General features: G+C 64.3%; 48 protein-coding genes and 2 pseudogenes (1 of these 50 running past the window's edge). 16 read left to right on the top strand and 34 right to left on the bottom strand.

The window, feature by feature from the left end:
• The 3 genes from rimM to ffh all read right to left on the bottom strand — a co-directional run.
• Positions 1 to 506, bottom strand: the 5' portion of a protein-coding gene (gene rimM, locus IAE40_RS10975; protein WP_063543304.1) for a ribosome maturation factor RimM. Its footprint begins 31 nt before the window's first position; the window shows 506 of its 537 coding nt (coding positions 1-506); it begins with the start codon at positions 504 to 506; the stop codon falls past the left edge of the window.
• Between the two features lie 5 nt (positions 507 to 511).
• Positions 512 to 763, bottom strand: coding sequence for a 30S ribosomal protein S16 (gene rpsP / locus IAE40_RS10970; protein ID WP_008094480.1), 252 nt, complete (start codon positions 761 to 763; stop codon positions 512 to 514).
• A gap of 239 nt (positions 764 to 1,002) precedes the next feature.
• Positions 1,003 to 2,379, bottom strand: a complete 1,377-nt coding sequence (gene ffh, locus IAE40_RS10965; protein ID WP_063543302.1) for a signal recognition particle protein — start codon at positions 2,377 to 2,379, stop codon at positions 1,003 to 1,005.
• 286 nt (positions 2,380 to 2,665) lie between these two features.
• Here ffh and IAE40_RS10960 point away from each other — a divergent pair, with 286 nt between their 5' ends.
• From IAE40_RS10960 to IAE40_RS10950, 3 genes are all read left to right on the top strand, one after another.
• A complete protein-coding gene (locus tag IAE40_RS10960; RefSeq protein ID WP_054895622.1) occupies positions 2,666 to 3,475 on the top strand; it encodes a cytochrome C assembly family protein in 810 nt (269 codons plus the stop codon).
• 9 nt (positions 3,476 to 3,484) lie between these two features.
• Entirely contained in the window at positions 3,485 to 4,690 is a 1,206-nt protein-coding gene (locus IAE40_RS10955) for a transporter associated domain-containing protein (RefSeq protein WP_054895621.1), read from the top strand.
• A 222-nt stretch (positions 4,691 to 4,912) separates the two neighbouring features.
• On the top strand, positions 4,913 to 6,217 hold the full coding sequence (locus tag IAE40_RS10950) for an MFS transporter (protein ID WP_197893150.1): 1,305 nt from the start codon (positions 4,913 to 4,915) through the stop codon (positions 6,215 to 6,217).
• Between the two features lie 88 nt (positions 6,218 to 6,305).
• Here IAE40_RS10950 and purT read toward each other — a convergent pair whose 3' ends face one another.
• The 5 genes from purT to IAE40_RS10925 form a co-directional block, all read right to left on the bottom strand.
• Entirely contained in the window at positions 6,306 to 7,487 is a 1,182-nt protein-coding gene (gene purT / locus IAE40_RS10945) for a formate-dependent phosphoribosylglycinamide formyltransferase (RefSeq protein ID WP_054895619.1), read from the bottom strand.
• 85 nt (positions 7,488 to 7,572) lie between these two features.
• On the bottom strand, positions 7,573 to 8,040 hold the full coding sequence (locus IAE40_RS10940) for a VUT family protein (RefSeq protein ID WP_065863171.1): 468 nt from the start codon (positions 8,038 to 8,040) through the stop codon (positions 7,573 to 7,575).
• Positions 8,041 to 8,242: 202 nt separating this feature from the next.
• Positions 8,243 to 8,434, bottom strand: a complete 192-nt coding sequence (locus IAE40_RS10935; protein ID WP_063543296.1) for a DUF1289 domain-containing protein — start codon at positions 8,432 to 8,434, stop codon at positions 8,243 to 8,245.
• Positions 8,424 to 8,948 (bottom strand): gamma carbonic anhydrase family protein, encoded by a 525-nt coding sequence (locus IAE40_RS10930; RefSeq protein ID WP_153773959.1) that lies wholly within the window; start codon positions 8,946 to 8,948, stop codon positions 8,424 to 8,426. Before IAE40_RS10930 ends, IAE40_RS10935 begins: the two co-directional genes overlap by 11 nt.
• Before the next feature lie 44 nt (positions 8,949 to 8,992).
• Positions 8,993 to 9,592: a CoA pyrophosphatase gene (locus IAE40_RS10925; RefSeq protein WP_054894676.1), complete on the bottom strand. Its 600-nt coding sequence runs from the start codon at positions 9,590 to 9,592 to the stop codon at positions 8,993 to 8,995.
• A 125-nt stretch (positions 9,593 to 9,717) separates the two neighbouring features.
• On the opposite strand from IAE40_RS10925, the gene IAE40_RS10920 reads away from it, so the two are divergent.
• From IAE40_RS10920 to IAE40_RS10905, 4 genes and pseudogenes are all read left to right on the top strand, one after another.
• Complete coding sequence (locus IAE40_RS10920; RefSeq protein ID WP_063543294.1) at positions 9,718 to 10,269, top strand: NUDIX hydrolase; 552 nt, start codon at positions 9,718 to 9,720, stop codon at positions 10,267 to 10,269.
• A 172-nt stretch (positions 10,270 to 10,441) separates the two neighbouring features.
• Positions 10,442 to 10,861: pseudogene (locus IAE40_RS10915) on the top strand (L,D-transpeptidase family protein); the annotation flags it as partial.
• Positions 10,862 to 11,098: 237 nt separating this feature from the next.
• Positions 11,099 to 12,760, top strand: coding sequence for a ShlB/FhaC/HecB family hemolysin secretion/activation protein (locus IAE40_RS10910; protein ID WP_197892264.1), 1,662 nt, complete (start codon positions 11,099 to 11,101; stop codon positions 12,758 to 12,760).
• Positions 12,761 to 12,787: 27 nt separating this feature from the next.
• Positions 12,788 to 17,332: a hemagglutinin repeat-containing protein gene (locus tag IAE40_RS10905; RefSeq protein WP_325167274.1), complete on the top strand. Its 4,545-nt coding sequence runs from the start codon at positions 12,788 to 12,790 to the stop codon at positions 17,330 to 17,332.
• A 136-nt stretch (positions 17,333 to 17,468) separates the two neighbouring features.
• On the opposite strand, the gene IAE40_RS10900 is transcribed toward IAE40_RS10905, so the two are convergent.
• Positions 17,469 to 19,049 carry a hypothetical protein gene (locus IAE40_RS10900; RefSeq protein ID WP_200603168.1) on the bottom strand — a complete coding sequence of 527 codons (1,581 nt, stop codon included), beginning with the start codon at positions 19,047 to 19,049 and terminating at the stop codon, positions 17,469 to 17,471.
• A 451-nt stretch (positions 19,050 to 19,500) separates the two neighbouring features.
• Between IAE40_RS10900 and IAE40_RS10895 the strand changes: the two genes are divergently transcribed.
• Together IAE40_RS10895 and IAE40_RS10890 are read left to right on the top strand one after the other, a co-directional pair.
• A complete protein-coding gene (locus IAE40_RS10895; protein ID WP_054894680.1) occupies positions 19,501 to 19,743 on the top strand; it encodes a hypothetical protein in 243 nt (80 codons plus the stop codon).
• 23 nt (positions 19,744 to 19,766) lie between these two features.
• On the top strand, positions 19,767 to 20,036 hold the full coding sequence (locus tag IAE40_RS10890) for a DUF3077 domain-containing protein (protein WP_200603167.1): 270 nt from the start codon (positions 19,767 to 19,769) through the stop codon (positions 20,034 to 20,036).
• A gap of 357 nt (positions 20,037 to 20,393) precedes the next feature.
• On the opposite strand, the gene IAE40_RS10885 is transcribed toward IAE40_RS10890, so the two are convergent.
• The 12 genes from IAE40_RS10885 to IAE40_RS10830 are packed head-to-tail and all read right to left on the bottom strand — an operon-like array spanning position 20,394 to position 31,002.
• The gene (locus IAE40_RS10885) at positions 20,394 to 21,038 is read right to left on the bottom strand and encodes a general secretion pathway protein GspN (protein ID WP_200603166.1); all 645 of its coding nucleotides are present in this window, start codon (positions 21,036 to 21,038) and stop codon (positions 20,394 to 20,396) included.
• Positions 21,035 to 21,421 carry a type II secretion system protein GspM gene (gene gspM / locus IAE40_RS10880; protein ID WP_153772621.1) on the bottom strand — a complete coding sequence of 129 codons (387 nt, stop codon included), beginning with the start codon at positions 21,419 to 21,421 and terminating at the stop codon, positions 21,035 to 21,037. Before gspM ends, IAE40_RS10885 begins: the two co-directional genes overlap by 4 nt.
• Positions 21,418 to 22,491, bottom strand: coding sequence for a type II secretion system protein GspL (locus tag IAE40_RS10875; RefSeq protein ID WP_200603165.1), 1,074 nt, complete (start codon positions 22,489 to 22,491; stop codon positions 21,418 to 21,420). The genes gspM and IAE40_RS10875 overlap by 4 nt, the downstream gene beginning before the upstream one ends.
• Positions 22,488 to 23,078 (bottom strand): type II secretion system protein, encoded by a 591-nt coding sequence (locus IAE40_RS10870; RefSeq protein ID WP_125930625.1) that lies wholly within the window; start codon positions 23,076 to 23,078, stop codon positions 22,488 to 22,490. Before IAE40_RS10870 ends, IAE40_RS10875 begins: the two co-directional genes overlap by 4 nt.
• On the bottom strand, positions 23,075 to 23,443 hold the full coding sequence (locus tag IAE40_RS10865; RefSeq protein WP_054894686.1) for a type II secretion system protein: 369 nt from the start codon (positions 23,441 to 23,443) through the stop codon (positions 23,075 to 23,077). The genes IAE40_RS10870 and IAE40_RS10865 overlap by 4 nt, the downstream gene beginning before the upstream one ends.
• Positions 23,440 to 23,877 (bottom strand): type II secretion system minor pseudopilin GspH, encoded by a 438-nt coding sequence (gspH, locus tag IAE40_RS10860; RefSeq protein WP_200603164.1) that lies wholly within the window; start codon positions 23,875 to 23,877, stop codon positions 23,440 to 23,442. Before gspH ends, IAE40_RS10865 begins: the two co-directional genes overlap by 4 nt.
• 1 nt (position 23,878) lies before the next feature.
• Entirely contained in the window at positions 23,879 to 24,313 is a 435-nt protein-coding gene (gene gspG, locus IAE40_RS10855; RefSeq protein WP_125930627.1) for a type II secretion system major pseudopilin GspG, read from the bottom strand.
• 14 nt (positions 24,314 to 24,327) lie between these two features.
• Complete coding sequence (gene gspF / locus IAE40_RS10850) at positions 24,328 to 25,530, bottom strand: type II secretion system inner membrane protein GspF (protein ID WP_200603163.1); 1,203 nt, start codon at positions 25,528 to 25,530, stop codon at positions 24,328 to 24,330.
• Positions 25,531 to 25,532: 2 nt separating this feature from the next.
• A complete protein-coding gene (locus IAE40_RS10845; protein ID WP_200603162.1) occupies positions 25,533 to 26,981 on the bottom strand; it encodes a GspE/PulE family protein in 1,449 nt (482 codons plus the stop codon).
• Positions 26,981 to 28,936: a type II secretion system secretin GspD gene (gene gspD / locus IAE40_RS10840; protein ID WP_200603161.1), complete on the bottom strand. Its 1,956-nt coding sequence runs from the start codon at positions 28,934 to 28,936 to the stop codon at positions 26,981 to 26,983. Before gspD ends, IAE40_RS10845 begins: the two co-directional genes overlap by 1 nt.
• Before the next feature lie 3 nt (positions 28,937 to 28,939).
• Positions 28,940 to 29,365, bottom strand: coding sequence for a pilus assembly protein PilZ (locus tag IAE40_RS10835; RefSeq protein WP_197892234.1), 426 nt, complete (start codon positions 29,363 to 29,365; stop codon positions 28,940 to 28,942).
• Positions 29,362 to 31,002, bottom strand: a complete 1,641-nt coding sequence (locus tag IAE40_RS10830) for a lipoprotein UxpA (RefSeq protein WP_197892232.1) — start codon at positions 31,000 to 31,002, stop codon at positions 29,362 to 29,364. The genes IAE40_RS10835 and IAE40_RS10830 overlap by 4 nt, the downstream gene beginning before the upstream one ends.
• A gap of 226 nt (positions 31,003 to 31,228) precedes the next feature.
• On the opposite strand from IAE40_RS10830, the gene IAE40_RS10825 reads away from it, so the two are divergent.
• Entirely contained in the window at positions 31,229 to 33,292 is a 2,064-nt protein-coding gene (locus IAE40_RS10825; RefSeq protein ID WP_153772630.1) for a PhoX family protein, read from the top strand.
• A gap of 103 nt (positions 33,293 to 33,395) precedes the next feature.
• Here IAE40_RS10825 and gspK read toward each other — a convergent pair whose 3' ends face one another.
• A complete protein-coding gene (gene gspK / locus IAE40_RS10820) occupies positions 33,396 to 34,358 on the bottom strand; it encodes a type II secretion system minor pseudopilin GspK (RefSeq protein ID WP_063543266.1) in 963 nt (320 codons plus the stop codon).
• A gap of 147 nt (positions 34,359 to 34,505) precedes the next feature.
• Between gspK and tatA the strand changes: the two genes are divergently transcribed.
• The 4 genes from tatA (at position 34,506) to IAE40_RS10800 (ending at position 37,819) form a co-directional block, all read left to right on the top strand.
• Positions 34,506 to 34,709 carry a twin-arginine translocase TatA/TatE family subunit gene (tatA, locus tag IAE40_RS10815; RefSeq protein WP_054894695.1) on the top strand — a complete coding sequence of 68 codons (204 nt, stop codon included), beginning with the start codon at positions 34,506 to 34,508 and terminating at the stop codon, positions 34,707 to 34,709.
• Positions 34,709 to 34,972, top strand: a complete 264-nt coding sequence (gene tatB / locus IAE40_RS10810) for a Sec-independent protein translocase protein TatB (RefSeq protein WP_054894696.1) — start codon at positions 34,709 to 34,711, stop codon at positions 34,970 to 34,972. The genes tatA and tatB overlap by 1 nt, the downstream gene beginning before the upstream one ends.
• A complete protein-coding gene (gene tatC, locus IAE40_RS10805) occupies positions 34,969 to 35,712 on the top strand; it encodes a twin-arginine translocase subunit TatC (RefSeq protein WP_200603160.1) in 744 nt (247 codons plus the stop codon). The genes tatB and tatC overlap by 4 nt, the downstream gene beginning before the upstream one ends.
• 85 nt (positions 35,713 to 35,797) lie before the next feature.
• Positions 35,798 to 37,819, top strand: a complete 2,022-nt coding sequence (locus IAE40_RS10800; RefSeq protein ID WP_200603159.1) for an HET-C-related protein — start codon at positions 35,798 to 35,800, stop codon at positions 37,817 to 37,819.
• 75 nt (positions 37,820 to 37,894) lie between these two features.
• Here the strand turns inward: IAE40_RS10800 and IAE40_RS10795 are convergent, their stop codons facing one another.
• On the bottom strand, positions 37,895 to 38,206 hold the full coding sequence (locus IAE40_RS10795; protein ID WP_151925310.1) for an NGG1p interacting factor NIF3: 312 nt from the start codon (positions 38,204 to 38,206) through the stop codon (positions 37,895 to 37,897).
• Between the two features lie 3 nt (positions 38,207 to 38,209).
• Positions 38,210 to 42,109, bottom strand: coding sequence for a phosphoribosylformylglycinamidine synthase (gene purL / locus IAE40_RS10790; RefSeq protein ID WP_200603158.1), 3,900 nt, complete (start codon positions 42,107 to 42,109; stop codon positions 38,210 to 38,212).
• 259 nt (positions 42,110 to 42,368) lie between these two features.
• On the opposite strand from purL, the gene mltF reads away from it, so the two are divergent.
• Complete coding sequence (mltF, locus tag IAE40_RS10785; RefSeq protein ID WP_065863195.1) at positions 42,369 to 43,826, top strand: membrane-bound lytic murein transglycosylase MltF; 1,458 nt, start codon at positions 42,369 to 42,371, stop codon at positions 43,824 to 43,826.
• A gap of 27 nt (positions 43,827 to 43,853) precedes the next feature.
• Here mltF and tadA read toward each other — a convergent pair whose 3' ends face one another.
• The 6 genes and pseudogenes from tadA to IAE40_RS10755 all read right to left on the bottom strand — a co-directional run.
• Positions 43,854 to 44,333 carry a tRNA adenosine(34) deaminase TadA gene (gene tadA, locus IAE40_RS10780; protein WP_054894702.1) on the bottom strand — a complete coding sequence of 160 codons (480 nt, stop codon included), beginning with the start codon at positions 44,331 to 44,333 and terminating at the stop codon, positions 43,854 to 43,856.
• Positions 44,333 to 45,715, bottom strand: a complete 1,383-nt coding sequence (locus IAE40_RS10775) for a multicopper oxidase family protein (RefSeq protein ID WP_200603157.1) — start codon at positions 45,713 to 45,715, stop codon at positions 44,333 to 44,335. Before IAE40_RS10775 ends, tadA begins: the two co-directional genes overlap by 1 nt.
• A gap of 138 nt (positions 45,716 to 45,853) precedes the next feature.
• A complete protein-coding gene (locus IAE40_RS10770) occupies positions 45,854 to 47,266 on the bottom strand; it encodes a heavy metal sensor histidine kinase (RefSeq protein ID WP_200603156.1) in 1,413 nt (470 codons plus the stop codon).
• The gene (locus IAE40_RS10765; protein WP_054894706.1) at positions 47,263 to 47,937 is read right to left on the bottom strand and encodes a heavy metal response regulator transcription factor; all 675 of its coding nucleotides are present in this window, start codon (positions 47,935 to 47,937) and stop codon (positions 47,263 to 47,265) included. The genes IAE40_RS10770 and IAE40_RS10765 overlap by 4 nt, the downstream gene beginning before the upstream one ends.
• 66 nt (positions 47,938 to 48,003) lie before the next feature.
• On the bottom strand, positions 48,004 to 48,687 hold the full coding sequence (locus IAE40_RS10760; RefSeq protein WP_253781984.1) for an alpha/beta fold hydrolase: 684 nt from the start codon (positions 48,685 to 48,687) through the stop codon (positions 48,004 to 48,006).
• Between the two features lie 364 nt (positions 48,688 to 49,051).
• Positions 49,052 to 49,237, bottom strand: a pseudogene (locus tag IAE40_RS10755) (PTS transporter subunit EIIB); the annotation flags it as partial.
• Positions 49,238 to 49,380: 143 nt separating this feature from the next.
• Here IAE40_RS10755 and IAE40_RS10750 point away from each other — a divergent pair.
• Positions 49,381 to 52,344: a membrane-targeted effector domain-containing toxin gene (locus IAE40_RS10750; protein WP_200603155.1), complete on the top strand. Its 2,964-nt coding sequence runs from the start codon at positions 49,381 to 49,383 to the stop codon at positions 52,342 to 52,344.
• 91 nt (positions 52,345 to 52,435) lie between these two features.
• Here the strand turns inward: IAE40_RS10750 and guaA are convergent, their stop codons facing one another.
• The 4 genes from guaA to IAE40_RS10730 all read right to left on the bottom strand — a co-directional run bounded on the left by guaA (position 52,436) and on the right by IAE40_RS10730 (position 57,020).
• Complete coding sequence (gene guaA, locus IAE40_RS10745; protein ID WP_063543246.1) at positions 52,436 to 54,013, bottom strand: glutamine-hydrolyzing GMP synthase; 1,578 nt, start codon at positions 54,011 to 54,013, stop codon at positions 52,436 to 52,438.
• 78 nt (positions 54,014 to 54,091) lie between these two features.
• Positions 54,092 to 55,561 (bottom strand): IMP dehydrogenase, encoded by a 1,470-nt coding sequence (gene guaB / locus IAE40_RS10740; RefSeq protein WP_054895167.1) that lies wholly within the window; start codon positions 55,559 to 55,561, stop codon positions 54,092 to 54,094.
• 101 nt (positions 55,562 to 55,662) lie between these two features.
• Positions 55,663 to 56,214, bottom strand: a complete 552-nt coding sequence (locus tag IAE40_RS10735; RefSeq protein WP_054895166.1) for a hypothetical protein — start codon at positions 56,212 to 56,214, stop codon at positions 55,663 to 55,665.
• A 50-nt stretch (positions 56,215 to 56,264) separates the two neighbouring features.
• Positions 56,265 to 57,020, bottom strand: coding sequence for a sulfite exporter TauE/SafE family protein (locus IAE40_RS10730; protein ID WP_054895165.1), 756 nt, complete (start codon positions 57,018 to 57,020; stop codon positions 56,265 to 56,267).
• Positions 57,021 to 57,104 lie beyond the last annotated feature (84 nt).

Genomic DNA, 57,104 nt, shown 5'->3' with positions numbered 1-57,104 from the left:
ACACCTGCTTCCAGGTCGATTGCCAGCACGCATTGCTCCGTATAGGGCAATAGACGCTCGCGATCATCCAGGCTGCCTGCGCAAGGCTTGACCACCATTACATCGTTCGCACCGGTCTCCAACAGGTGATCGACCTTGCCGAACAGTTGTTCGTCCTGGTTGATGACCTTCAGGCCCTGCAACTGGTACCAGTAGTACTCGTCGGCGGCCAGGTTGGGCAAAAGGCTCCGCGCAATGCAGATTTCGTAACCGCTCAGAAGACGGGCTTCATCGCGATCGTCGAGGCCTTTCAGTTTCACGACCAGGCCCTTCTGGGAGCCACGACCGTTGACCAGCTCGACCTGCTTTACCTTGCCTTCGTGCCGAAGCGTCCAGCGCGGATAATCCAACAGGTTTTCAATCGGATCGGTAAAGGAATACACCTTCACCTCGCCGCGAACGCCGTGAACCGAAAAAATCTTGCCAACGACGATGAGGTCGTCAGCCTTTTCTGGCGTCGCGTTCATACTGCTCAGGCAGCAGCCTTGGCAGCGTCCTTCAGCAGCTGAGCAACACGCTCAGACGGCTGCGCGCCCTGGCTCAGCCAGTAGGTGACGCGTTCCTGGTTGACCGACAGCTTGACTTCGGCGCCCGAGGCGATCGGGTTGAAGAAGCCAACGCGCTCAACGAAACGGCCGTCACGGGCGTTACGCGAGTTGGTCACGGTCAGGTGGTAGAAAGGGCGCTTTTTCGAGCCGCCACGGGCCAGACGAATGGTTACCATGTGAACATCGTTCCTATAGTCGGTACTGCAGTCAGTGCTGCAAATCTGAATGCCAAATAGGCACACGGGTGCCCAAAAGGCCGCATATTCTCAGGGAATACACGGACATTTGCAAATGGCTTTTTCGCAAGAGCCATGCAAAGCAATCCAGACCTGCCGCTTAAGCCGCTGTTTTGCGGCGCTTTCCCGCCAAGGCGGGGTCTGCCTGGCCGCCTATCAAGGCGACCAAGCGGATTCGGTTACAGCTTCGGCATGCCGCCGCCCGGCAGCATCCCGCCCAGGCCACGCATCATCTTGGCCATGCCGCCCTTGGCGGAGAATTTCTTCATCATCTTCTGCATCTGCTTGTGCTGCTTGATCAGCCGGCCGATATCCTGCACCTGCGTGCCGGAACCCAGGGCGATACGGCGCTTGCGCGAACCGCTGATCAGGTCGGGGTCACGGCGCTCGGCAGGGGTCATGGAGTTGATGATCGCTTCCATCTGCTTGAATTGCTTCTCGGCCGCACCCTGCGCGTTGCCCATCTGCGACAGGTTGACGCCACCGATGCTGGGCAGCTTGTCCATCAGGCCACCCAGGCCGCCCATGTTCTTCATCTGCTGCAGTTGGTCGCGGAAGTCTTCGAGGTCGAAGCCCTTGCCCTTCTTCAGCTTCTTGGCCAGCTTGTCGGCCTTGGCCTTGTCGATGTTCTGCTCGGCCTGCTCGATCAGGCTGAGCACGTCGCCCATGCCGAGGATGCGCGAGGCGATGCGGTCGGGGTGGAAAGGCTCGAGGGCTTCGGTCTTCTCGCCCATACCGATGAACTTGATCGGCTTGCCAGTAATGGCGCGCACCGACAGCGCGGCACCGCCACGGGCATCGCCATCGACCTTGGTCAGCACCACGCCGGTCAGCGGCAGCGCCTCACCGAAGGCCTTGGCGGTGTTGGCGGCGTCCTGGCCGGTCATGGCATCGACCACGAACAGCGTCTCGACCGGCTTGACCGCTGCGTGCAGGGCCTTGATCTCGTCCATCATGTCGGCGTCGATGTGCAGACGGCCGGCGGTATCGAGGATGACCACGTCGATGAACTTGATCTTGGCTTCGCGAATCGCCGCCTCGGCGATATCGACCGGCTTCTGGCTGATGTCGGACGGGAAGAAGGTCACGCCGATGTCGTTGGCCAGGGTTTCGAGCTGCTTGATCGCCGCCGGGCGGTAGACGTCGGCGGACACCACCATGACGGTCTTTTTCTTGCGCTCCTTCAGGAAGCGCGCCAGCTTGCCGGCAGTGGTGGTCTTGCCCGCGCCCTGCAGGCCTGCCATCAGTACCACGGCTGGCGGAGCGGCATTGAGTGCGAGGTCTTCGTTGGCCGCGCCCATCAGGCTTTCCAGCTCGGCCTGGACGATCTTCACGAACGCCTGGCCCGGCGTCAGGCTGCGCGACACCTCGGTGCCGACCGCACGCTCCTTGATGCTGTTGACGAAGTCCTTGACCACCGGCAGGGCGACGTCGGCCTCGAGCAGGGCCATGCGCACTTCACGCAACGTGTCCTTGATGTTCTCTTCGGTCAGCTTGGCCTTGCCGGTGACATGGCGCAGCGTCTGTGACAGGCGGTCGGTCAGGTTTTCGAACATGGTGATCCTTTCAGGCCCAATAAAGCCGAGGTTGTTCAGGTGCCCTGGCGGATATCCACACGCGAAGGGCACAGCAAGCCGCGCATTATAACGGAGAGCGGCGGTGGCGCACACCTTGGTGCCGAGCGGTGATCGGGGGGCCGCTCGCGGGCAGCCCGCGCCCAAGAAACTCAGGGGCTGCAGGAGCAGGCTTGGCCGCGAAAAGGACGACGCGGTCTGCAGTCTTCCTAGGCAACCGCGTTCTATGCCAAACTCCCCTCCTTTAAGGGCTCGCCTACCAGGACCTATGCTCTCCTCACCCAGCCTCATCCCCAACCTGATCGCAGCCATCCTTTATATTGCCGCGACGGCCTATCAAGGTTCGCGCCTGGCACAGGGTGCCAAGGTCGACAAACGCCTGCTCGGCCTGCTGGGCGTGATTGCCGTTGTCGCACAGACCTGCGCCCTGTTCTTCCAGTTGCTCACCCCGCTGGGCCTGAGCCTCGACTTCTTCAGCGCCGCCAGCCTGATCGCCACCGCGGTGATCGCCCTGACGTTGCTCGCCTGCCTGAGCATTCCGGTGGAGAACCTGCTGGTGCTGCTGTTCCCGCTGGGTGCAGTGACGGCGCTGCTGGCACAGTTCGCACCGGCGGGCACCGTGCCGCTGGTCAATGAAGAACCCGGCATCCTGGCGCACATCCTGCTGTCGATCCTCGCCTATGGCCTGTTCACCATCGCCGTGGTCCAGGCCTTGCTCCTGTTGCTCCAGGACCACCAGCTCAAGCACAAGCACCCCTCGGGGCTGATCCGCAACTTCCCTCCACTGCAAACAATGGAAAGCCTGCTGTTCGGCTTTCTCTGGGCGGGCTGGATCTTCCTGTCGCTTTCGCTGATCTCCGGCTGGCTGTTCTTCGAGAACCTGTTCGCCCAGCACCTGGTACACAAGACCTCGCTGTCGTGCCTGGCCTGGATCGTGTTCAGCGTCCTGTTGTGGGGGCGCAATCGCCTCGGATGGCGCGGGCACAAGGCGATCCGCTGGACCCTGGCGGGCTTCTGCCTGCTGATGCTGGCCTATTTTGGCAGCAAGCTGGTTCGCGAATTCATCCTGCACATCTGACGGGCAATCATGGACACTTTGCCGTACGCCCCGCTGCTCGGCACCCTGATACTGGCGCTGCTGTGGTCGGCGCTGTTCAGCGCGGTCGAGGCCGCCCGCCAGCAGCTCAACGGCCACGCCCGCGCCGGTGAAGCCGAACAGCCCACCCTGCCCGCCCAGGCCTTGGTGCTCTGTGCCAGCCTGGGCAGATTGCTGGTGCTGGGCCTGGCCTGCCTGATCGGCCAGCGCTACAGCGGCGAGCATGGTTTCTGGCTGGCCGGGCTGTGCGCCACGCTGGCACTGCTGGTGCTGACCGAATACCTGCCAAGGCGCCTGGCCCGGCGCAACCCACAGGCCTATGTCAGCCTTGGCGCCAGCCTGCTCAAGCTGCCACTGGCGGCGCTGCAGCCTGTGGCCTGCCTGCTCGACGGCACGGCCAAGCTGATCCTGCGCCCATTGCGCGTACAACCCAACGCCGTCGCCCTGCACCCACAGGATGAAGACGCCCAGGATGACGACGAGCCCCATGAACCACCACGCCAGGGCCTGCTCGAGGGCCTGCAAGCGCTGGACAAGATTACCGTCAACGACATTCTGGTCCCGCGCAACGAAGTCGACGGCATCAACCTCGACGACCCGATCGAACAAGTCATCGAACAGTTGATCCTCAGCCGCCACACCCGCCTGCCCGTCTATCACAACGACATCAACCAGGTCGAAGCGATCCTTAACACCAAGCTCATCAGCCACCTGCTGCCACGCGCCGAACTGACCCTGGAGAAGCTGCAGGCCGCCTGCTACGAGCCCTACTTCGTCCCGGAAAGCACCCCACTGCAAATGCAACTGCTGAACTTCCACAAGCAGCAGCGGCGAATGGGCGTGGTCGTGGACGAGTACGGCGAAGTGCTGGGGATCGTGACGCTCGAAGACATCCTTGAAGAGATCGTCGGCGAGTTCGAGGACGAACAGAGCCTGGACAACCCCCATATCCATCCCCAGCCCGATGGCCGCTTCATCATCGAAGGCACCGCCTCGCTGCGCGAGCTCAACCGCAGCCTGGGATGGCACCTGCCCTGCGACGGCGGCCCGAAAACCCTCAATGGCCTGGTCACCGAAGCACTGGAAAGCATCCCGGCAAGCGCGGTATGCCTGAAAGTCGGACGCTACCGCCTGGAAATCCTCGAAACCGAGGACAATTGCGCCAGTAAGGTACTGGTCTGGACCGTAACCCGATAGCTATACTCGGGCCACGCTTACCCAGCCCTGCCGTCCCGCCTGCTACCCGCACCCGGCGCCCCACGGCCAGTCCGCCTCACTGACGTGCCAGCAGCCCTGCGTCCTACCCCGAGCAGCGCCCGCTCCCTGCCACCCCTTGGGCCCTCGTCAGCCTGGCGAACCACAACAATACGCTGCGGCCCGCCTGCTCGGCCGCGCGAACGACTGTTCAGGGACCTACGCATGACAACCAGCAGCACCTACGCCGAGCCTGACTCGGCGACCCCGGTCAATTCGCCCGCCCGGGTCGCCACCGCCAGCTTCATCGGCACCGCCATCGAGTTCTACGATTTCTACGTGTACGCCACGGCCGCTGCGCTGGTGATCGGGCCGGTATTCTTCCCGTCCGGCTCAGGCACCGCGCAGATGCTGGCAGCCTTTCTCACCTTCGGTATCGCCTTCCTTGCCCGACCGCTGGGCTCGGCCTTGTTCGGCCACTTCGGTGATCGCATCGGGCGCAAGTCGACCCTGGTCGCTTCATTGCTGCTGATGGGCGTATCCACCACGCTGATCGGTGTACTGCCAGGCTATGACAGCATCGGCGTGTGGGCACCAATCATCCTTTGCGTGCTGCGCTTCGGCCAGGGGCTGGGGTTGGGCGGCGAATGGGGCGGCGCGGCCCTGCTCGCCACCGAGAACGCACCACCCGGCAAGCGCGCCTGGTTCGGCATGTTCCCGCAGTTGGGCCCATCGATTGGTTTTCTCGCCGCCAACGGTCTTTTCCTGACCCTGGCACTGGTGCTCAGCGACGAGCAGTTCCGTGAGTGGGGCTGGCGCATTCCGTTCCTGCTCAGCGCTGCCCTGGTGCTGGTGGGGCTGTACGTACGCCTGAAGCTCGAGGAAAGCCCGGTGTTCGCCAAGGCCGTAGCCCGTCAAGAGCGGGTGAAAATGCCGGTTGTCGACCTGTTCGCCAAATACTGGATGCCCACCTTGCTGGGCGCTGCGGCGATGGTGGTGTGCTACGCACTGTTCTACATCTCCACGGTATTCTCGCTGAGCTACGGCGTGTCGACGCTGGGCTACAGCCGCGAAACCTTCCTCGGCCTGCTGTGCTTCGCCGTGGTGTTCATGGCCCTGGCTACGCCGCTGTCGGCCTGGCTGAGCGACCGCTATGGGCGCAAGCCGGTGCTGATCGTCGGCGGCCTGCTGGCCATTGCCTCAGGCTTCACCATGGAACCCCTGCTGACCTCGGGCTCCACTGCCGGCGTGGCGCTGTTCCTGGCGATCGAACTGTTCCTGATGGGCGTGACCTTCGCACCGATGGGCGCGCTGCTGCCTGAGCTGTTTCCGACCCACGTGCGTTACACCGGGGCCTCGGCGGCCTACAACCTGGGCGGCATCGTCGGCGCCTCGGCGGCACCGTTCTTCGCCCAGCAACTGGTGAACATGGGCGGTTTGAGCTGGGTGGGGGGATATGTGTCGGTGGCGGCGGTGATCAGCCTGATTGCCGTGCTGTGCCTGAAGGAAACCCGCCATACCGAGCTTTGAGCAGTTGAAGCAAGCCCGCTCCTGCAGGAGTCTGCAGGAGCGGGCTTGCCCGCGAATGGGCTGCTCGGCAGCCCCGTGCGATCTCAGATCAGAACTCGACCTTGACCGCCTGCGAAGCACGGGTCGCCTTGGCCCGTGCCGCTTCGACCGACTCGTCGCGGGCCAGGCACACGCCCATGCGGCGGGTGCCATTGATTTCCGGCTTGCCGAACAGGCGAATGGCGGTGTCTGGCTCGCTCAGCGCTGCGCCCAGGTTGGCGAAACTGGTCTGCTGCGACTGACCCTCGGGCAGGATCACCGCCGAGGCCGACGGGCCGAACTGACGCACCACCGGGATCGGCAGGCCGAGAATCGCACGGGCATGCAGGGCGAACTGCGACAGGTCCTGGGAAATCAAGGTGACCAGACCAGTGTCATGTGGACGTGGCGACACTTCGCTGAACCACACCTGGTCGCCCTTGACGAACAGCTCGACGCCGAACAGGCCACGGCCGCCCAGCGCATCGGTGACGGCCTGGGCCACACGCTGCGACTCGGCCAGCGCCTTCGGACTCATCGCCTGAGGCTGCCAGGACTCCTGATAGTCGCCCTTCTCCTGACGGTGGCCGACCGGCGCGAGGAAGGTGGTGCCGCCCACATGACGCACGGTCAGCAGGGTGATTTCGTACTCGAAATCGATGAAACCCTCGACGATCACCCGGCCCTTGCCGGCACGCCCGCCTTCCTGGGCGTAGTCCCAGGCTTTCTGCAGGTCGGCATCGCTGCGCAGCAGGCTCTGGCCCTTGCCCGACGAGCTCATTACCGGCTTGACCACGCACGGGTAGCCAACATCGGCCACGCCCTTGGCAAAGTCTTCATAGGTGTCGGCGAAGTGATAGGGCGAGGTCGGCAGCTGCAGCTCTTCAGCCGCCAGGCGACGGATGCCTTCACGGTTCATGGTCAGCTGGGTGGCGCGGGCGGTCGGCACCACGTTGAAACCTTCGTTTTCCAGCTCGACCAGCGTAGCGGTGGCGATGGCCTCGATTTCCGGCACGATGTAGTGCGGTTTTTCGGCTTCGATCACCGCACGCAGGGCGACGCCGTCGAGCATGTTGATCACATGGCTGCGGTGCGCGACCTGCATGGCAGGCGCGTTGGCGTAACGGTCAACGGCGATCACCTCGACACCCAGGCGCTGCAGCTCGATCACCACTTCCTTGCCCAGTTCGCCGCAGCCACACAGCAGTACGCGGGTCGCAGTCGGCGACAATGGGGTTCCGATACGGGTCATTTCAGGTCCTCGAAGGCGTCCGGGGCGCGCCGGCTGGTGCTGCCCGCTGAAAAAGGACCGGTATTCTACATCAATCGGGCGCGGATCAACCCACCGCCAGCGCGCGTCGCGCCCGCCATGCCATGATCAGCCAGACCGCCGTTACACCGGCGAACTTCGAGGCCATCGCCGTGCCGATCACGGCAGGCGTCAGCGCACCGATCATGCCGAAGAAGATGAAGGTGTCCACCGGAATACTCAGCGCCGAGCTCAGCCACAAACGGTCACGCAGGGGCCTGCGGGTGACGCTGAACACCAGCCAGTCGATCAGTTCGGACACGAAGAAGGCCGTAGCACTGGCCAGGGCGATGGCCGGCTCCGAAGTCGCGTAGGACAGCACCAGCGCCGCCAGCATCGCAATCAGCGCGCCATGCCCGTAACGGGTCTGCACCATGTCGCGCAGGATGAACACCAGACCGCCCCAGGCGGACCAGATCACGTCCAGGTGCGGGGCACTGGAGAAGGCGTAGTTGATCAGCACTACGCTGCTTATGTAGGCAATGAGATAGAACATGGCGGGTAGTCTGTGGGCAAGCCGCACAGATTACCTTTGGGCAGTTCGCGGGTAAACCCGCTCCCACAGGTACAACATCAGCTTCAAGGGCGGCGTGATCCCTGTGGGAGCGGGTTCACCCGCGAAGAATCCAACGCGGTGGATGGCACCGGCTGTGCCGGTGTTCGCGGGCATGCCCGCTACCACAGGGTTCTGCATCAGACTAGAGGATGAGGCCAGCCTCTAGTGCCCTTTCGTGGCAAAGCTTGATCACCGCCCGGCGCTCGTCATTGTCCATCCGCGCCCATCGGGTGATCTCCTGCACCGTACGCTGGCAACCGATGCAGATGTCCTGCTCATCCAGCGCACAGACGTTAACGCACGGCGAAGCGACCGGCCGCTCGTCAGTCTTCATCGACCACCAGCTCCCGCGCATAGCGCTCGGCGTTGTGCACATAGTGCGCGGCGCTGGCTTCGAGCATGCGCATCTGCTGCTCGGTCAGCTCGCGCACCACCTTGCCTGGCGAGCCCATCACCAGCGAACCGTCGGGAATCTCCTTGCCCTCGGGGATCAGCGCATTGGCGCCGATGATGCAGTGCTTGCCGATCCGCGCGCCGTTGAGGATGACCGCATTGATGCCGACCAGGCTGTAGTCGCCGACGCTGCAGCCATGCAGCATGGCATTGTGACCGATGGTCACGCCCTTGCCCAAGGTCAGCGGCGAACCCATGTCGGTGTGCATCACCGTACCGTCCTGGACATTGCTGTCCTCGCCGATGTCGATCAGCTCGTTGTCGCCGCGCAGCACGGCGCCGAACCACACACTGGCCCGGGCCTGCAGGCGCACCTTGCCGATCAAGGTGGCAGTGGGCGCGGCCCAACTGCTGGGATGGGCTTCGACCCGCAGGTCGCCCAGGCGGTATTTCATGTCATGTTCCTCACGGTTGGACGCGGTCGGCGGGTGAGCCCCGCTCAGTTCTGGATAAAGCGCTCTGGCGGCTGGTGCAGGCTGATACCGGCATCGAACAGCACGTTGACCAACTCGACGATCATGATCGCCGACAGCCCCCAGATCTTGTAGTCGCCATAACGGTAGCTGGGCACGTACCAGCTGCGCCCCTGGTAGTCGATGCGATGGGTGTGGTCGCGTGGGTCCTGGCGAAAGAACGACAGCGGGACGTTGAACACCGCTGCGATTTCGGCATCGTTGGGCTGGTACTCGACGTAATCCGGAATCAACCCGACGAACGGCGTAACCTTCAGTCCGTGCAACGAAATCAGCGGGCTCAGCGGGCCGATCACCTCGACCAACCCCGGCGGCAGGCCGATTTCCTCCTCGGCTTCGCGCAGGGCGGTGAACACCAGGTCCGGGTCTTCCGGATCGCGGCGCCCTCCCGGAAAGGCCACCTCGCCACCATGGGTGGAAAGCCCCTTGGCACGCAAGGTGAGCACCAGCTCGGGCTCTTCGCTACGGGTAATGGGCAGCAGCACCGCCGCCTCGGGAAAACGGCGATCCGCCTCCAGTGACGCGGGGGTATGGTTGCTCATTCGGCGAAGAAGCTCGTCCAGCATTACGCACTCTCGATTCCAAGGCCTGCCTTGCATGATGCACCAAAGCCGCGAGGCACCCAAGCCCCGACGGCTTGCGGCAACCCCGCCGGCCGCGCCAAGATAGCGGCTCACACAGGAATAAAAGCATGAAATTCTGCAGCGCGTGCGGCCAACCGGTCATTCAGCAGATTCCCGAGGGCGACAGCCGCCTGCGGTACGTCTGCCCCTCCTGCCAGACCATCCACTACCAGAACCCCAACATCGTCGCAGGCGTCTTGCCCGTCTGGGGCAGCCAGGTGTTGCTGTGCCGCCGCGCCATCGAGCCGCGCCGCGGCTTCTGGACGCTGCCGGCTGGTTTCATGGAGAACGGCGAAACCCTCGACCAGGCCGCGCGCCGCGAGACCGTCGAGGAAGCCTGCGCACGCGTCGGCCCGACCACCCTCTACCAGTTGTTCGACCTGCCGCACATCAACCAGGTGCATGTGTTCTTCCGCGCAGAACTGGCTGACCTGGACTTCGACGTGGGCGTCGAGAGCCTGGAGGTGCGCTTGTTCGAGGAGCATGAAATACCCTGGAACGAACTGGCTTTCCGCACCGTCACGCGGACACTAGAATGCTATTATCGCGACCGCATCGGGCAGCAGTACCCCATAGGCCATGAATACCTGCCGCCGATGAACGTTTCATCGTCCACCTAGCTACTTCAGGATACGTTTCATGCGCTGGTTGCTTGCCCTCTTCTGCTTGTGCGTTGCATCGGTGTCCCAGGCGGCGTTCACCGAGACCATCATTCGCAAGCCCCTGCCCGCGACCACGTCGCAGGGCACGCAGCCCCAGGCCAGGCCTGCGCAAAGCAGCAGCCAGCCGCAGATCGACAAGGTGCTGGTGCTCAAGTCAGAGCGGCGCCTGCAACTGATCAGCCGCGGCGAGCCATTCAAGACCTACCGCATCTCCCTGGGCAAGCAACCCAAGGGCGCCAAGGAGCGCGAAGGCGACAAGCGCACCCCTGAAGGCTTTTACTGGCTCGACTGGCGCAAGGTCAGCGACCGCTACAACCTGGCCATGCACATCTCCTACCCGAACATCAGCGACGCCGCCAAGGCGCGCCGCGAAGGGGTCAATGCCGGCAGCATGATCATGATCCACGGCACACCGATCAACGAAGAATACCCGGAGTGGTATTTCCACACCCTCGACTGGACCGAAGGCTGCATCGCCATGCGCAACGACGACATGCGTGAAGTGTGGAGCATGGTCAAGGACGGCACCATGATCGAGATTCGCCCCTGAGCCTGCGGGCTCCCTGCACCTTCCACTGCTGCGCTGCAGGGCGCCCACCTGAGGAAGGCGGCGTAGCCTGACGGGGCGGCGTCCTACATCTACAGCAAATCCTCAGAATATCCCGACTCAAAAACGTTATTTGCCTGATACCCAAGCAGGCAACGTACCGCATCCAAACGACTGTTCGAATTTTTAGAATCCACGCAAACGAGTACGCGAACCGTACGACCTCTGCGGAATTCTTCCATGGCGAACACCCCGTTTCCGGCTATTTGTCGCTCTATCACCCATGCATTGCTCGCGCTGCTGACCAGCTCGGTTGCCCTTGCAGCCGATCCCGCCAGCGAGCAACTGCGCGACCAGCAACGCGAGCTTCAGCACCTGCAGCAACAGCAGCGACTGGAGCAATGGCAGCGCCGCTCTGCCCCGCAAACACTGGAGCGCCAGGCGCCATCGGCAGCGCCTGCAGAGCAATGTTGGCCGGTCAGCGGCCTGCGCCTGAGCGGTAACAGGCGCGTCACCAACACCGCCCTCGAACAGAGCCTGCGGCCCCTGCTGCACGGTTGCATGGGGCCGGCGGACATCAACCGCCTGCTGCTGGCCATCACTGAACGCTACGTCCAAGCCGGATATCCCGCAAGCCGCCCTTACCTGGCGCGCCAACCAGGTGCTGGCATGCCCCTCGATATCGTGATTATCGAAGGATTCGTCGAAAGCATCGCACTCGACAACGCGCTGCCGCTGTCACTGGCCAGCGCCTTCCCCGGCATGCTCGGCCAGCCCTTGCACCTGCCTGACCTGGAACAAGGGCTGGACCAGTTGAATCGCCTCAGAGCCTATGATCTTGGCGCCAACGTGCGACCCGGCGACCTGCCTGGCGGCACCCACATCCAGATCGAACCACGCCACGTCAGCTCGCGCTGGCACCTGGACAGCCGTCTGGACAATCGCGGCAGTGCACTCACCGGCCGCCACCGGCTGAGCCTCACGCTGGGCCTGGACAGCCCCTTGAGCCTGAACGACGACCTGCGCATTTCGCTGCTGTCGACGGTATTCGACGCGCCAGGTCGCAGCCAGGGCGCCAGCCTCTACTACAGCCTCCCCTATGGTCCCTGGACCTTCGCCCTCAACGCCAGCCAACTGCAATACCGCGCGCCGCTGCCCGGCAGCCAGATCGGCAGCCACGGCAACAGCAGCCTGCAAGGCCTGAGCGTCGAGCGCATGCTCTGGCGCAATCAACAAGGCATGCTCAACGCCAGCCTGCGTCTGGATCACAAGCGCGTGGCCACCTGGTTCGGCCCGCTCAAGGTCGCCCAGCAAAGCCCGGTGCTGACCACCCTGGAAGCCGGCATCAACCTGTTCTGGCTCGAAGCCGGCCTGTGGAACGCGTATATCGGCATCGCCCAGGGCGTCGACTGGTTGGGTGCCGACCGCGAGCCGCTTGGACGCAAGAGCGCCGAGCCCGGGTTTCGCAAGTACCGCGCCACGCTTCTGTACCTGAACCAGGGCAAGTGGCGCTGGCAGAGCGAGCTGAACTTGCAGTACAGCCCCGACCGCCTGCCCGCCATCGAACAGCTTGCCCTCTCCGACGACCTGGCCGTGCGCGGTTTTCGCCAGCACAGCGTCTCCGGCGCGAGCGGCGCCGTGTGGCGCAACACGCTGAGCCGCCCCCTGTCCGTCGCCCTGCCCCTGGAAATCCGCCCGCACCTCGGCCTGGACCTGGGCTGGACCCGTTTCGACCACGGCAGCAGCCCGCAGCGGATGGTAGGCGCCACCCTGGGCGTGATGCTGAGCACCCCGAGCCAGCGCCTGCGCCTGGACTACCAGCGCGCGCTGAGCTCCAGCGACCTGCCGCGCGGCAGCCTGGAGCCCGGTGTCTGGGTGCTCGAATGGAACCTGAGTATCTGATTCACCCACAACAAGAGAGACAAGCCCGTGAACGACACCAAAAAACTGCATGTCCCGACGTCGCCCAATGCCTTGCGCTGGAGCATCTTCCTGACGCTGATGGCCACCTCCCCGACCCTGCTCGCCCAAGGCGGGCTGCAACCGACTCCCGGCCCGGCGGGAACACCACTGATCAACAACGCCCATGGCGTACCGGTAATCGACATCGTCGCCCCCAACGCCAGCGGCCTGTCGCACAACCAGTTTCTCGACTACAACGTCGGCCAGGCGGGTGCGGTGCTCAACAACGCCCTGCAATCGGGCCAGTCGCAACTGGCTGGCGCCCTGGCCGCCAACCCCCAGTTCCAGGGCCAGGCCGCCTCGACCATCCTCAACGAAGTGGTCAGCCGCAACGCCTCGCTGATCGAAGGCCCCCAGGAAATCTTCGGCCGCCCCGCCGACTACATCCTCGCCAACAGCAACGGCATCACCCTCAATGGCGGCAGCTTCATCAACACCACCCGCGCAGGTTTTCTGGTCGGTGATGTCCAGCTCGAGGACGGTCGCGTGCGCCTGCTTGACTCGATGAGCGCCAGCGCCGCGCTGACTGTGCTCGGCGGAGGCCAGAGCAACGACGGCGGCGCACTCGAACTGATTGCCCCGCGCATCGACAGCAAAGGTACGCTCAACGCCCGCGACGACCTGCAATTGACTGCCGGGCGCAACCGCATCGACGCCACCAATGGCCAGGTCGTCGAGCACCTGCCAGGCACCCCGGCAAGCATCGACGCCAGCCTGTTCGGCGCCATGCACGCCGGCCGCATCCGCGTGGTCAGCACTGCCGAGGGCGCTGGCGTGCGGGTCGGGGCGATTGCCATGCACGGTCGCGACGGCATCGACATCCAGTCCGCCGGCAGCCTGCATATCGGTGACAACGGCCCGCATGGCGCCGTACTGCGCAGCAGCCAAAGTGACCTCAACCTCAATGCCAGCGGCGACCTGAGGCTGCAGGGCGTCACGGGCCAGGGCAAATCGATCGACGTCAATGCAGGGCAGAAACTCACGCTGGACACCGCAGCCCAGGAGAACATCGAGCGTGAGCGCAAGGCCTGGGACAAAAAATGGTTGTTCGTCACCACCGAAACCTATGAAAGCAACACCACCACAACCCAGCACGCACTGCAGGGCACGCAACTGAAAGCCGATGACCGCCTGGCGCTCAAGTCCGGCGGCGACATGCAACTGCAAGCGGCCAGCCTGCAAGCCGGTGGCGCACTCGCCCTCGACAGCGCGGCCAACCTGAACATCGAAGCAGGCAAGGAGAGCGGGCGTGTCGAGGAGCAGGTTCGCCATCGCAAGCATCTGTGGCGGGGTGACAGCGACAGTGACCACTATCAGGAAACCGCCAAAGCCAGCGATCTGCGAGGCGCCGAGCTGACCGCCAAGGCCGGTGGCACGCTCAAGGTGCAAGGCAGCCACCTGCACAGCGAGGGCGATATGACCCTGGCCGCTCAGCAGGTCGAGATCACCACCACGGCCCTGGACAAGCGCGGCACGCAACGCGACTACCGCGGCGACCTGGTGTCCGGCAGCTTCTTCGGCGACCGCCAGGGCAAGGACGACACCGCGCGGCAGGTCGCCGGCAGCACCATCACCTCGGGCGCCAACCTGAACGTCACCGCCGGGCAGGTCAGGGTCAAGGGCAGCACCATCGCCAGCGAAGGTGAATCGGTGCTCTACAGCAACAACGGCAACCTGGCGATCGAAGCCGACCACAACCGCTCCAGCACCACCGAAAAACAGAGCGACAGCAAGCTGTTCGGCCTGATCGGCCACGACCGCAGCCACAGCAGCCAGCAGGAAAAAGTGCTGGCAAGCGACGTCAGCTCGAAAAGCGACCTGCGCCTGGCCAGTGCCGAGGAACTGCGCATTGAAGGTGCCAAAGTCGAGGCTGGCAAGCAGCTCAAGATCGAGGCCAAGGGCGATCTGATCGTCGAAAGCGCTCAAGCGCGCAGCGACAGCAAGACCGACGAACAGCAGCGCACCCTCACCGCCCACGCCCGCCAGACCACCGAGGCCAACGGCGACAAGCCCGGTTCACGCCAGTATGAAGCCGGGGTCGGCTACGCAGTGGTCAACCGGCACAGCGAGCAACGCGCCACCGAGCAGGTCGCCAGCGAACTCAAGGGCGCGACGGTCGAGCTGCACAGTGACGCGCACTTGCAGGTCAACGGCTCGAAGGTCAAGGCCGATACCGGCGACCTCAACCTGCAAGGGCAACAGATAACGCTTGGCGCCACCCGCAACGACCAGCAGACAGACACCCAGACCACCCACAGCGGCGGCAGCCTGGCCGTGACCGGCGGCATCGACCGGATCGGCAGCCACTTCGAAGGGCATCATCGGAAGGAGAACGTGCGTGAGCGCGACAGCAAGATACAACGCAGCGAATTGCAGGCAGGAGGCGATGTGAAGATCGGCACAGCAAAGCTGGTTACCGAGGCCGCCCGCGTCGAAGCCGGCAAGGCCCTGGTGGTCGAGGCCAACGAGATCGAAAATCGTGCCGTACAGGATGTGCACGAACGCACTCAGCGCAACGACAACTGGCGCGGCACCCTCGGTGCCAGCCTCGAGTACCGCGACCTGACCCGACCGATCGAGCGCCTGGTACTTGGCGAGGAAGCTGCGCGCTTCCAGCAGGCATCGCCCGAGGACGCGATGGTCGCGCCCAGCGTCGGCGGTGACATGACCGTGGAGCATCTCAAACGCCTGGAGAACCAGCGCCGCGGAATCGCCCAGGTCAGCGAGTTGTCGGGTGCCAGTGTCAAGGTCCAGGCCGAGCGTATCGAAGATCAGGGCACCGCCTGGCGTGCCAATCAAGGGCTGCTGGCGATCAGCGCTAACCAGCATCACCAGCGCGCGGCAGTCGACGAGCAATCCCATGGCGTCGAGCAACTGGCCTTTGGTGGCGATGCCAGGGTCGACACCAGTACCGGCCAGGACCTCAATGTACGGGCCAGCGGCAAGGGCGGCTCGTCGAGCAGCGTGCAAGACGTACGCACTGCGCGCGTCGGCAGCCTTTATGGGCAAACGGGCATCCAGGTCCAGTTGGGCGCCGACGGCCTGTACCAAGGCAGCCACTTCAACGTCGGCAACGGCGACCTCAGCATCACCAGCAACGGCAAGCTGCTGATGACTCAGGCCAACGACCAACACAACGAGCACACACGCCAGACCGACGGCAACGCCTGGGCCAGGGTCGGCAACCGCCCCGGCAGCACCGGCATCGAAACCCGCGGCTATCTCGACCAAGCCGAGCGCCAGAAACAGCAAAGCAAGGCTCAAGTGGCGCAGATCGACGCCAAGGGCAAGGTCGTGCTCGCCAGCGGCGGCGACCTCATCCTCGAAGGCACCCGCATCGGCAGCCGTGAAGCGCCTGTAGCCAGTATCGAACTGGACAGCGCCGGCCTGCTGCAGGTCAAGGCGGGCCACGACAGCCAACAGGCCACGGGGCGCAACCTGGGTGGCGGTCTGGAAATCGCTGCCAAGCTCGGGACCGGCAAAGGCGGCGCTCTCGGCGGCCACTTCGCCAACGGCAAGCTCGACGAGCAGGCAAGCCAGGCCGTCGATGCCCACTTCAACACTCAAGGCAAACTGCTGATCAGCAGCCGCGCCCGTGAAGATATCGCCCTGCACGTGCAGGGTCTGCACGCCTCGGCCAGCGAAATCAAGCTGCACGCCGGCAACGGCGGCATGCTGGTCGAAGCTTCTGGCAACACTGAAAAACGCGACAATCTCGACATCACCGCCGGTGCCGGCTTCAGGCTCAATGGCGGCGAGACGCCGGACAAGGATATCCGTGGTCTGCACGGCCGGGTGCAGGTCAACCTCGACAAGCGCGACAACCAGACCTGGAATGCCAGCACCCTGCGCGCCGAGCGCATCGAGCTGGCGAGCCAGGGCGACACCCGGATCGAGGGTGCAAGCCTGGATGCACAGAAGGTTCGCGGCGACATCGGTGGCGACCTGTTGCTGGCCAGCCGCAAGGACAGCGTCGACACCCTCACCGTCAAGGCCGATGGCCGCCTGAGCCACGAGAAGAATCCCCAGGGTTATCTCGATGCTGCCGGCGCCCTCTCCGGCCCTGCGGCGGGCAAGGTCACCGAGAAGGTTGGCCCAACGCTGAGCAAGGTGGACCCTAAGCTGTCGCCGACCGTAAAAGTGGAGGTGTCCCACACCCAGCGCGACACCGTCGCCCACCAGGCCAGGATCAAGGGCAGTGAAGGCGTCGAGTTGAACGTTGGCGGCCAGGCACGCCTGGTCGGGGCACGGATACAGTCCGGCGCTGGAGATGTCGATCTGCAAGCCCAATCGGTCAGCCGCGAAACCCTCACGGGCCGCGACTATCAACGCAATGTGTCGGTGGACTTTTCCAACTCACCGGTCGACATAGGGACGGCCATTGCCGAACTGTCCAAGAGCAAAGGCGCGGCGGACGGCGAAAATGCGCTGGACCTGGGGCTGCTGCGCACCAGTGGGCATAGCCGCAGTGAAGAGTGGGTATCGAGTGTCGGGAGCAAGGGCGGGCGCTGATACCTGGAAGATAAGCGCTGGACCAGCCCGCGTTGACCGCTGATAAAAACGCGGAACAATGCTCTGTGGGAGCGGACCCAACCGTACAGGTGCATAGTCGGGCGCCCCACAGAGCGTTCTGTAAAATTCAAAAAAGCTATTGCGAAATACACACTGACTTGACGTGAATGATCGCAGAGCTACTCACTAGATAATTCACCCCCAGGTAGAAACCTATGCAACCAGCCAGTCCCTGAAATGAGACATGCATTGCACCCGCGGGAATAGTAATTGCAATTGTCCCAGCCTCCGATGATGCCTCGACCTTCGGATATTGCCCCACCCCTCCAATTGCATAGCCAGCGACCAAATATACACGGGTAGCATTCGTCTGAGTGAGGTAAAACTCAAGCGTTATTGTCAGTGGGCGTTCAAGTGGATAGTTCAAACTGTTGAGACCTAGGGATAAATCAGACTCGGTATAGTTACTAATATATTGATATTTCCACTGAAGTTCACGATTATTGCCCACTTGGACAATTTGAGCCTGGGGATTACTTCCTCCTCTGCCCATCCGAGGATAACAGTCCAACATAGAAGTCATGCGGCTCTGCCGAGTTACAGGGTACACCCCCAGTTGTGCCTGGGAGAAATCGTCACAGACACCATTCTGTACCGTCAGCCCCCAAACCTCAGATTCCGGATTAGCGCCATACAGCCCTCTGGCCTTGAGGGCATAAGCCTTCACAGCCAGCCCAGTGAGCGTACTCGTCCATTCCCCAGTGGCCCCTACAGTTTCAGTTTTCAATACTGTATCGCCATCAAGAATCTCCACCCTCTGCCCCGCTGACGCCTGCCCGCGCAACGTCAGCGTCGTCGATACAGTCGAGCCGCCTCGCGGCACAGCTTTTCCTTTATCGTCCATCACCGAATCAATGGTCGGTGTCACCGCAATCAGCTTCTCGAGCGTGTAAGCCGCAACCGGGAACGCCTTTGCCGAGGCCTCGTTACTCGCCCCGTCGAACGCCACCGATACCGTGACTGAAACCTCCGACTCGTGCTTGAGCTTCTCCAGCTCCGTACGCAGCAACGCAACATCCAGCCCTTGCCCCGCCTGGGCCTCGGTTACCGCCTGAGCCGAGGCCGCATAGAACCGATGCGTCGAACCATTCTCCAACGTACCGTCGATCCGAACCCAGAACCGCTGCCCCGTCGCAATCAACGGCCATGCCGCAACTGTGGCCGAGGCGTTGCCGACGAAGCTGTTCAGGTCCAGCCTGCGGGTGCTCGGGTTGGCCTGGGTAATGGCCGGCGTGGGCAGATCTGCCTGCGCCAATTCACCCACGGTCAGAGCAAGAGGTAACGACGGCACAGCCGCCTTGCCGGCCTGTAATACGGCATAGAGCACCTCGACGACCGTGCCTTGGCTCGCGGCGACTACGCTCGCAGGTACGCTGAAGTCGACACTACCAAAGACGCTGCCAGGCTTCTGCGCGCTCTCCCAACGTCCTGCTTGATTGCTCCCAATCCAAGCCACCGCCAGGGTATCGCTGGCAGCCATTCCTGAGTATGCAACCCGCACCGTAGCGCCGTTGCGGGCATTGATGGGTTCGAGGGTGTTGTTCACAGCCTCGAGTACCGAGGGCGCGGGGTACTCGGTTTGTGCAGATCGCACTACCTTGAAAGTGAGGGGCGCAGAGGTGGACAACAGAGTGGGCACATCAAGAGGGGTAGACATCGTTGGCTCCTGGGGCATGCCAAGGGGATGCCTGGAGTGTGAACCCACGGATACGCTGGCGAAACTGACAAAAATGATAGGGGCCGCGAGGTTGGTCTCTAAGCGTGACAATGCCGGGTATCTCTGGCGTGTCCTATGCGCGCCGCATTGGTCGAAAAATCAGAAAAGATGCCTTTCCTGTAGTCCATTTCCCAAAGATACTCCTACCGCCTTTTTTCCGTTGCGGCCCCTGGGGCAGCGCTCTAGTCTCGGCGCGTCGTTGCACATCAACGACACAGCTTTGACAGGCTGTGACGGTATTAAGCATATGGCTGCTTTCCATGGCAGCTGTACGTGCGGGCACGCTTGCGTGCGCCGGAACTTTGCTTATTCCGCCGGTCTGTCAACCCACGTACAGCTGCCACCCTCTGTTTGACAGCAGTTGGGAGGTAGCCCCGCAAGGAATAACGCGATGTTAAAGATCGTTCCCGACCCACCCCACAACAACCACTCCCTCGAAGACACCATCATCCAAGCCACCGAGTACGCACTCTGCGCACAAACCGTGGCCCATCAAGCGGTCCTCCTCCAACCCAAGTCTCCCGTCTCGCTCCTGATAATGGCTGCCATCCATGAAATGGAAGCGCTGAGGATTTTGCTGGAGTCGGCGTTGATACAGGTTCAGATGCCGGCAGAGCCGCAGACGGCTCACTAAGCGGTTTTCAGGGAGATGAAAGGATGGATACAAGCGACACCACACCGAACACCACCGTCGGCAAAACACGGTTCTACCAAGGCAAGGGGCTGACCCAGCCGCTGTTCTGTATCGAGCCGGGCATCCCGTGCGAGCGGGCACGTGAGCAGGCTTCGGAGTTGATGGGGTATGTGCGCGACATGACCTTGAGCGGGGTGATGGAGGAGAACCCGCAACTGGTCTGGGCTTCGTATTACCTGAGCGCATTGGCCAAAGCATTGATGGACGATGCGGAGCTGGGGATGCGCCGGTAAAGGCGGGTTTATCGGACCTGGAGTTGAGTGGGTTGTGGGAGCGGCGGTTCGCCGCTGCGACTGGTCCCGCGATGGCAGCACCGCGGTGCATGGCACCGGCTATGCCGGTGATCGCGGGACAAGCCCGCTCCCACAAGGATTGGGCAGGCCTTTAGATTTTGATCAAGACAGTTACTCCCACAGGGATTGAGCTGGTCTTTAGATTTTGATCAAGACAGTTGCCCTCACAGGGATTGAGCTGGTCTTTAGATTTTGATCAAGACAGTTACTCCACAGGGACTGGGCTGGCTTTCAGATTTTTGGATAAGGCCGTTGCTCCGGCAAGCAACAGGCAAGCTGGGATCTCAAGCTCTGCAACTACCACCTGAGCTGCCGCGCGCCCTTGGCCGCTTCCAGCCCCAGCCACTGCGCGCCGCGCAGCAAGGGCGTCAGCGCAGCATCAGGCTGGACCTCGAATCCGACCCGAGCACGTCGGGCCACCAGGTCGGCGTCAAGGTCGAGTTGGTGTTGGCCTTGCAGGCGCAACGTGCCCTGCAAACGCCAGTCACTGGGACAACGCATTTCGAGCCAGCCCTGTCCCAGATCCAACGACCACGGCGAGACCAGCGCCAGGTCGTTCACCTGCAAACGCCCCTCGGCACCGGCGCACCGCTGCCACACACCCTTCACCGCAACACGCCCCTGCCAGTGCCCCGCCAGACGATAAGCCAGCGGTACACTCGGCGCGGCTTCGAGCGCCTCGACATCCGCGCGCCAGCGCCAGGGCCAACCACTCAGCCGCGCCAACCAATCCTGCCCCTGATAACCCAAGCGGATTTGCGCCTGCTGCTGCCAGGGTTGCCACTGCCAACTCAGCGGCCCGACATCCCCCACCTGTTCAGCCTGCCCTTGCCAGAGGCTGCCGCTGACCGCCCGGCCTGGCACCAGCCAGCTCGCCGGCAACTCGACCAGCAGCGTGACCACGCACACCAGCACCGGCCACAACAGCACGCGCACACTCATGGCCGAACCTGCAGGTCGAAGCGCAGGCGCTTGCCCTGCTGCTCCATGCCCCACTGCAGCGGCTGCGCGCCCTCGCTCTGCAAAGCCTGCAACCACGCCAGCAGCACATGCTCGTCCGCGACCGAGCCGCGCACCTGCCAGCCCTCATCCTGCGGCTCGATCTCCGTCAGCTCGATATGCCGGGCCTGGGCGGACTGGCGCAGGTGCTCCAGGCTCAACGCAGGCCCGCCCTCAAGGCCGGCCGCCACTTCGGCCAGCTCGCGCCACTGGCTCATCTCGGCCCAGCGTGCACCCACCTCACGCACCAGGATGACGATCAGCAACAGCGCGATCAGCCCCCAGGCCACGCGCATGCGCTGGCGCTGCGAAAATGCGCGGATCATGAACTGCTCCCCAGATCGAACACCGCGCCCTGAGCCTGCACCTGCACCGCAGCGCCGACTGCAGCGGCCATTTCATGCCACGGCGCCAACGTGCCTTCGCCATCCAGTTGCAGATGCCAGCGCTGCCCATCGAAGCGCACAGCGCGCAAGCGCCACTGCGGATGCGCGCGCAACCAGGCCTGCAACTGCTCCTGCAAGCCGTCGAGCCGACGCAGACGCAAAGCCCGCTCGCCGTCGGTGTCACGCAGCCGTTTGAGCGCCTGCGCGGCCTGGCGCGGCGTAGCCTGCGGGCCGGTGACCGCCATCACCTGCTCGCGATACAGCTGGGCCTGACGCCATTGCTGGCTGCTCCACAGACCGCCCCAGACAGCAGCGAGTACCAGGCAAGCGGCGATCAAGCGCTTTTGCCGGCCCGTGACCTTCAATGATCGGCGCGGGCGACGCGTTTCCCGTAGCGTCGGCAAGGTATCGAGATCGGCAATTCGCTGAGGCCAGCGTCCATCGACCTGCTCAAGCACCTGGTTATCCCACGGCGCAGGTGCAGGGCCCAACACCTCTGGCCAGGCCAGCCAGTGCTCTGCGCCATCCTCGTCGATCCGCGCATACAGGCTCGATTGCTCCTGCCGCCATTGCCATCCACAACCGCGGTCGAGCACCGGCAAGAGCTGGAACTGCGCCCAGCAACGCTCCACCTCCAGGCCCCATTCCACGCACTGGGCCAACCAGCCGTCGAGCCGCTCACGCGCCACCACCACCAACCGCAGTTGCCCTGCCGCACGGCCGATGCATGCGCAGTGAACTTCATCGCTGCCTTGCAGCAGACGATCTTCCAGTAGCAGCGGCCATTCCTCCCGCTTGAGCCCGGGCGGGGCAGGCAACTGGAAAAGGCTGCACGCCTCGCCCGGCATCACCACGGCAACCCTGGCGCTCAGGTTCTGCGGCGGGCGGCCCTGCCCTTCGTCACGCAGCACGCCGCTGTCCAGCAGGCACCAGTGCCAACCGCCGTCAGCCAGCGGACGCAACAGCAACCAGGGCCGCGCTGGCGAGCGCCGTCGCCATTCAAACTTCATGAGCGCCCCCAGGGCAGGACGAATGTGCAGACATAAGGTGCTCCGTCACGCTGCAGATGCAGGCGCACGCCACGACCAGGGTGCGCCGGTTGATCGGAAGGCCAGGCCAGCCAACTGCCGCCCTGGAAATACAGGATGCTCATCTCGCTGACCCGCTCCAGGCGCTCGCGGACCACCCAGCGCGGCTTGTCGGCGGCGTAGAGATCGGCGGAGGTTTCCAGCAGCACGCGCTGCTCCCTGGGCTCGAAACGCAGGCGCTGACGCTGCAAGCGCGACCCCCCTTCGGCCTGGGGCCAGGCCGCAGCAGCGACCCACAGCAACTGCTGGTTTTGCGCCTGCCAATCGAGCCAGCGCGTGGCCAGCGGCAGGCGCTGCTCGTACACCTGGCGCAGTACCGGGCTGTCGAACCGGCGCTCCAGCGCCAGGCAGAACTCCAACACGCCGGGCTCGTTCTGCTGGTCGGCGAGACGCTCGCGCACCGTGAGCCAGCCATGCACCAAGGCCGCCAGCAGGATGCCCAGCACGGCGGTGAGCGCCAGCGCGACCATCAACTCGATCAGGGTCAGCCCCGCCTGGCGACGCTTCATGGGCGCTCCAGAAACAGGGTGTACAAGCCCAGCGGCACGCGCTGATCGCGGTCGGCGAACAGGCGCAGCTCGCCACGGCGCAGATCGCGCACGCCGGTGTTGCGCAGTTGCAGGTCCCAATGGCACACCTGCCCACCCTGCTGCAGCTCCCCGGCAGTGCGATTGCTGCCCGGCCAATACTGCTCGACGGCAAATCGTGCCTGCAGCTCGCGTGCGCACAGGGCGCCAAGGCGGTGCTGTTGTACGCCGTCCTGCACCGCCAGGCGCTGGCGCAGTACCTGGCTGGTGATCACCGCCAGCACCGCGGCGATACCGAGCGCCACACTGACTTCGAGCAAGGTGAAACCACGCTGACGACGCTTCATGGCAGCACCGCGACTTGCAGCCGCCCTTCGCGGCCCCAGCTCCAGCGCTGGCCACCGTCGGCACTGCGCCAGTTCACCTTGCCGGGCCTTGCCCAGCCTTCGGGGGTGAACACCAGTTGCGGCGCTGCTGCGCCTTGCCAGTCTGGGCGCAGGTCCTGCGGCCAGTCACCCAGCGTGACCGGTTCCACCACCCAGCCGGTGCCGTCATGGCGAACGAACTCAGGACGCTTGCCGTTCCAGCGCAGGCCACGCAACTGGCCGGTGTGGCGCGCCACGGCAGACTGCTCGCGGGTCGCGGCAAGCAGCCGCTGCATGGCCTGGTCCACCCGCGTACGTCCGTTGTCGAGCCAGGCCACGCTCAAGCCGGTCATCAGCCCGGCGATGGCCAGCACCACCAGCAGTTCGAGCAGGCTGAAGCCGCGCTGGGAGGGCAAGTCAGAGCTCCCAGTTGCCCAGGTCGGCATCCAGCCCTTCGCCACCGGCCACGCCATCGGCGCCGAGCGAATAGACATCGACACGACCATGCTCGCCCGGCATGCGGTACTGGTACGGCGTGCCCCACGGGTCTTCCGGCAGGCGACGGATGTAGCCATCGCTGCGCCAGGCACGCGGCACCGGCTCCTGGGCCGGTTTCTTCACCAATGCAGCGAGGCCTTGCTCGCTGCTGGGAAAGCGCAGGTTGTCGAGCCGGTACATATCCAGTGCCTGCTCGAGGGTGGCCAGGTCAGCCATCACTTTCTGGCGCATGGCCTTGTCCTGGTTGCCCAGCACGCTGGGCGCGACCACCGCGATGAGCAGGCCGATGATGAAGATCACCACCATGATCTCCATGAGGGTGAAGCCGCGCTGACGCTTGGCGCGATACTGCATGCAAAGACTCCTTTTCACAGTTGCAGACCCTGGTTGAGCTGCATGATCGGCAACAGCACCGCCAGCACGATGAACAGCACCACGCCGCCCATCACCAGGATCATCAGAGGTTCGAAGAGCGCCATGGCGGTGTCGACCTGGCGGGCGAAGCCGCGCTCCTGGTCGTCGGCCACGCGCTCGAGCATGTCGGCCAGGGTGCCGCTGGCCTCGCCACTGCCGACCATGTTCACCAGCAGCGGTGGAAACTGGCCGCTGGCATCCAGCGCCCGATGCAGGCTGGTGCCGCCCTGGACCTGCAGGCGGACCTGCTCCAGGGCCAGGCGGATACGCTGGTTGGCAACCGTTTCGCTGGCCACCTGCAGGGCTTCGAGCAGGGCCACGCCACTGCCGCAGAGAATCGCCAGGCTGCGCGCCAGACGTGCGCTCTCCAGCACTTGCAGCAGGCTGCCGATACGCGGCAGGCGCAGCAGCAGGTCGTCGCGGCGCAGGCGCCAGTGCGGCTTGCGCAACAGCCAACCGCTCAACAGCGTCAGCGGGATCGCTGCACCCAACAGCCAGGGGCCGGCACTGGCCAGGCCCTGGCTGATGGCGATCAGCAGCGAGGTGATCAGCGGCAGCGCCTGCCCGGAATGGGCGAACTGCTCGGTCAGCTTGGGCACCACGAAGGTCATCAGCCCCACCACCACCGCCAGCGACACACCCATCAGCACGCAGGGATAGATCAGCGCAGTGCGCGCCTTGTGCTGTTGGCGCTGGACCTGCTCCAGGTGATCCGCCAGGCGCGTCAACACCTGCGCCAGGCGCCCGGAGCGCTCGCCCGCTTCGACCAGTGCGCAGTACAGCCCGGTGAACGGCGCGCCTTGCCGGGCAAGGCTGCGGGCCAGCCCCAGGCCTTCGGCAAGCGCGCCGCGCACCGACACCAGCACGGCCTGCAAGGCAGGCGCGCGCAGTTGCCGTTCGAGCGTGGCCAGGGCATCGACCAAGGGGATGCCAGCCGCGGTCAGCGTGGCCAATTGGCGGGTCAGCTCGCACAGCTGGGCACGGCTCAGGCGCTGACGGCGCGGTTGCCGCAGGCTGCCTTCGTGGCGTTGCAGCTTGCGCGCGAACAGCCCCTGCTCACGCAGCAACTGGCGGGCATGGCGCTCGCTGTCGGCCTGCACGCTGGCCTTGTGCGGTTTACCTGCCAGGTCCAGGGCCTGGTAGCGATAGGTCGGCATATTCAGCCCTGCACCACGCGCAACACCTCGGCCAGGCTGGTCTCGCCACGGGCCAGGCAATCGCTGGCCATGGCCACCAGGCTCTGCCGACGCGTGGCCAGGTGCGCCTGCATCGTCACTTCGCTGGCGCCCTCGTAAAGCAGGGCGACCAATCCTGTATCCAGCTCGATGAATTCATACAACCCCAGGCGCCCGACATAACCGCTGCCCTGGCAACTGTCGCAGCCCACCGGGTGGTGGGTGGCGTGCAACGCTGCCAGCTCCGGCCACAGGCGCCGCTCGGCGGCGAGCAACGGGCGCGGCTCGGCACAACTGCACAGGCGCCGGACCAGGCGCTGGGCCAGCACCCCGCGCAGGCTGGAAGCGATCAGGAAGGGCTCGATGCCCATGTCACGCAGGCGCGTCACTGCGCCGACAGCGCTGTTGGTGTGCAGGGTCGAGAGCACCAGGTGACCGGTCAAGCTGGCCTGCACGGCGATCTGCGCAGTCTCCTGGTCGCGGATCTCACCGAGCATGATCACGTCCGGATCCTGGCGCAGGATCGCGCGCAGGCCGGTGGCGAAGGTCAGCCCGGCCCGCGGGTTGATCGCGGTCTGGCCGATACCGGCGATGGCGTATTCCACCGGGTCTTCGACGGTGAGGATATTGCGGCTGCCGTCGTTGAGGCTGTTGAGGCTGGCGTACAGCGTGGTGGTCTTGCCGGAGCCGGTGGGGCCGGTGGACAGCACGATGCCGTTGGGCCGCGCCAGGCACGCGCGCAGGCCCTGCAGCGCCGCTGCCGGCATGCCGAGGTTGTCCAGCGCCAGCAGGCTGGCCTGCTTGTCGAGCACGCGCATCACCACGCGCTCGCCGTGGATGCCGGGCAGCGTCGAGACCCGCACGTCCACCTCACGCCCGGCGGCGCGCAGGGTGATGCGCCCGTCCTGGGGCTGGCGTTTCTCGGCGATGTCCAGGCGCGCCATGACTTTGATTCGCGACACCAGCATGGCCGACAGCGCACGCGGCGGGCGCAGCACTTCGCGCAGATGCCCGTCGACGCGCAGGCGCACCACCAGGCTCTGCTCGAAGGTTTCGATGTGGATGTCCGAGGCACGCAGGCGCAGGGCCTGGCCAAACAGGCCGTTGATCAGGCGGATCACCGGGGCTTCGTCGTCGCTTTCGAGCAGGTCTTCGATGCGCGGCATTTCGCTCATCAGGCTGTCGAGGTCAACCTGCTCGCCGATGCCTTCGATCAGCGCGGCGGTGGCCGAGTCGGCGGCCTGGTAGAGCTGGCCAAGACGCTCGTCGAAAGCGGCGCGATCGAGGCGCTCCAGGCGCCGTGGCTGGCCATGCACGCGCAGCAGCTCCTGCACCTGGTCGCTGTCGGCATCCTCGCGCAACCATAGCTGCCAGCCCTGCTCGTCCGGGGCCATGGCCACGCCGGCCTGACGCGCCAGGCGGTAGCCGAGCATCACCAGTCACCGCCTTCAAGGCGCGCGCGGCTGGCCGGAAACGCCTTGAGCAAGGCGCCACCTTCGGCGAGTTCCGGCATCTGCAAGGGGGTGTCCTGCTGCAGGCTGCGGTACTTTTCCTGGCTCAGCCCGGCAAGGCTCGGGCCGTCGCGCATGATGCGCGGGCGGATGAATACCATCAGGTTCTGCTTCACGTTGCGGTTGCTGTCGGAGCGGAACAAGCGACCCAGCACGGGGATGTCGCCGAGCAACGGCACGCGCTGGTTGCTGGTGGTGGATTCGTCGCTGATCAGGCCACCGAGAATCACCAGGCCATTGTCATCGACCATGACCTTGGTCTTGATCTCGCGCTTGTTGGTAATCACATCACTGGCGGCGCGCGAGTCGGCGATCGACGAGACTTCCTGGACGATGTCCAGGCGCACGCTGTTGTCGCTGTTGACCTGCGGCTTGATGCGCAGCTTCACCCCCACCTCCTTGCGTTCGATGGTCTGGTAGGGGTTGGCGTTGTTCTGGGTCACGGAGCCGGTGACGAAGGGCACTTCCTGGCCGACCAGGATCGACGCCTCGGCGTTGTCCAGGGTCAGCAGCGTCGGGGTCGACAGCAGGTTGAAACCGCTCTTGCCCTTCAGCGCGTTGATCAGCATGGCGAAGTTGAAACCGCCGCCGAAATGGCCGATGCCGGCGGTGGCGCCCGTGGTGGCCGAGAGCAGCTTGCCCAGCTCCTTGTTGTCGCCGCTGGCGGCAGCGCCAGCAATGTTGGCGATGTTCACCCCGTTGCTGCCGAAGTTGACGATGCCGGCGCCGAACTTCTCGTCGGCGAACAGCCATTGCACGCCGAGCTCCTGGGCGCTGCTGTCGGACACCTCGGCGATGATCGCTTCGACCACCACCTGGGCGCGGCGGATATCGAGCTGCTCGACGATGTTGCGATAGGCCGCCAGCTCGCTGTCAGGGCCGACCATGACCACCGCGTTGGCGCCCTCTTCATACTCCAGGCGTACCCCCGAATCGCTGGCCGTGCGTACCGGCGCCTCCTTGCCTTCGCCTGCGGGCGCATCCGGCACCCCGCCGTCCTGGCCGAGACCACGCAGCACCTTGACCACTTCCGCAGCATTGGCGTGACGCAGGTAGATCACCTGGGTGTTGCTGCTGTGCAGGTTGTCGCTGGGCCGGTCGAGTTGACCAAGCAGCGCACGCACGCGCTCGCGGCTGTCGGCGCTGCCGCGCACCAGCAGCGCATTGCTGCGCGGGTCGGCCACCACCTGGGCACTGTCGGCGCCCTGCTCGCGGGCCAGCAGGCGGGTGACCAGGGGCGCGGTGTCGGCGGCGCTGGCATGCTTGAGTGGCATCACCTGCAAGGGTTCGTCGCTGGCCTGGTCGAGCTGGCGTAGCAGCTTGTCGATGCGCTCCAGGTTGCTGCGCCAGTCGGTGACCACCAGCAGGTTGGCGGCAGGGTATGGGGTGATCACCCCGACACGCGGGTCGATCAGCGGCTTGAGGATGCCGAGCATCTGTTCGCTGGCAGCGTTGCGCACATTGAATACCCGGGTCGCCACGCCGTCGCTGCCCTTGCTCTGCTTGCCGGCGTTCTCCACCGGCACCGGCTCCAGGCGCGCGGCCTGGTCGGGGACGATCTTCACGCTGCCGTTGGGCAGGTCGACGGCGGCAAAGCCCTGGGCACGCAACTGGGCGAGGAAGATGTCGTAGATGGCTTCGGCGTCATGGCGATCGACGGTGCGTACCGTGACCTTGCCGGTGACCCGCGGATCGACGATGAACGTGGTGCCGGTGATGCGCGAGACGCTGTCGATGAACTCGCCCATGTCGGTGTCGACGAAGTTCACCTCGTATTGGGGCACGCCCTCTTCGTCGACTTCAGGGTCTTCGGCCCACGCCTGCGCAAAGCACAGGCCAAGGCTCAGCACGCAGGCCACAGCGTATCTTGCGATCATTGCTCATCCTTGCCGCTTGAAGCCGGTCACGGCGGGCCGTGGCGGCCAGGGCAGGCGCTCGCGCCGCCCCTGGTTGTCGAAAATCAGGCCATCGGCGTCGATGTCCTGCAGCACGATCCCTGGCGCCAGGCGCTGGCCGCGGCCCAGGGTGCGAACCTGCTGGCCGAAGCGCAGCACCACCACGGTGGCGGACAGCGGCTCGGCCTTGAGCCCGCCGAGGTATTGCAGGGGCAGGCGCGTCAGGGGAATGCCGCCCTCTTCGGGTGGCGCCTGCCAGTGACCGGCCATCAGGCCTGGCAAGGTGGGTGTCTGTTCGCGCGGGACGCTGAGCGGTTGCGGCTGGCGACTCAGTTGCAGGATGCACTGGGCAGCGAGCCAGCCGGCCAAGGTCAGCAGCAGCACGTTGGGCAGGCGCGACAGCGCGGTCACGAGGCCACCTGGCGCGGATGCCACCCCGGATGCCCCTGCACATAGCGCACCTGGGGCAGTTGCAGCGGCGCCAGTTGCCAGTTCGGCTCCTGGCGCGCCAGCCAGGCCTCGACCTTCTGCCACAGCGGCTCGCCGGCCTGGGCATCGAAGTGCAGGCCGAAGGTGCGGCACAGGCCCTGCACCGTCGGCAACCCGGCGACGCGCTTGCCCATCGGGCTGTAGCTGACCTGCCAGGCATGGCCTTGCCAGCGCGGCAGGTCCTGGCTGTTGTCGAGCAGCAGCGGGTCGCCGAACAGTTGCTCGGCGGCATTCTCCAGCACCTGCTCCACCTGGCGTGCGGGGGCTTCGACCACCGGCGCCGGGTAGCCGCCGGTGAGGCTGATCAGGTGCTCGCGGGTGATCGCCTGGCCTGCTGGCAGCGGATGGTCGTAACGCAGGCCGGGCAATAGCACCGGCATGCTCGAGTCGTCGGCCAGGGCCTGGTGCAGGAGACGGTCCCAACTGCCGCCACGGGTGTCACGGCGCCACAGGGTCTGCGGTGCACGGGCCAGCGGCTGGTCGAGCCAGGCGGCATGACCGGCGCGTTGCTGGCGCAGCGTGCTGCGTAACTGGCTGGCACGCGCCTGGGCAGTGGGCGAAAGTTGATCGTCGAAAGCGGGCACGAAGCGCGCCTCGAATCGCCACTGCCCGGCGGTTTGCTGGCAATGCAGGCGATAGACGCCACTGGCGCGGCACCCGGCGAACAGCACCGGCACCTGGCGCCCCGACGCTTGCGTGACAGGTACCGGAGTCGGCCACAGATCCTGGCCACGGGCACACAGCAGCACATCGATTTCGTCGATCCGCTCGGCAAGCCACAGGCCGGGGCCAGTGCCGACATCCGCCAGGGCGACCACCAGATCGGCCTCGCGCCGGGCTTGTTGGAAGCTTGGCAGCAATGATTGGTACCACTGCTTGAGCGAGGCTTTCTGATCCTGGGCGTAAGGGTCAGTCACACCGACCACCGCAATGCGCACGCCGCCGCGCTCGAACACGCGCAGGGGCTCGACGCCCAGGCCCTTGGCCTGTTCAGCGCCAAGACCAGCGCCGAGCGTGATCGCAGGGGACTGGCGATAGAGGGCGGCGCAGCGTTGTGGCCACAGCACGCGCTCATCACTGCTCACGCGCACGTCGCTGGCCAGCATGCGGCTGCCTTGCACGCCGCTATCGCCTTGGGTCAGGTAGGCCAGGCCACTGCCATTCCAGTTCTGGCCGTTCTCCAGGGTCAGGCAGCGCTCGGCGCCGGCCTCGTTGCGCATCTGCTCCATCAGTGCGGCCAATACGGCATAACCGCCGAGGCGCGCCTGGCTGGCCTGGCCGGCATCGAGCAATGGCGCGAGCTCGGCATGTCCGCTACTGGCATGGCTGCCGGTCATCCACGGAGCACGCCCCAGATGGCTGACCGGCCCCAGGCGCGTGGCCGGCACCACGGGCAGGCCAGGCTCGCGGGCATCGAGGGTGTCGGCGACATAGAGCAGTTCGAGCGACGCATCGCCGCCGCGCTGACCGGGGATCGCGGAGCAGGCGCCCAACAAAGGTGCCAAGGCCCCGACGCCCATCCAGCCAATCACTTCGCGTCTGCGCACACTGCTCGCCATCGACCCTGCCATCCTTAACCTGAGTTCACGTTCGGCCCCGGATATTGGGGTGGCTGCGTGACAGTTTGATGGCAGAAATCCGACAGCCGATGCGGCAAAGTTCTGACAAATCTTGTTACTAATAGCGCTAGGTTTTAAAACCCCGTTAATATTTTTGCCAATCAATCATCACACTTGCCCCCTACAGTCGCGGTTCCTCTTACTCAGCGATTACAAGGACACCCTGATGAGTCGAGAAACCGGCGATAACCTGGACCGGAACCAGAGCGGCAACCTGCCGATGGCCAGCGTGATGGACACCTACCTGAGCCGTCGTACCGTGATGCGCGGCAGTCTCGGCGCGGCCATCGCGATGATCGCAGGCACCGGCCTGACCGCCTGTTTCGACGGTGGTGGCGGCAGCTCCCATCACGATGATCCGGTCACCGAGCCGCCTGTGACCGAACCGCCAGCCAAGCTCAAGCTGGGCTTCCAGTCCATCGCCGGTTCGCGCACCGACGCTTGCGTCATTGCCGCCGGTTACAGCGCCTACGTGATCGCGCCGTGGGGCACGCCGCTGAACAGCAACGGCAATCCGTGGAAGTCCGACGGCAGCAATACCTCGACCGACCAGGCCAACGCCATGGGCATGAACCATGACGGCATGCACTTCTTCCCCATCAACGGCAGCTCCGACGATGGTTTGCTGGCGATCAACTTCGAATACATCGAAGCCGACGCGCTGCACCCGAACGGCCCGACCACCGATGGCACTGGCAAGCGCCCGGTCGAGGAAGTGCGCAAGGAGATCAACGCCCACGGCGCCGGCGTGGTGCGCCTGAGCAAGGTCAACGGCCGCTGGCAGGTGATGCAGAACGACCCGCTCAACCGCCGCTTCACCACCGCTTCGCTGATGGACATCGCCGGGCCCCTGCGCGGCACCGATCACGTCAAGACCAAGTTCTCGCCGACCGGCACCCAGGCACGCGGCACCAACAACAACTGCGGTAACGGCTATACGCCGTGGGGCACGTACCTGACGTGCGAAGAAAACTGGCCTGGCATCTTCGTCAACAAGGGCGTGCGCCCGGCAGACCAGGTGCGCATCGGCGTCAGTGCCAGCAGCGGCCAGTACAAGTGGGAGACGGCTGCCGGTGATGCCAGCGAGGTCAACGGTGAGTTCACCCGCTTCAACGTGACCCCGACCGGCGCCAGCGCCACCGACGACTACCGCAACGAAGCCAGCACTTATGGCTACATCGTCGAGATCGACCCGTACAACAGCGCCACCCTGGCGGTGAAACGCACCGCCCTTGGTCGCTTCCGCCACGAGGGCTGCTGCCCGGGCCTGGCGGTCGCTGGCAAGCCGCTGGTGTGGTACACCGGCGACGACTCGAACAACGAGTACCTGTACAAGTTCGTCTCCGACGCCGTCTGGGATCCGGCCGACGCCACCCCGGCCGACCGCCTGGCCACCGGTGCCAAATACATGGACAAGGGCAAGCTCTACGTGGCCCGCTTCAATGCCGACGGCAAGGGTGTGTGGCTGCTGCTGGACGTTGCCACCCCCACCACCGCCGGCAGCACGCTGGGTGCACTGTACGGCGACCTGCCGGGCATCATCCTCAACACCCGCGGTGCGGCTGACGCGGTCGGCGCCACGCCGATGGACCGCCCTGAGTGGACCGCCGTCAACCCGCTCAACGGCGATGTCTACCTGACGCTGACCAACAACAGCGCGCGTACCGCCGCCAAGGTGGATGCGGCCAACCCGCGCGGCCCGAACCGTCACGGCCACATCATCCGTTGGCACGACAGCGACGATCACAAGAGCTTCACCTGGGATATCTTCGTGTTCGGCGCCAACGCGGCCGGTGCACCGGATATCAACCGCTCGGGCCTGACCGAACTGAACCAGTTCGCCAGCCCCGACGGGATGAGCTTCGATAGCCGCGGGGTGTTGTGGTTCGAGACCGACAACGGTGAGACCACCTTGACCAGCTACACCAATGACCAGTTGCTGGCAGTGATCCCGACCGACCTGGTCGATGCCACTGGCAAGCAGATTCCGGTCAACGCGCAGAATCAGGTGGACCTGCGGCGCTTCTTCGTCGGCCCTAACGGCTGCGAGGTGACGGGGATCAGCTTCACGCCGGACAACAAGACGCTGTTCATCAACATCCAGCACCCGGGGAACTGGCCCTATACCGACAAGGCGACGGATGTGACACCTGCGGGGAGCCGAGTGCGACCACGGGCGTCTACCGTGGTGATTCAACGCAATGATGGCGGTGAGATCGGAACGGCCTGATCCGGAGCCTGTCGTCCGCGGTGCTCAAAGCCCGCGGATTGCCTGCCCAGCTCACCATCGCCGGGGCCGCCTTGCGGCCCCATCTGGCTTCGGCGCTTGAACGCTAGAACACTGGCTCGCGCCCGCGAATCCGAACCTGTTGCGCCGGCACCCGCGCATGCCACTGCACCACCCCCAACGCCTCGACCTGAAACTGGCTGCGCACCACTCGCCCGTCTTCCTCGAACGAAAGCTGCAACAGGAAGAACCCGCTGTTGAGTAACAATCCCTCGCTCAACCGAGCAAAGCTCTCGTCATCCAAAGCGCCCAGTGCCTGGCGTAACCCTCCCGCATCGACATAACCCGACGCCGGCCGATTGGTGATGATCCGGCTGAGCAGCGAGCGGGAAAAATGCCCCTCGTAGAGTGCCTCCAGCAACGGCAGGTGCTCCAGGTTCAAGGCATTGGCATTGAGCCGCCAACCGCTGGTCTGCGGCAATGCGCACAGCATCGGATAGCGCCCCTGGCGCCCGGCATCGGGTTCCAGCAGCAGGTTCAACTCGCTCGGGTCGAGCATCGCCTGGTTGGCCGCCAGACGTGGTGGCTGCTGGCGCAGGTACTGGCCGCTCTCGGCACCTTGCAGGCGGGTGTCGCTGTCAGCGTCCAGCCAATCGGCCAGGGCGTCGACCAATCGCTCGGCAGCCATGTCGTCGCCGAGCAATCGACGCAACTGGCGCTCGGCACGCTCGGCGTCTTCCCCCAGCAAGGCATTGACGTTGAAGCAGGTGTGCTGGTCGCGCACCTGCAGGCGCGCCTTGCCTGCACCAAAGTCATACTCCAGCGCCTGGCCGCGCAGGGCCTGCCAGAACAGGGGGCTGGCGCGCCAGGTCGGATCGCGCAGGGCCTGGCTGGCATAGGCAAGGCCAGCCTGCTCCATCGCCCGCACCTGCACGCGCTGGCGCAGCAAGCGCGTCTCATCGACCTGCCGACGCCCCTCCTCCACCAGCCAGGCCAGGCCCGCCGCAAGCATCGCCAGCGCCACCATCACCATCAGCAACGCTGCACCCTGTTGTCGCCCACCACCCATTGCACCGCGCCTCGTCATCCGTGGAGGCGCCAGTCAACACGGTGCGTGTTGCAAGCACATGGCAACGTTTCCCGACAGTCACGTTGGCGTCATCTGAAGCAGGCAGGATTGGCCTTCCTTTTCATGACCTTACAGGAGTTCTCGCACATGGGCGGTATAGGCATCTGGCAACTGGTGATCGTGCTGCTGATCGTTTTCCTGCTGTTCGGCACCAAGCGCCTCAAAGGCCTGGGCAGCGATGTCGGCGAAGCGATCCAGGGTTTTCGCAAGTCGATGGGCGGTGACGACAACAGCAGCGCATCACCCAACGCACAGGTTCAACAGCAGCAGCCAACGGATCGCCAGGGCTGATGTTCGAGATCGGTTTCAGCGAACTGCTACTGGTTGGCGTCGTCGCTCTGCTGGTCCTGGGGCCCGAACGCCTGCCGGTGGCGATGCGCACCGTCGGGCGCGGTCTTGGGCAGGCGCGGCAGGCCATGAACATGCTGCGCGCCCAGGTCGAGCGGGAAATCGACATGCCAGCCCTGGACGATGCGGCGCTGCGCAAACTGGAGCAGGATATCCGCCAGGGTGTCAGCCTCGATGAAGCACCCGCCAGGGAACGTACATCATGAGCTTCGCTGTCCACGGAAGGTCGGCAATGCCGCTGACCGAACACCTGCGTGACGCGCGCAAGCGCCTGGTGCGTTGCCTGCTGGCCATCGCCCTGGCGTTCGCTGTGTTGTTCCCCTTCGCCCAGACCCTCTACACCCTGGTCTCCGAGCCGCTGCGCCGCTTCCTGCCCGAGGGCGCGAGCATGATCGCAACCAGCGTCACCTCGCCGTTTCTCACGCCCTTCAAGCTGACGGCCATGTGCGCGCTGTTCATCAGCATGCCAGTGCTGCTGCATCAGGCTTGGGGCTTCATCGCGCCGGGGCTTTATCGGCGGGAGAAACGCATCGCCCTGCCGCTGCTGGTGTCGAGCATCCTGCTGTTCTACGGCGGCATGGCGTTCGCGTTCTTCCTGGTGTTTCCGATGATGTTCGGCTTCTTCGCCAGCGTGACCCCCGAAGGCGTGGCAATGATGACCGACATCAGCCAGTACCTGGACTTCATTCTCGCCCTGTTCCTGGCGTTCGGCCTGGCATTCGAAATTCCGGTGGCAACCTTCATCGTGGTCTGGGCAGGCCTGACCGATGTTGCCAGCTTGCGCCGTAGCCGGCCCTACGTGATCGTCGGCTGTTTCGTGGCCGGCATGATCCTCACGCCTCCCGACGTGTTCTCCCAGACCATGCTCGCCATCCCGATGTGGTTGCTGTTCGAGATCGGCCTGCTGGCCTGCGGGGCCCTTCAAAACCGCACCCGCCTGTCGTAGCGCCTACAGCGGGAGGCGTTGCCTGCTCCCTCTTGCACCACGCGGCTCACATGCTGGGGACTCCGTCAATTGATGAGTCCCCAGCATGATCCCACTAAGCCTGCACACCCGCTTCGCTCTTGATCGACTCACCGAAATCAGCCGGCCACTCTCAGCACAGGCCTTCCGCGAAATGCTCATCCCTGTGTTCGGTGACGACGTGCCAGACAGTTGCTATCAGCAGCTGCAGGACGCACTACGCGACGGCACGCTGAGCAACCCTCTACACCAGGTGAACCCACAGGTGGCAGGCAAAGCCTGCTACGACAATGCCACGCGTATCATCCACCTGCACCCCGAGGTGATCGCTACCGCGCTGCTGCAGCCACAGGCGGCCTGTGAACTGGCGACCATCCTGCTGCACGAGTTCGGTCATCACCTGGACAACGTTCTGCGCCAAGACTTCACGAAAGGCCTGGACGATGGCTTTGCCTCGATCGCCGAGGATGCAGAGCTCGAGGAAGGTGCGCGCTTCGCCTACCTGATCGGCTGCATGGAGTCAGGCCCAAGCGGTGAGCTGCAGATCGCCCAACTGACCGAAGCAGGCCGAACCATCACCCTGCGAGCCGATGACCAGGCCATGCGTCTGTTCATCCGCCAGAGCCAGGATGAACATGCGCAACGCGCCAACACCAATGAAGGCAGCACCGAGGGCTTTTCTGCGGGCAAGGGCGACAAGAAAAACCCTGAAATGTCCTGGGGGCATGAGTCGATCGAGGAAGACCTCAAGTACGCCGGGTTCAATGAGCAACAACGCAAGGCGATCTATTTCGGCAACTGGCTGCGCGACTACTCGCAGTTGCTCGATCCCAAGCTGGTCCGTGCCGAAGACGCGCCCAAAGAGTTCCCGCGCAAGCTCTCCCGGAAAGTCCTGACCCAACTCGTAGACCTGCTGGCGCTCAAGGCATTTCCCAGCCTGCAATCCACGCCGCAAGAGCGCGCGCACTACATGGTCACACCGCAGATGCTCGGGGTGTATCGTCCTACCGAGCACATCGACAATCCCTACAACCCCAACCCGTCAGCGACTGACCCAAGCACCATCGATGCAGACTTCGAGCCGCCTGTCGCACAGGACGATCCGCGGTTGCAGGTCGATCCGGATACGTCCATGAAGCGCCACATCTTCAGTTCGGTCGATTACATGTGCGAACGACTGCGCGAGGCAATGGCGGCGGGCCCGACCCCTGAGGGCCTGCGCGAATTCGGTGCAGCACTGCACGTGCTGGAAGATTACTTCGCCCACTCCAACTACGCCGAATTGAGCCTGCACAAGCAGGGTCACAACACGGTACTGACCTGGACCGCCCAAGCCGACTGCAAGCACGGCTGGCCCATCGTCACCGGCATGTTCGCCGGCAGCGATGTGATAGCCAGCCTGGCCGAGCCGATGGCCAATGCACTCTTCGCCCCCTCCGGCGACTTCGAGAACATCACGCCAGGGCAGCGCTCGGACACTGAACTGGCGCTGTTGATCCTGCTTCAGGACCACCCCGATCCGCAGTGGCAGGAATACCTGAACAACGCACTCGAAGTTCGCGACACGTTGGCGGACCTGCCAGGGTTCAATATGGCGAGGCGCATTTCCTGGATCACGGGCTCACCGCTGCGCCTTGCAACCGACCTGCCCAAGGTTGGCTACCGGGCCATCCTCAACCTGATCGGCAACTCGGTCGACGATATCCAGACGTACAGAATGGGCAATCCCATGCTCACCGGCTCGACCAATCCGACCCACTCCCAGCTTGCCAAGGACCATGACGTGCATCCGCTGCATACCCTGGCCACCCTGATGGCCCGGGTTGCAGTGCGCGAAGTCGGTTTCGCCATGTTCAAATACTGGGAGGGGGGGCGGTTGCGCGATCCGATCAAGATAGCGCGCAGCTACTTTACCCACCCCAACGACAGCGAATGGCAGGACGAACTGGTCAGCAAATGGGCAAGCGAGCACCCCAAGGAAATTCAGAAATCCAGCGACCCTGCTGTCTTCGAAGCGCTCAACCACGATCATGAGGCGCCAGCGGTGGATGAAAGCGCCTGGGAACGTCTGAAAGGGCTGTTCAGTTAAAACCTGTAGAAACGACAAGCCCCGGCAGAAGACTGCCGGGGCTTGTCGATGTGCAGCAGCAAAATTTCAGCGCACTCAGATGTCCAGCAAAGGCCAGACCTCATACGCCGGCGTTTCATAAGGGTGGCTCTGTTTCAATGCGGCGACCACCTGGCGAACCCGCTCATCGGCCACCACCAACTCCACCTTCCACTCCTCCACCACCTCGACCTGGCCCACCTGCCCGAGGAATGGCTGGCTGCCATCCAACGGGCGGAACTGACCCTGGCCAAGTGTCTGCCAGGCACAGTGATCGTAGTCACCGATACGCCCGCCTCCGGCGGCGAACACGGCGGCCTTGACCACCTCGACGTGGCTGGCGGGGACGAAGAAGGCGAGCTTGTGCACCGCTTAGTTCACCCACACCCGCGCGTTGCGGAACATGCGCATCAGCGCGGCGTCTTCCTGCCAGTCATCCGGACGCCAGGAGTTCTGCACGGCGCGGAACACACGCTCAGGGTGCGGCATCATGATGGTGACGCGACCGTCGCGGCTGGTGAGGCCGGTGATGCCCCGTGGCGAACCGTTCGGGTTGGCCGGATACTGCTCGGTGACCTTGCCGTGGTTGTCGACGAAACGCAGGGCCACGCAACCGGACAGGTCGGCTTCCAGCAGTGCCTCTTCGCTGGCGAACTCGGCATGGCCTTCGCCGTGGGCGATGGCGATCGGCATGCGCGAACCGGCCATGCCCTGCAGGAAGATCGAGTTGGACTTCTGCACCTCGACCATGGCTACACGCGCTTCGAACTGCTCCGAGCGGTTGCGCACGAAGTGCGGCCAGTACTCGGTGCCCGGGATCAGCTCGTGCAGGTTGGACATCATCTGGCAACCGTTGCACACGCCCAGGGCGAAGCTGTCGGTACGCTCGAAGAAGGCCTGGAAAGCATCGCGGGCACGACTGTTGAACAGCGCCGACTTGGCCCAGCCTTCACCGGCGCCCAGTACGTCGCCGTAGGAGAAGCCACCGCAGGCGACCAGGCCCTTGAAGGCTTCGAAGTCGACGCGACCGGCGAGGATGTCGCTCATGTGCACGTCGATCGCGGCAAAGCCTGCACGGTCGAAGGCTGCAGCCATCTCGACCTGGCCGTTGACGCCCTGCTCACGCAGGATCGCCACTTGCGGACGCACACCCTTCTTGATGTAGGGCGCGGCAACGTCTTCGTTGACGTCGTAGCCGAGCTTGACCGACAGGCCTGGATTGTCCTCTTCGAGCAGGACGTCGAATTCCTGGTCGGCGCAGTCGGCGTTGTCGCGCAGGCGCTGGATCTGATAGCTGGTCTCGGCCCACTGGCGCTGCAGCATGCGACGGTCATCGTCGAACAGCACTTCGCCGTTCAGGCTGATGGACACCTCGCCGTTGTTGACCGGCTTGCCGATCACCGCGACGCACTCCTCGCCCAGGCCGGCAGCGCTGAACTGGGCCAGTACGTCCGGCGTGGCGTCCTGGCGAACCTGGATGACCGCGCCCAGCTCTTCGTTGAAGAGGATGGCCGGCACGTCGCCCTTGCTGTCGGTCAGCGGATCGAGTTGCAGGTCGAGGCCGCAATGGCCGGCGAAGGCCATTTCCAGCACGGTGGTGACCAGGCCGCCGTCGGAACGGTCGTGGTAGGCCAGCAGGTGACCGTCGGCGTTCAGACCCTGGATCACGGCGAAGAACGCCTTGAGGTCTTCGGCGTCGTCGACGTCCGGCGCCTGGGCTGCGATCTTGCCGTAGGTCTGGGCCAGGATCGAGGCGCCCATGCGGTTCTTGCCGCGGCCCAGGTCGATCAGGATGAGGTCGGTCTCACCCTTGTCCATGCGCAGTTGCGGGGTCAGGGTCTTGCGGATGTCAGTGACCGGGGCGAAGCCTGTGATGATCAGCGACATCGGCGAGGTGACGCTCTTCTCGACGCCCTCTTCGCTCCACTTGGTCTTCATCGACATCGAGTCTTTGCCGACCGGGATGGTGATGCCCAGCTCGGGGCACAGCTCCATGCCGACAGCCTTCACGGTGTCGTACAGGCGCGCGTCTTCACCTGGGTGGCCGGCAGCGGACATCCAGTTGGCCGACAGCTTGATGTCGGACAGCTTGTCGATGCGCGAGGCGGCCAGGTTGGTGATGGTTTCGCCGATGGCCATGCGCCCGGATGCCGGGGCATCCAGCAGTGCCAGCGGAGTCCGCTCGCCCATGGCCATGGCTTCGCCAGTGTAGACATCGAAGCTGGTGGCGGTGACGGCGCAGTCGGCCACCGGTACCTGCCACGGGCCGACCATCTGGTCGCGGGCGACCAAGCCGGTGATGGTGCGGTCGCCGATGGTGATCAGGAAGCTCTTGCTGGCCACGGCCGGGTGGCTCAGCACGCGCTGCACGGCGGTGTCCAGGTCCAGCCCGCTCGGGTCGAAATCATCGCCCAGCTCGGCTTCGCGGGTGACCGAGCGGTGCATGCGTGGCGGTTTGCCCAGCAGCACGTCGAGCGGCATGTCGACCGGGGTGTTGTCGAAGTGGCTGTCGGTGACGGTCAGGTGCTGTTCTTCGGTGGCTTCGCCGACCACGGCGAACGGGCAGCGCTCACGCTCGCAGATGGCCTTGAAGCGCTCGAAGTCGACAGCGCTGACGGCCAGCACGTAACGCTCCTGCGATTCGTTGCTCCAGATTTCGTGCGGGGCCATGCCCGGCTCGTCGTTGGGCACGTTGCGCAGCTCGAAGCGACCACCGCGGCCACCGTCGTTGACCAGTTCCGGGAAGGCGTTGGAGATGCCGCCGGCGCCGACGTCGTGGATGAAGGCGATCGGGTTGTCGTCGCCCAGCTGCCAGCAGCGGTCGATGACTTCCTGGCAACGGCGCTCCATTTCCGGGTTTTCGCGCTGGACCGAGGCGAAGTCCAGGTCAGCCGAGCTGGCACCGGTGGCCACCGACGAGGCAGCGCCGCCGCCCAGGCCGATCAGCATGGCCGGGCCGCCGAGCACGATCAGCTTGGCGCCGACGGTGATCTCGCCCTTCTGCACGTGGTCTTCACGGATGTTGCCCATGCCGCCGGCGAGCATGATCGGCTTGTGGTAGCCGCGCACTTCTTCACCGTGCGGGGTGTTGATGCTCTGCTCGAAGGTACGGAAGTAGCCGGTCAGGGCCGGACGACCGAATTCGTTGTTGAACGCGGCGCCGCCCAGCGGGCCTTCGATCATGATGTCGAGGGCGTCGACGATGCGCTCAGGCTTGCCGTAGGCCTGCTCCCATGGCTGTTCGAAGCCCGGGATGCGCAGGTTGGATACGGTGAAGCCGGTCAGGCCGGCCTTGGGCTTGGCGCCACGGCCGGTGGCGCCTTCGTCGCGGATTTCGCCGCCGGAGCCGGTGGAGGCGCCGGAGAACGGGGCGATGGCGGTCGGGTGGTTGTGCGTCTCGACCTTCATCAGGATGTGCACCGGCTCCTGCACCGCACCGTACTGGCGGGTTTCAGGATTCGGGAAGAAGCGGCCGGCGACGTTGCCGACGATCACCGAGGCGTTGTCCTTGTAGGCCGACAGCACGCCTTCGTTGTGCATCTGGTAGGTGTTCTTGATCATGCCGAACAGGCTCTTTTCCTGAGCCTGGCCGTCGATGTCCCAACTGGCGTTGAAGATCTTGTGGCGGCAGTGCTCGGAGTTGGCCTGGGCGAACATCATCAGCTCGATGTCGTTCGGGTTGCGCTTGAGCCCCTGGAAGGCGTTGACCAGGTAGTCGATCTCGTCTTCGGCCAGGGCCAGGCCCAGGTCGACGTTGGCCTGGGCCAGGGCGGCGCGGCCACCTGCGAGAATGTCGACCGAGGTCATCGGCTTGGGCTGGGCGTGGCTGAACAGGTCTGCAGCCTGCTCCAGCTGAGTCAGCACGCGCTGGGTCATGCGATCGTGCAGTTCGGCGGACACCTGCGCGACGTCGGCGTCGCTGAGCGAGCCGGCCACGTAGTAGGCGATGCCGCGCTCCAGGCGCTGGATCGACTGCAGGCCGCAGTTATGGGCGATGTCGCTGGCCTTGGAGGCCCAGGGCGAAATGGTGCCCAGGCGCGGCACGACCAGGAACAGGCGGCCGCTCGGCTCCTGTACCGGCACGCTCGGGCCGTACTTGAGCAGACGGCCCAGCACCTGCTGCTGGTCGGCGGTCAGCTCGCCGTCGACGTCGGCGAAGTGGGCGAATTCGGCATACAAACCAGTAACAGCGGGGACTTTCTGGCTCAGTTGCTCGAGTAATTTACCGTGGCGAAAGGCAGAAAGGGCAGGAGCGCCGCGCAGGATCAACATCGTCGGGACAGCCTCAGGAAGGGGTGTGCTTAGAGGCCGTGCATTCTAGCCTAATTCGACGGCTTTCGGCACCCGCCAGAGGGCAATGCTGCCGGGCGGTGGAACCGGACCTGGGGGTCAGAATTCTGCAGGCTGGCCGGAGGGGTTTTCACTGGGCGATCCTCCGAAGGCAAGCCCCCGCAAACACACGACCCGCTACCAGACAAGCTAACGGTTGTCGAGATATGGCGCGGGCGGTCCTTTGCGTATACTGCAACCTATGTTCGCCCACACTGCTTTGCGCCAGCGCTGCGCCAGATGGCTCTTCGCAACCGGACTCTTGCTGATGCTCGGTGCCTGTGTTGAAAAACCCAGCACCCTCGAGCGCGTGAAGGAGGACGGCGTGCTGCGCGTCATAACCCGCAACAGCCCGGCCACCTACTTCCAGGACCGCAACGGCGAAACCGGCTTCGAATACGAGCTGGTCAAACGTTTCGCCGACGATCTGGGCGTCAAGCTGGAGATCGAGACCGCCGACAACCTCGACGACCTGTTCGACCAGTTGGGCAAGCCTTCCGGTCCGGTGCTGGCAGCCGCCGGCCTGGTCAGCAGCGAGCAACGCACCACCCAGGCGAAGTTCTCCCACCCGTATCTCGAAGTCACCCCCCAGGTCATCTACCGCAATGGCCGTTCCCGCCCCACCGAACCCAAGGATTTGATCGGCAAGAAGATCATGGTGCTCAAGGGCAGCAGCCATGCCGAACAGCTGGCTGAACTGAAAAAGCAGTATCCGACGCTTGAATACGAAGAGTCCGACGCTGTTGAGGTGGTCGACCTATTGCGCATGGTCGACGAAGGCCAGATCGACCTGACCCTGGTCGACTCCAACGAACTGGCGATGAACCAGGTGTACTTCTCCAACGTGCGCGTGGCCTTCGACCTGGGCGATGCCCGCGACCAGCGCTGGGCCGTGGCAGCCGGCGAAGACAACAGCCTGCTCAACGAGATCAACGAGTTTCTCGACAAGGCGCAGAAGAACGGCACGCTTCAGCGCCTGAAAGACCGTTATTACGGCCATGTCGACGTGCTTGGCTACGTCGGTGCCTACACCTTCGCCCAGCACCTGCAGCAGCGCCTGCCCAAGTATGAAAAGCACTTCAAGAGCTACGCCAAGGTCGAGCAGGTCGACTGGCGGCTGCTGGCGGCGATCGGTTACCAGGAATCGATGTGGCAGCCCGAGGTGACATCGAAGACCGGCGTACGCGGCCTGATGATGCTGACCCAGCGCACCGCCCAGGCCATGGGCGTGTCCAACCGGCTGGACCCCAGGCAAAGCATCATGGGTGGGGCGAAATACTTCATGCTCATCAAGGAGCAGCTCGACGACAGCATCCAGGAGCCGGACCGCACCTGGTTCGCCCTGGCCGCCTACAACGTCGGCAGCGGCCATCTGGAAGACGCCCGTACCCTCGCCAAGCGCGAAGGCCTGAACCCGAACAAGTGGCTGGACGTGAAGAAGATGCTGCCACGCCTGTCGCAGAAGCAGTGGTACAGCAAGACCAAGTACGGCTACGCCCGCGGCGGCGAGCCTGTGCACTTCGTGGCCAACATCCGCCGCTACTACGACATCCTCACCTGGGTGACCCAGCCGCAGCTCGAGGGACAGGTGGCCGAGGGCAACCTGCATGTGCCTGCGGTCAACAAAGACAAGCCGGCGGAGCAATCACCGCCGATGTAACCCTGCAGCGGCCTCTTGGCGGGCAAGTCAGGACTTGGCCCGGCGCGCCTTGAAGAAGTCGCTGAGAATCTGCCCGCACTCCTGCGCCAGCACGCCCCCCTCCACCAACACCCGATGATTCAAAAAGCCCTGGGTGAAGAACTGTCCCTGGCTCTGCACCACCCCCGCCTTGGGCTCCAGCGCCCCATACACCACCCGCTCTATCCGCGAATGGACGATCAGGCCCGCACACATGCTGCAGGGCTCGAGGGTCACATACAGGGTGCTGCCCGGCAGCCGATAGTTGCTGACAGCCTTGGCTGCATCGCGAATGGCGACCATTTCGGCGTGGGCGCTGGGGTCATTGTCGGTGATCGGTCGGTTGAAGCCACGGCCGATCACCTGCCCCTGCTGCACCAGCACCGCACCTACCGGCACCTCCCCCAGCAAGGCGCCTTCAGCCGCCAGTTCCAGGGCCAACTGCATGAATGCCTGATCGCCGCTGCGATCGATGATCCGCGGACGCATCAGACCACCGCGATCGCGGCCATCAGGCCGGTTTCCATGTGGTCGATCACATGGCAGTGGAACATCCAGGTGCCCGGGTTATCCGCTACCAGGGCCACCTGGGCACGCTCGTTCTTGCCCAACAGGTAGGTGTCGGTGAACCAAGGCTCGGTGATCTTGCGGCGATTGGAGGCGATCACCTTGAAACTCATGCCGTGCAGGTGGATAGGGTGCTGGTACTGGGTCATGTTCTTCAGCTCGAAGATATAGCTGTTGCCCTTTTTCAGCGTGGCAATCGGCCGGTCGGCACAGGTCTTGTCGGTGATGTCCCAGGCCTGGCCGTTGATCTGCCACAGACTCGGTGGCTTGCCGTTTTCGGTGTTCACCGAAACCTGGCCCGCCCATTCGAAATTGAAGTTCAGCTTCTCGGCCTTCTCCAGGTCCGGCTCGGCGACCGGGTTCGGCGGCAGCGCCTTGGGCCAGTCGCTCGGCGCCTCGCTGCTGGCGACCGAACGCAGGGTGCCCAGGCGCACGAAGCCGTCGCGCAGGGAAATTTCCTCGCCGGCCTCGGGAATTCGGATGGCCAGGCAGATGCGCATGCCGGGGCCAAGCCAGTAGTCGTCCTCGAGCGGCCTCGGGGTCACCGGGTTGCCGTCGAGCGCATAGATCATCGCCTCGCAGTTGCCCTTGAGGTTGATGCGGTAGGTCCAGGTGTTGTCCAGGTTGAGCAGCCGCACACGCACCACTTGGCCGGCGGGCAACTCGGTGACCGCCTCGGCCTGGCCATTGATGGTGATCAAGCGCCCAGCGGTGCCATTGCGCGCGGCCTCGCGAGGCACGCTGAACGGCATGAATTCGCCCTGCTCGTCCACGTGCCAGGTCTTCAGGCTCAGGGTGCGTTCATGCCTGAAGCCGGTCGGCTCGCGCTCCTCGACGATCAGCGGCCCGACCAGGCCCCGCCCCAACTCCTCGGAGCTGCTGACATGTGGGTGGTACCAGTAACTGCCGGCATCGGGCACGCGGAACTTGTAGTCGAAGAACTCACCCGGCTTGACCGGCAATTGCGACACGTAGGGTACACCGTCCATTTCCAGCGGCAGGCGGATGCCATGCCAGTGGATGGTGGTTTCAACCGGCAGGTGATTGATGAAGCGTACCCGCAACCAGGTGCCCTGGCGCACCCGCAACTCGGTGCCGGGTGCCGAGGGCCCGAAAGCCCAGGCTTCGGTCTTGAAACCGGGAACCAGCTCGACATCCAGGGGCGCCGCGATCAGCTCGTAGTCGTGCCCGGCATTGTCGTCCTCGACCTTGCCCAGCCAGTAGCGAGCCGCGCCTCCGGCGCCCAGGCCAACCACGACGAGGCCGGTCAGGCCCTTGAGCATTTGTCGACGGGTAAAGGACATACGTGCAGGTACCTCGTTTTGCGCAATCAAGCTGCCAGCACCGCTGGCAATGAAGGGCGAATACGATACACCTGCAATTGAGAAAGATTAAGTGAACTGTTGTCGCGCTGCTGCACGAGGCCGGCTTCAGCGGGACCTTCAAGGGCTGGGTGGCCTATCGTGGCTGACGCGCGGGAACGCGAGGGTGAAACAGGTCGCCCCCTCGCTGCTTTCGGCCCAGCAGCGTCCCTGGTGCAATTGCATGATCGAGCGCACGATCGACAGACCCAGCCCGCTGGACTGTGACGAATGCTGGCGCGAGGCATCGACCCTGTAGAAACGTTCGAACACGCTTTCCAGGTGCTCAGGGGCGATTGCCTGCCCACGGTTGCGCACCCGGATCAACACCTCATCGCCCTGCTCACCGGCGGTCACTTCGATGACACTGCCCGGTTCGCCAAAGCGCACCGCATTGGCCAACAGGTTGGCCAGCGCCCGGCGCAGCAACGCGGCGTCGGCCCACACCGAGCCTTCGCCATGCCACGCCAGCCGTACGTCGCGCTCGCAGGCGAGGTCTTCGAAGTAGTCGCACAGACGCCCCAACTCCTGGGCCAACTCCAGCCCGGTGCGATCGATAGGGTGGTCGGCATGCTCGGCGCGGGCCAGGAACAGCATGTTGTCGATCATCCGCGACAGCCGTTGCAACTCCTCGAAGTGCGAGCCCAGCAGGCGCTGGTAGTAATGCGGCTCACGCACCTGACCGAGGCCGACTTCAGTCTGGCCAAGCAGATTGTTGATGGGTGTGCGCAAATCATGGGCCATGTCGGCACTGACCTGCTTGAGTTGCTCGAAACCGCGTTCGAGCCGCGCCAGCATGGCATTGAACTGCTCGATCAGGGCATCCAGCTCGGCGGGTGCATCGTCGCGCTGCAGCCGCTGCGACAAGGTGCCGACGCCAATGGTTGCCGTCTGGCGCGCCAACCGGCGCAGTGGCGACATGCCGCGGCGGGCGAGCAGATAGGCCAGGGCTGCCGCCAGCACGGCCATCACCGACGAGAACAGGATGATGTTGTCGCGGTACTCGCGCAGGATGCGGGTGCGCTCGGTCAGCAAGCGCCCCGACAGAATTTCCAGTGCCGCACCGCCACCCGGTGGCTCGCTGAGTACTGCGGTATAGATGAAGGGCGTGCCATCGGCGGTGGTGCTGCGCTGCACCGCATCCAGCCCCAGTGCTTCCCCCGCAGGCAGAGGCGTGACCTGCGGCACCTCGCGGCGCCCTGGATTGACCTCCAGCAGCGGCGCCCCGGCGACCGGCCGGATGACCAGCAAGGATTCGGTATTGCCCAGCATGTTGGCGAACAGCTGCGGCTTGTCACGCACCAACGCGCGGGCGTCCATGTCACGCAGCAGGGTACGGATCTGCTCGACGCGGGTCAGCAGCGCGCCGTCGTCACGCAGCGCCAGTTGCTGCCCGAGTGCGACATACAGCGCGCCGCCCAGCAGAGCCAGGGCGACGAACGAAAAGGTTGCCAGCAACACCGCCAGGCGCACGGTCAGCGACAGGCGCCTCATGCCTCGAGCTCGCAGCGATAGCCGACGCCGTGCACGGTATGGATCAGGCGCACCGCGAAGGGTTCGTCGACTTTCTGCCGCAGGCGCCGCACCGCGACATCCACCACGTTGGTGTCGCTGTCGAAATTCATGTCCCACACCCGCGATGCGAGGAAGGTGCGCGACAGCACCTGCTCGGGATGCTGGAGAAAACACGCCAGCAACTTGAACTCCTTGCTGGTCAGGTCGATGCGCATACCTGCGCGTTCGCAGCGGTGCTTGCCCAGGTCCAGGCGCAGGTCACCCAGGCTGAGGATCTCTTCATCCGGCTGCGCCTGGCCGCGGCGCAGGATGATGCGGATGCGCGCCAGCAGTTCGGCGAAGGAGAATGGCTTGACCAGGTATTCATCAGCGCCAAGCTCAAGGCCACGCAGCCGATCTTCGAGCGTGCCACGGGCGCTGAGGAACAACACGGGGGTACGGGTCTGTGCGCGCAGTTTTTGCATCACGGCCCAGCCATCGAGCCCGGGCAGCATCACGTCGAGCAGGATCAGGTCGTAGGGTGTCTCGCGGGCCATGTGCAGGCCGTCGATACCATTGTCGGCATGATCGACACTGTAGCCGGCCTCGCCCAGGCCACCGGCCAGGTAGTCGGCGGTCTTGGCTTCGTCTTCGATGATAAGGATTTTCACTGACCCGCGTCTCCAACCCGCCTGCCGGCACCGACGAAGTATAGCGTGGTGCCAGGCCGGGCTGGCTCAGTTGCCTGGAACATGCGCGGCTTGCAGGATCAGCTTGGCCACCGCTTGCGGCTGGGAAATCAGCGAGACGTGGCTGGCATCGAGCTCGACGGTGTGGGCGTTCATGCGCTTGGCCATGAAACGCTGCTGCTCGGTGTTGATGGTACGGTCCTGGGTCGAGACGGCGTACCAGGTGGGCTTGTCTTTCCATGCCGCGACGGTGGTCTTGGCGGTCTTGATGCCAACACCGATGGGCTGCTGGACGGCGTAGTAGGTTTCGGCCTCGGCCTTGGGCAGGTCGCCGGCGAAATCGTTGACGAAGGCATTTTCGCTGAGCATGCCGTAACCGTCGGCGGACCACTGCAGGCCAGCCCCCGCCGGCGCTGCCGGGAAGCGCTTGGTCAGCGCCGGGTAGTCTTCGCCCGCTTCCGGAGCACGGGCGGCGATGTAGACCAGACCTTTGACCTTTTCCGAATCACCGGCCTGGCTGATGACCATGCCGCCGTAGGAGTGACCGACCAGGATCACCGGGCCGTCCTGCTGGGCCAGCGCCCGGTTGACAGCTGCGACGTCGTCGTCGAGCGAGGTGGTCGGGTTCTGGACTGCGGTCACGTGCAGGCCTTTGGCTTGCAGCAACGGAATCACCTTGGCCCAGCTGGACGCATCGGCGAACAGGCCGTGAACCAGCACGATGTTCTTCACTTCCTGCGGCGCGCTATCGGCGGCCCAGGTGGAGGTGGCGGCGAAGGCCGCGCCGGTGAGTGACAGGGCAAGGACGAGCGAGCGGAGTTTCATGGCGGTTTCCTCTGGATGCGTACGGGAGTGAGCTCACTGTACGAAGCCAGGGGAAACCGGGGCATGACCCGGTCATTACAAAAGAATGACGGAGCTGGGCACGCCTGTGCCGGCCTCATCGCGGGACCAGCCCGCTCCCACAGAATGGACTGCCCCCAAGAAGTTGGACACCAATCCAACCTTTGGGGGCAGCTCAGAGGCACCATGATCTTGCGCCTGTGGGAGCGGCGGTTCGCCGCTGCGACTGGTCCCGCGATAGGGCCGGAACAGGCTACATAACCCCCACCAGCAGGTGCACGACCCCACCCACCAGCACCATGACCCCGGGGACCCCGGTCGCCTTCAGCGCGCCCTCGTCCAGCCGCGCCGGATCCAGCAACTGCACGCGCACGCGGGTCAATGCGACGCGCTGCTGCGACTGGAGATTTCCTGCCCCACCCAATGCCGCCGACACCTCTTCAAGTTCTACCTTTCGGATATAGCGCGGCGGTAGGCCTTGGCCTCCTGTGGCCCATCAGCGCACAAGCTGAAATAGATACCGCGGGGCACCACCCGCGCTCGGCCACGCTTGCAACCCCATTCAGCCACGAGTCGACACCCATGGGTTTGCAACTGTTGATGCCCCACGCCGAGCAGGAACTGCGCGATCTCGCCGAGTCCCTGGTCGCAGCCTGCCCCGACATGCGCCAGATGGCCCGCGATACTGCGGCATCAATCCTGCGCAAGCACGGCCACCCCGATCTGGACCCCGATCACGTGCACCTCAACCGCTTCGAGGCCGCCCAGAGCAGCCCGAGAACCTTCAGCGGCTGGGAGCACCATGATGCGCCATACCAGTCGTTCACCCTGCCGCAATTGGTGATGCACCGTTTCGATGTCCATGACCAGGACAACAGTGACCTGCTCGGCTACCTGAGCGGCTTCTACTGCGACGGTCCGGGACAGGCGGTCTATGACGAGCACAACGAGATCGCGCTGCAGCCACAGGATGTACTGGAGGATTTCTGGGACATCGACTTCAGCACCCTGTTCCAGGAAAAATTGGCGACTTTCTGGCGCGACCATGCAGATGACTACCGTCTACTGGCGAAGGTCAACTTCCTGAGCAAGGTGATCGAAACCTGTGCGGCCGACCCCACCAGCGAACTGGCGGTCCGTGCCCGACGCGTGGCCAAGGCCATCACCGGGCTGGGCGTGCAGACTCCGAAACTCACCCAGTTACGCCAATCCAACGTTGCCGAAAGCGGCTATCGCGTCTGTACGTTCGATATCGCAGGCTACATCGCGAGCGACTGGCTGCGCATCGAAATGGAAGATGGCCAGCAACTGCTCTATACCCCAGGTGACGAGGAGGCGCTGCACCTGTTTGCCACCCGCAAGGACTTGTACTGGTGGGTACTGAACAACACCAATCACGCCGACAACCGCACGCGTTTCATGAGCCACTTCCCGCTATCGGCCAATGACCAGTCCGGTGATTCGGTCGGTCTCAACCACATGATCGACCTGCTGTTCTACAACTGGGGTGGGGATGATCATCACTGCCTCAACCAGGTCGATCGCACCATCGCCGGTGATGCGTTCAGCCATCTGCGTGACAGTGCACGGCAACGCATGAACGACGACGCGCACTTTGCCCTGCGCTCCAATGGCGACCTGCGCAAACAGATGTGGATCGGCTACCTGGCGGCATTCGCCAAGGTGTTCGGGCCCATAGCGGCGATTGACTGGCCGATCGCGTTGGCCGCAGTGGGGGCGGGTATCGCCGACATGGGGCTGAACATCGATCAAGCGGTCAACGGCCATACCACAGGGGAACGTCAGGCTGGGGTCAAAGGGGCAATATTTGCGGCCATCGATACACTCTTCAACGCCACCATGCTGCACAGTGCCGCCGGCAAAATCGAGTCTGTGAGCGAGTTGGCGGGTGAGGCCGAGGCAGCAAGCGGAACGGAGCCGGCAGTACAGCCGGAGCCGTCTGCTGAAACAGAACCGGTTGAAGAACTCGAAACTGCAACGGTCGAGGATGTCCAGGCCTGGGTGCCGGAATCCTTCAGGCCAGCCGAGAAGCGGGTGATGCTCGAGCCCTATGAAACCAACATCATACTGAGCGCCCCTGAAGGCAGCGGTGGTCAACCCGGCATCTATCTTCAACATGGCAATTTCTATGTACTGATCGACGACGAGCCGTATCAGGTCCGCTATGTGAACGAGATGCGCGGCTGGGTCGTGATCGATCCGCAAAACCCCTACTCCTTCTACCGCAACATCCCCATCGCCATGGATGACCAGGGGCTATGGCAGCCATTGGAGCGACCGGGCCTGAAGGGCGGGATGATGCCGCGCAAACTTCTCAAGCTCTGGGGAAGGGTGACATCCCCATCGATGCCCGAACCCCTTCCAACCTCCGCCTACGACATACCAGCCGACATGCGTCCCAGGCTCGAGAGCTCGGCGAACAGCCCCGGTGACGAGCGCGTGCTGAACGGTACGATGTTCAACCCTGACCCGGAAATCGAAAGGGCGAACGGTGTATTTCGGGAAACCAGGGATCGCCTGGCCGCCGATGCAAAGGGATACCTCGCCTCGGTGCAGACCCCACCGCGTCCCAAACTGCCCGAACTGGCACGCGAGGCGACGCCCAAGCAAATCATCCGTGGTGTTTTCGAGAACAGCCAAGGCATGGTCATCGGCGAAGCCCACTCACAGGTCGGCAGCAAGAAATTCCTGATCGACAACATGGCGCTGCTGAAGCGGGAAAAGGTGAAGGTGCTTTACCTGGAACACTTCATGACCGACTTCCAGCAGACCGACCTCGACCTGTTCAACCGCAGCGGCGAGATGCCCGCGACGTTGAAAACCTATGTGCGCAGCCTGGACCTGGGTTTTCGCCTGCACGGGTTTGAGCGATATACCTTCGAGAACCTGCTGCTCGAAGCCCAGAGAAATGGCATTCGCCTGCAGTCCATCGATTGCATGGCGAGCTACCGGCAAGCATGGGCTCAAGCACCTTCACCGGTGATCCGCCAGCAGATGATGAACTTCTATGCCCACGAGGTCATCGCCGCGGATCAAGGGCGCGCAGCCAGCAAATGGGTCGCACTGGTCGGCAATTCGCACGCCAATACTTTCGAGCAGGTGCCGGGGATGAGCGAACTCGAGGGCGTGACGGGCATGCGTGTGGAAGACATTGCCCTCGACCAGCCAGGTGGGATCGGCAATGACCCAGGGCTCACCGTGGTGCAGGATGATCTTTCGGTTCGGCGGGTAAAAAGCGACCTGCGCCTGCAGGTACCTGTTCGCCAACCCGAGCCTGCGGGCAGGAACTTCGAGCAGACATTGCGCAACATCGGCAGCTTTACCATCGATAGCCAGGACAACGTGTTGCAACTGATCCATCGCAGCAACAGCGGACAATTGCAATACACGCCGATCCTGGAGGAAGGATCCCGTTTCTACATCGACAAGCCGAACTGGCCCTGGATCAGCGGCCGTCGTCTGCGCGACCTGCAGGAACTGCGTACCGCCCTGACCAACAGAGGGCTGCGCTACGTCTGGATCTGATGCGAGGCCGTTACGGTCAGAGGCCTTAAGTACAGAAGCCCGCTATTACGCGGGCTTCTGTGCATTTAACGCGGGTTGTATTCGCGCGGGATCATTCCCACTCGATCGTCGCCGGCGGCTTGCTCGACACGTCGTAGGTCACCCGCGAGATGCCTTCGATCTCGTTGATGATACGACCGCTCACAGTCTCCAGCAGCTCGTACGGCAGGTGCGCCCAGCGTGCGGTCATGAAGTCCACGGTCTCGACGGCGCGCAGCGCCACGACCCAGGCGTAGCGACGGCCATCGCCGACCACGCCGACCGATTTGACCGGCTGGAACACCACGAACGCCTGGCTGGTCTTGTGGTACCAGTCGGCCTTGCGCAGTTCTTCGATGAAGATGTGGTCGGCGCGACGCAGGAGGTCGGCGTACTCTTTCTTCACTTCACCGAGGATGCGCACGCCCAGGCCTGGGCCCGGGAATGGGTGGCGGTAGACCATGTCGTACGGCAGGCCCAGTTCCAGGCCGATCTTGCGCACTTCGTCCTTGAACAGTTCACGCAGCGGCTCGACCAGCTTGAGGTTCATTTCCTCCGGCAGGCCACCGACGTTGTGGTGCGACTTGATCACGTGGGCCTTGCCGCTCTTGGCGCCAGCCGACTCGATCACGTCCGGGTAGATGGTGCCTTGGGCGAGGAACTGGATGTTCTCGAGCTTGCTGGCTTCGGCATCGAATACGTCGATGAAGGTGCGGCCGATGATCTTGCGCTTCTTCTCCGGATCGGCTTCGCCTTCCAGGTTGCCGAGGAACTGTGCTTCGGCATCGGCACGGATCACCTTGACGCCCATGTTCTCCTTGAACATGGCCATCACCTGGTCGCCTTCGTGCAGACGCAGCAGGCCGTTGTCGACGAATACGCAGGTCAGCTGATCGCCGATGGCGCGGTGCAGCAGCGCGGCAACCACCGAGCTGTCGACGCCGCCAGACAGGCCCAGCAGGACGTTGGCCGAACCGACTTGCTCACGCACCTGGGCGATGGCGTCTTCGACGATGTTCGATGGGGTCCACAGGGCTTCGCAGCCGCAGATGTCCTGGATGAAGCGCGAGAGGATGCGACCGCCCTGCTTGGTGTGGGTCACTTCCGGGTGGAACTGCACGCCGTAGTAGCCGCGGGCATCGTCGAACATGCCGGCGATCGGGCAGCTCGGGGTGCTGGCCAGCACGTGGAAGTCGCCCGGCATCTGGGTGACCTTGTCGCCGTGGCTCATCCACACGTCCAGGCCCAGCACGCCGTCAGCGTCGATATGATCTTCGATGCCGTCGAGCAGGCGGCTCTTGCCGACCACGTCGACGCGGGCGTAGCCGAACTCGCGCAGCTCGGAACCTTCGACCTTGCCGCCCAGTTGCTCGGCCATGGTCTGCATGCCGTAGCAGATGCCCAGCAGCGGTACGTTAAGGTCGAACACGGCCTGCGGCGCACGCGGGCTGTTGGCTTCGTGGACCGACTCGGGGCCACCGGCCAGGATGATGCCGCGCGGGTTGAAGGCGCGGATCGCTTCATCGTCCATATCGAACGGGTGCAGTTCGCAGTAGACACCGATCTCGCGCACGCGGCGGGCGATCAGCTGGGTGTACTGGGAACCGAAATCGAGGATCAGGATTCGGTGAGCGTGAATGTCGAGGGCCATGACTCAATCTCGTCAGTGGAAATCGGAAACGACGCGGGGCTGTTCGTGACAGCCCCGCTCTCGGTTGTTGCTGAAGCCTCAGCCTACGCGGTAGTTAGGGGCTTCCTTGGTGATCTGCACGTCGTGCACGTGGGACTCGGCCATGCCGGCACCGGTGATGCGCACGAACTCCGGCTTGGTGCGCATCTCTTCGATGGTCGCGCTGCCGGTGTAGCCCATGGAGGAACGCAGCCCGCCCATCAGCTGGTGGATGATCGCGGCCAGGGCACCCTTGTAAGGGACGCGGCCTTCGATACCTTCCGGAACCAGCTTCTCGGCACCGGCCGAGGAGTCCTGGAAGTAGCGGTCCGAAGAACCCTGCGCCTGTGCCATGGCACCCAGCGAACCCATGCCGCGGTAAGCCTTGTACGAACGGCCCTGGAACAGCTCGACTTCACCCGGGGCTTCTTCGGTACCGGCGAACATCGAGCCCATCATCACGCACGAAGCGCCGGCAACGATGGCCTTGGACAGGTCACCGGAGAAACGGATACCGCCGTCGGCGATCAGTGGCACACCCGTGCCTTCCAATGCTGCGGCGACGTTGGCGATGGCGCTGATCTGCGGCACGCCGACACCGGCGACGATACGGGTGGTGCAGATCGAGCCTGGGCCGATGCCGACCTTGACAGCATCGGCGCCGGCCTCGGCCAGGGCCTTGGCGGCGGCACCGGTAGCGATGTTGCCGCCGATCACCTGCACCTGCGGGTAGTTCTCCTTGACCCAGCGAACGCGGTCGATCACGCCTTTGGAGTGGCCGTGGGCGGTGTCGACCACCACCACGTCAACACCAGCGGCAACCAGGGCGGCTACGCGCTCGCCGGTGTCCTTGCCGGTGCCGACTGCAGCGCCGACGCGCAGGCGACCCTGGTCGTCCTTGCTGGCCAGTGGGTAGGCCTTGGCTTTTTCGATGTCCTTGACGGTCATCATGCCCTTGAGCGCGAACTTGTCGTCGACGATCAGGACTTTTTCCAGGCGGTGCTTGTGCAGCAGCTCGCGGACTTCGTTCTTGTCGGCGCCTTCACGGACGGTGACCAGACGCTCCTTGGGAGTCATCACGTCGCGTACCTTGGCTTCCAGACGCGTCTCGAAACGCACGTCGCGGGAAGTGACGATACCGACCAGGTCACCGTTTTCCAGCACCGGAACACCCGAGATGTTGTTCAGGCGGGTCAGGTCGAACAGGTCGCGCACGGTGGCGTCGGCATCGATGGTGATCGGATCCTTGACCACGCCAGCCTCGAACTTCTTGACCTTGCGTACTTCGCCGGCCTGCTGTTCGATGGTCATGTTCTTGTGGATGATGCCGATGCCGCCTTCCTGAGCCATGGCGATGGCCAGGCGCGCTTCGGTCACGGTATCCATGGCGGCGGAGACCAGTGGAATGTTCAGCTCGATGCCACGGGTCAAACGGGTCTTGAGACTGACTTCATTGGGCAGTACCTCGGAGTAACCAGGTACAAGGAGGATATCGTCGAAGGTCAGGGCTTCTTGGCTGATACGCAGCATCGCGGGGGCTCCCGGGCGGGAAAAATGGAAGCGCGCCATTATACTCATCCATGGCGCGCCGCTCAATGCAAAAAAGGGGCCTTCGGTCCAGTTCCTGCCGCTCAGGCCACCTTCACCTGCACCACGGCGACCGGCTGATCCAGCCAGTCGGCGAAACTGTCGAGGAACGCCTGGGTAAACCCGGCCTCGCCCCAGTTGTTGAAGATGAACCCCAGGTTGGAAAAGGCACAGGGTTGCAGATAAAGAAAGCCGTTGATGTCGTCCTCGAAGCCGCACAGGGGGCAGGTGAAGTTGTCACTGACGCCGGGCATCCACTCTTCCAGGCTTTCGAACAGCGGCTCGCCGACCTCACGCCGACACTCAGGGCACCCCGCTTCCTCGCGAAAACCGTCGGTGGGGGTATAGATGCAGCGCTTGAGCATCACCTCCAGGCCGTTGACCGGCTCGCCGAAGGGCAGTTTCTCGGGATGCAGCGCCACCTTGCGCGCGCCTTGGGCCAGGGCATGCCCCATGCGATTGCCGGTGCGCCCGCAGGTGCTCAGTTGCTCCTCGACGATCTTCTCGCGCACCAGCCAGCGCAGGATCGCCCTGGCACGGGCCTCGTGAACCGGAACGGTGGACTGCTTGGGGACGATGATGCTCTGGGTGTTCATGAACGGGGCGGGCCTGAAAACTGCGGTAATCGCGTAATTCTACGCCCTGCTCAGCCGCTCAGGTAGCGACCGATCAGCGCCACCCCGCTGGCCAGCACCAGCCAGGTGACCAGCCGCACGAAGGCTTCGCGGGATAGTTTCAGGCTCAGGCGCCTGCCGACCCAGAGCCCTGCGAACATCACCGGCAGCAGGCAGGCTGCCAGCATCAACAGGCTGGCGTCGGCATAGACCCCGGCGATCAGGAACAGCGACAGGCGCACCAGGGTGCTGCAACTGATCAGCGCGCTCTGGGTAGCGCGTACCTGCTCCTTCACCTCCAGCCGGGCGCTCAGGTAGATCGCATAGAGGAAGCCACCGCTGCCGAACAGTGCCCCGAACAGCCCGCCAATCGTGCCCATCGGCACCGCCCACAGCCCGGACAGCTTCGCCGGCCGCACCTTCACCGCCAGGCTGTAGATAGCATAGGCGGTAACGAACAGGCCCATCAGCAACAGCAGCAGGTCGGATTTCAGGTGCAGCAGGAACACCACGCCCAAGGTACAACCCACTGCCATGCACGGCAGCAAACGCAGCAGTTCGCCGCGAACCACATCGCGGCGCGAGGGCAGCAGGTTGCCGAAGGCGGCGACGAAGTCCAGCAGCACCAGCAGGGGGATGATCCGCGACAACGGCATGAAGTGGATCAGTACCGGGCCGGCCACCAAGGCGGTACCGAAGCCGGCGATGCCGAAGACGATGTAGGCGGCGGCGATGGCCAGCAGGATGGGGAGCCATTCCAATGGGGTGGCGGGGAGAAGTTCAAGCATCGTGCCGAGTCCTGAGGTAGTCCTTTGGGGGTGGGCGGGAAATACACTGGAGCTTACAGGATTTGACCTTGATAAGCCCCCCCC

This window comes from Pseudomonas sp. S44 (genome assembly GCF_016624805.1).
Taxonomy (GTDB): domain Bacteria; phylum Pseudomonadota; class Gammaproteobacteria; order Pseudomonadales; family Pseudomonadaceae; genus Aquipseudomonas; species Aquipseudomonas machongensis.
Note: the sequence above shows the minus strand (reverse complement) of the source record. Positions and strands in the feature narration are given on the sequence as shown.

Excerpts from the sequence above, each read along its gene's own strand:
- IAE40_RS10925 (WP_054894676.1), bottom strand. The coding sequence starts at position 9,592 with ATGCTGGACGAGCTTCTTCGCCGAATGAGCAACCATACCCCCGCGTCA.
- IAE40_RS10775 (WP_200603157.1), bottom strand. The coding sequence starts at position 45,715 with ATGTCCTTTACCCGTCGACAAATGCTCAAGGGCCTGACCGGCCTCGTC.
- IAE40_RS10800 (WP_200603159.1), top strand. The coding sequence starts at position 35,798 with ATGATCCCACTAAGCCTGCACACCCGCTTCGCTCTTGATCGACTCACC.
- guaB (WP_054895167.1), bottom strand. The coding sequence starts at position 55,561 with ATGCTGCGTATCAGCCAAGAAGCCCTGACCTTCGACGATATCCTCCTT.
- IAE40_RS10770 (WP_200603156.1), bottom strand. The coding sequence starts at position 47,266 with ATGAGGCGCCTGTCGCTGACCGTGCGCCTGGCGGTGTTGCTGGCAACC.
- IAE40_RS10885 (WP_200603166.1), bottom strand. The coding sequence starts at position 21,038 with ATGAGTGTGCGCGTGCTGTTGTGGCCGGTGCTGGTGTGCGTGGTCACG.
- IAE40_RS10900 (WP_200603168.1), bottom strand. The coding sequence starts at position 19,049 with ATGTCTACCCCTCTTGATGTGCCCACTCTGTTGTCCACCTCTGCGCCC.
- mltF (WP_065863195.1), top strand. The coding sequence starts at position 42,369 with ATGTTCGCCCACACTGCTTTGCGCCAGCGCTGCGCCAGATGGCTCTTC.
- IAE40_RS10870 (WP_125930625.1), bottom strand. The coding sequence starts at position 23,078 with ATGAAGCGTCGCCAGGCGGGGCTGACCCTGATCGAGTTGATGGTCGCG.
- tatB (WP_054894696.1), top strand. The coding sequence starts at position 34,709 with ATGTTCGAGATCGGTTTCAGCGAACTGCTACTGGTTGGCGTCGTCGCT.
- IAE40_RS10920 (WP_063543294.1), top strand. The coding sequence starts at position 9,718 with ATGAAATTCTGCAGCGCGTGCGGCCAACCGGTCATTCAGCAGATTCCC.
- guaA (WP_063543246.1), bottom strand. The coding sequence starts at position 54,013 with ATGGCCCTCGACATTCACGCTCACCGAATCCTGATCCTCGATTTCGGT.
- IAE40_RS10735 (WP_054895166.1), bottom strand. The coding sequence starts at position 56,214 with ATGAACACCCAGAGCATCATCGTCCCCAAGCAGTCCACCGTTCCGGTT.
- gspF (WP_200603163.1), bottom strand. The coding sequence starts at position 25,530 with ATGCCGACCTATCGCTACCAGGCCCTGGACCTGGCAGGTAAACCGCAC.
- IAE40_RS10910 (WP_197892264.1), top strand. The coding sequence starts at position 11,099 with ATGGCGAACACCCCGTTTCCGGCTATTTGTCGCTCTATCACCCATGCA.
- gspM (WP_153772621.1), bottom strand. The coding sequence starts at position 21,421 with ATGATCCGCGCATTTTCGCAGCGCCAGCGCATGCGCGTGGCCTGGGGG.
- gspD (WP_200603161.1), bottom strand. The coding sequence starts at position 28,936 with ATGATCGCAAGATACGCTGTGGCCTGCGTGCTGAGCCTTGGCCTGTGC.
- tatC (WP_200603160.1), top strand. The coding sequence starts at position 34,969 with ATGAGCTTCGCTGTCCACGGAAGGTCGGCAATGCCGCTGACCGAACAC.
- ffh (WP_063543302.1), bottom strand. The coding sequence starts at position 2,379 with ATGTTCGAAAACCTGACCGACCGCCTGTCACAGACGCTGCGCCATGTC.
- IAE40_RS10950 (WP_197893150.1), top strand. The coding sequence starts at position 4,913 with ATGACAACCAGCAGCACCTACGCCGAGCCTGACTCGGCGACCCCGGTC.
- rpsP (WP_008094480.1), bottom strand. The coding sequence starts at position 763 with ATGGTAACCATTCGTCTGGCCCGTGGCGGCTCGAAAAAGCGCCCTTTC.
- IAE40_RS10825 (WP_153772630.1), top strand. The coding sequence starts at position 31,229 with ATGAGTCGAGAAACCGGCGATAACCTGGACCGGAACCAGAGCGGCAAC.
- IAE40_RS10940 (WP_065863171.1), bottom strand. The coding sequence starts at position 8,040 with ATGTTCTATCTCATTGCCTACATAAGCAGCGTAGTGCTGATCAACTAC.
- gspG (WP_125930627.1), bottom strand. The coding sequence starts at position 24,313 with ATGCAGTATCGCGCCAAGCGTCAGCGCGGCTTCACCCTCATGGAGATC.
- IAE40_RS10960 (WP_054895622.1), top strand. The coding sequence starts at position 2,666 with ATGCTCTCCTCACCCAGCCTCATCCCCAACCTGATCGCAGCCATCCTT.
- IAE40_RS10890 (WP_200603167.1), top strand. The coding sequence starts at position 19,767 with ATGGATACAAGCGACACCACACCGAACACCACCGTCGGCAAAACACGG.
- IAE40_RS10930 (WP_153773959.1), bottom strand. The coding sequence starts at position 8,948 with ATGAAATACCGCCTGGGCGACCTGCGGGTCGAAGCCCATCCCAGCAGT.
- IAE40_RS10750 (WP_200603155.1), top strand. The coding sequence starts at position 49,381 with ATGGGTTTGCAACTGTTGATGCCCCACGCCGAGCAGGAACTGCGCGAT.
- purT (WP_054895619.1), bottom strand. The coding sequence starts at position 7,487 with ATGACCCGTATCGGAACCCCATTGTCGCCGACTGCGACCCGCGTACTG.
- IAE40_RS10875 (WP_200603165.1), bottom strand. The coding sequence starts at position 22,491 with ATGAAGTTTGAATGGCGACGGCGCTCGCCAGCGCGGCCCTGGTTGCTG.
- tadA (WP_054894702.1), bottom strand. The coding sequence starts at position 44,333 with ATGCGTCCGCGGATCATCGATCGCAGCGGCGATCAGGCATTCATGCAG.
- IAE40_RS10955 (WP_054895621.1), top strand. The coding sequence starts at position 3,485 with ATGGACACTTTGCCGTACGCCCCGCTGCTCGGCACCCTGATACTGGCG.
- IAE40_RS10935 (WP_063543296.1), bottom strand. The coding sequence starts at position 8,434 with ATGAAGACTGACGAGCGGCCGGTCGCTTCGCCGTGCGTTAACGTCTGT.
- IAE40_RS10830 (WP_197892232.1), bottom strand. The coding sequence starts at position 31,002 with ATGGCGAGCAGTGTGCGCAGACGCGAAGTGATTGGCTGGATGGGCGTC.
- tatA (WP_054894695.1), top strand. The coding sequence starts at position 34,506 with ATGGGCGGTATAGGCATCTGGCAACTGGTGATCGTGCTGCTGATCGTT.
- IAE40_RS10895 (WP_054894680.1), top strand. The coding sequence starts at position 19,501 with ATGTTAAAGATCGTTCCCGACCCACCCCACAACAACCACTCCCTCGAA.
- purL (WP_200603158.1), bottom strand. The coding sequence starts at position 42,109 with ATGTTGATCCTGCGCGGCGCTCCTGCCCTTTCTGCCTTTCGCCACGGT.
- IAE40_RS10845 (WP_200603162.1), bottom strand. The coding sequence starts at position 26,981 with ATGCTCGGCTACCGCCTGGCGCGTCAGGCCGGCGTGGCCATGGCCCCG.
- gspK (WP_063543266.1), bottom strand. The coding sequence starts at position 34,358 with ATGGGTGGTGGGCGACAACAGGGTGCAGCGTTGCTGATGGTGATGGTG.
- IAE40_RS10865 (WP_054894686.1), bottom strand. The coding sequence starts at position 23,443 with ATGAAGCGTCGTCAGCGTGGTTTCACCTTGCTCGAAGTCAGTGTGGCG.
- IAE40_RS10730 (WP_054895165.1), bottom strand. The coding sequence starts at position 57,020 with ATGCTTGAACTTCTCCCCGCCACCCCATTGGAATGGCTCCCCATCCTG.